Below are 56,536 nucleotides of genomic sequence, written 5' to 3'. Positions count from 1 at the left end.
TGGTGCGAACCCTGAACGAGGGCCGCGAGCCGTGGGTCGCGCACGTCCCGATGGACGGCTTCCATCTCGCCGACGCGGAGCTGGAGCGACTGGGGCGCCGGAACCGCAAGGGCGCCCCCGACACCTTCGACGCGGCCGGCTACGCCGCCCTGCTGACCCGCATCCGGCAGGAGCCGTACGAGGAGGTCGTGTACGCACCGGGCTTCGAGCGGGTCCTGGAGCAGCCGGTCGCGGGCGCCGTGCCGGTGCCGCCGCGGGCCCGGCTGGTGGTGACCGAGGGGAACTACCTGCTGCTGGGAAAGGGGGCCTGGGCGCGGGTGCGGGCCTGCCTCGACGAGGTGTGGTTCTGCGCGCTGGACGAGTCGGAGCGGCTGCGCCGGCTGATCGCCCGCCACGAGGAGTTCGGCAAGACGCACGAGGAGGCGGTGGCCTGGGTGATGCGCAGCGACCAGCGCAACGCCGAGCTGGTCGCCGCGACCCGCCACCGCGCCGACCTGATCGTGCCGATGGCCGCCCTGGACGGCTCGGGATCCTCGCCGTGATCCGTGAACCCGCCCTGCCGGCGCCCGAGGTGAGCGGGCGTCCGGCGGTGCGGGATGTGCCGGGTGGCCGCCGGACGGGTGGGGCCGGTGGGAGAGTAGCGCCTCATGAGGCGTCTCGGTCTTCGGAGTCGGGTGGTTCCGGTCCTGGTGGTGCTGCTGCTCGGGCAGATGCTCGTCGCCATGGTGACCGCCGCCGTGCGGCAGACGCCCACGATCGACGAGCCGGTCTATGCGGGCGCCGCCACCGTGTACCTGAAGGAGCACAGCCTGCGGTTCAACCCCGAGCATCCGCCCCTGGGGAAGCTGGTGATCGCCGCGGGGGTCGCCGTCGCGCAGCCGCGGCTCGACCCCGGATTCGACGGTGACCAGACGCGGTTGGGGCGCCGTCTGCTGTACGAGTCGGGCAATGATCCCTGGCGGGTGATGCTGTGGGCCAGGCTGCCGGTGATCGCGCTGACCCTGGCGTTCGCGGCGGTGGTGTTCCTCTTCGCCCGTGAACTGGCCGGAACGGCGGGCGGGCTGACGGCGCTGGCACTGTACTGTTTCTCCCCCGATGTGATCGCGCACGGTTCGCTGGCCACGCTGGACGTGCCCGCCGCCGGGTTCCTGCTGACGGCGGTGTGGCTGCTGTGGCGGGCGCGGCGACGCCCCGGGCGGTGGCTGCCGTGGGCCGGGGTGGCGCTCGGTGCGGCCCTGGCGACCAGAATGAGCACGCTGCCCGCGGTGCCCGTGCTGCTGGCGCTGTCCGGTGTGCCGGTGTGGTGCGCGTCCAAGGGCGCCTGGCGCCGCAGGGCGGCGCGGGCGTGCGCGGGGGCCGCCGCGGTGGGGCTGGTGGCGGTCGCCGTCGTGTGGGTGACGTATCTGCTGGTCGACCCGCGGCTGCGGTGGAATCCGCAGCAGCATGTGCCGGAGGTGCACGGACTGCGGGGACTGATGGTGGAGCTGATGCCGTTCCCGGAGCCGTACCGGGACGGCATGCGCATCCAGTTCGGCTTCGAGAACCTCCCCTGGGAGGGGTTCCTGTTCGGCCGGCTCTACACCGGCTCGCTCTGGTACTACCTGCCCGCCGCGCTGCTGGTGAAGACGCCGCTCGGGATGCTGGCGCTGTGGGCGGCCGGTGCCGTGACGCTGCTCGCGGTGCGGCGGCTGCGTCCGGCCGCGCCCTGTCTGCTGGCGGCTCCCGCGGTGCTGCTGCCGGCCGCCATGCAGGGGTCACGCAACTTCGGTACCCGGTACGCCCTGTTCCTGCCGCTCTTCCTGGCGGTGGCGGCGGGCTGTGTCCTGGTGCTGCGGCACCGGTGGGTCCGGATCGCCACCGGGGCGCTGGTGGTCTTCGTGGCGGTGAGTTCGCTGCGCACCTTCCCCTTCTATCTGCCGTACGCCAACGAGGCGTTCGGCGGACCGGCACACACCCGCCGGCATCTGCACGACTCCAACGTGGACTGGGGCCAGGACCTCGGCCGCCTCGCCGAACGACTGCGCGAGCGCTACCGCGGCGAGCGGATCTGGCTGGTCTACAAGGGCAGCGGTGTGCCGTCGTACTACGGGATACGGGCCGCCGACCCGCGCAAGGCTCCGCCCGAGCGGGTGCACGGGGTGCTGGCGGTCTCCGACTCGGCGGCGGCGAAGGCGACCGGACGGCTGGCCCGGCTGCTGGAGAGCAGCCGTCCGGTCGAGGACGTCGGCCACTCGATCACGATCTACCGGCGGTGAGCGGTGAGCGCCGCCCCGTGCCCCTCGGGAGCGCCGGCCCCGCGTCGCCGCCCCGCCCGCTGGAACGCGGCGGCGCTGACGTGCCGCATGACGCTGCTCGACACACGGTGACCGCCGTCGGGCAGGTCGCGGGTGCGCACCACGTGCACGGTGAGCGGGCCCGCCCACTCGTACCCCTTCTGTGCGGCGTGCCGGGCCAGGTGGTCGGTGAGCACCTGCCCCACGCCGCCGGCCCGGCGGCCCGGCTCCTCGTGGAGCGGGGCGGCCAGTTCCACCTCGTAGGCGTTGGGCACCATCACCCGGCCGCCCGGTGAGACCACGGCGTTGCTGTCGCACTCGTGCCGCAGCGCCTCCACCAGTCCGACCGGTTCGCGCTCGCGGCCCGGCAGCCTCGCCCGCACCGCCTCCCACCGGTTCTCCAGGACCTGCTCCAGCGCGCTCAGGGCGCTCATCGGGGTTCACCTGCCGTCGCGTCGTCGGGGTACGGGCCGTGCCATGGGTGCCGCGGACTCGGCGCCGCGGACGGAATGACAGCTCAGCGGTCCTCGAAGTCGTCGGGGCGGATCTGTGCCTCCTCCAGCGCCTCGCGCAGGGTGCGGCCGGTCCCGCCGGCGTCCTGTTCGTGGTTCCTGGCCCGCTCCGTGTCCGGCGCCTGTCCGGCGTCGTCGGGGGTGCGGGTCTTCGGCCGGCTCTCCTCGGGGACGGTCATCCCGGTCGCTCCTTCGGTGCGGTGTGCGGCGTTCTGCGGCTGCAACCGGGCCTCGCGGCCCTGCGCCGGTGGCCGGGTTCCCGCCGGAGCCGGGGATATCCCCGCCGATGCATGCCGGATACGCAGCGGTGGGACGGCTGGTCGCCACGGTGAGTGAGCTATGTTGAACTCTCGTGGGAGACGAAGGAGGCGCACCGGTGCCATCGCCGCAGCAGGCACGCGCACAGGCATCCGCGATCACCTCGGGGAAGGCGGGCCAGGACACGGAGGTGTCCCCGACTTCCCAGCTCCGTGCGCTGTTCGACCGGCCGCGGCTCTCCCCCGGTCAGCGGCGCATCGCCCAGTACCTCATCGAGCACATCACCGAGGCGGCGTTCCTGTCGATCACGGACCTCGCGGACCGGGTCGGGGTCAGCCAGCCGTCGGTGACGCGGTTCGCCTCCGCCGTCGGTTTCAGCGGCTACCCCGCACTGCGGGAGAAGCTCCAGTCGATCGCTCTCGGCACGTTCGCCGGCGGCGCGGCCGAGGAGAACCGGGCCAACGAGCTGCAGGCGGCGGTCGACGCGGAGATCGAGAACCTGGAGAACCTGCGGCGCGACTTCGCCGACGCGGACCGGGTCATCGAGGTCGGCAGGCAGCTGTCGCAGTCGACCCCGCTGACCGTGCTCGGCCTGCGCATCTCCGTCTCCCTGGCCGAGTACTTCGCCTACGCGGCCCGGCGCATCCATCCGGATGTGCGGCTGGTGACACTGGGCGGCAGCGTCGCCTACGACGCGCTGCTGCAGTCGCGGGAGGCGGGCGGCACCTGGGTGCTGGCGTTCTCCATGCCGCGGCACGCGCACGAGACGCTCACGGCGGTGCAGGTGGCGCGCCGGGCGGGCCTGAAGGTCGCGCTGATCACCGACCTGGCCCTCGGGCCGATCGCGGACGAGGCCGACGTCACCTTCGCCACGGGCACCGGGTCGCGGCTGGTGTTCGACTCGTACGCGGCGCCGGGCGTGATGTGCGCGGCCCTGCTCCAGGCCATGACCGACGCGGATCCGGAGCGTACCCAGGCCCGCCTGGAGGAGTACGAGCAGGTCGCCGACCAGCACCAGTTCTTCATCCGGGACTGATCCCGGCCCGCGCCCGGAACGGAGCGGAAAACCAGGCTCCCCGGACTGCTTCCGGACCCGGGCCCTGACCCGTGTCACCCCTGCGGACAGCCATGAAGTGGACCATCCACTTCAAAGCGCGCATGAATGTTTTCATACGTCTTGCAAAGCGGACGGCATATATAAATACTGCTCACGGATCGCGGCCCAGCCGCGCGAGACACCCGAAGCCGCCGGCTCCTACCCGCTCCGGCGGGCGAGGGTGTCCGGTCGGGCATTCCCTGTCCGGCCGCCTGTGGCGGCCCCGGTCATCCCCTAGGCCGGGGCCGCCCCAACCCGTCGTCCACCCAACGACGCCGCACACCCGGAAGCGATAGACATGCCCGTGACGTCCACGCGAGTCAGCCCCGACTGGCCCTGCCAGGTCAAGATGCCCGGCAGCTACGACTGGGAGCGCTCGGCAGCGAAGTGGCTGCGCGAGCTGGTGCCGGCTCGCTACGCGAGCTACCCCGCGTTCATCAGGAACCCCGTTCTCCTGGCCCGGCACGCCCAGCTCCAAGTCGAACAGGAGATCCGGGTGGCCCGCACCGCCCTGCAGACGGCCCGGGCCGACCTTCCCCGCATGGGCTTCCACGAGGGCGCCATCGAGCACACCATCAAGCTCTACGCCGCCGAGGTCATGCAGCTGCAGCACATCGCCCGCAGCGTCCGCGCCGTGACCCAGGCCCTGGTGGAGGCGGGCCGCTGACCTGCGTCCGGCCGCACACACCGCACCTCGGGCGGCCGCACCGCCCGCCACCTGCGTCTGATCACGGATCCTGGACACGCGGCAGTCATCGAACGGCCATTTGTGTGCCATGCTCGACCCGTGAGCGACCCCATGCCCCAGGTCGAGTCCGGAGCCGCACCCGACCTGGCGGAACTCGCCAGGGTCGTGGCGCGGCAGCGGGCCGAGATGGACCGCCTGCGCGAGCAGACGGCGACGTCAGGTGTCGTGGAACGCGCCAAGGGCGTGGTGATGGCCCTCACCGGCTGCTCCTCGGACGCCGCGGCAGAGACGCTGCTCCAGCGGGCCAAGGCCGCCCGCCGCTCGTTGCTCGAGGAGTGCTGGATCACGCTCGGGGAGGTGACCGCCACCTCGCCCGGCGGCACCGGCCCGGCCACCGCGGAGACCTACGACCGGCACGGCATGCCCGCCTCTCCCGCGGGCGACGAGCCGCCCGACGACGTCGCCGAGGCACTGAGCCGGCTCGGCCGGGCGCTGGTCCGGGTCGAGACCCCGCAGGATCTGGCCGACTGCCTGCTCGAGCACCTCGCGGCGGATCTGGGCGCCGACGCGGTGATGATCTACGTCCGCCGGCCCGCCGGCCACCTCGAGCTCCTCGGCCACGCCGGCATCGACGAGGCGCTGTCGGCCCGCTGGAACCAGGTGCCGCCGTTCAGCGGTGTCGCGCCGGTGCGGACGGTCGAGACCGGCCGGGCGCACTGGCTGGAGGACTTCACCGAGGACAGCAAGCGGTACGCGCTCATCGGCGAGCCGTCCAGCCGCTGGCGCTCCCGCGCCTGGCTGCCCGTGCCGCCGGGCGGGAACGCCGAGTACTGCATCGGTGTGCTGCGCGAGCGCGAGGAGCCGTTCACCCCGCGCGACCGCGCCCATCTGCGGGGCGTGGTGCGGCTGTGCGCGGGCCGGCTGCTCGCCCTCGCCACCCCGCGCGACCCGGCCGAGGGGCTCACCAGCGCCGTGACGGCGCTGTTCGAGGCGCTGCCGGTGCCCGCGATGCTGCTGACCCCGGTGCGCGGACCCGCCGGGGAGGTGGAGGACCTGCGGATCGACGCGGTGACCGCGCAGGCCGCGGGACTGCTGTGCGGCACCGGCGGCGAGCCCACCGGGCGGCGGCTGCGCGAGTACCGGGACGACCTGCCCGACGCGTCACTGTGGCCGGGGTGCCTGCGCGCGCTGGCCACCGGCGAGCCGTACGACGGCAAGCCCTTCGCGCACGAGGAACTGGTGGACGGTGTACCGGAACTGTCCACCTACTCGGTACGGGTGACCCGGCTCGGCGACGCCCTGCTGTTCACCTGGATCCGCCACGCCTCCTCCGACCGGCAGGAGCAGCGGCTGGCCGACCTGCAGCGGCTGGGCAGCCTGGGCTGGGCGCACTGGAACCTCACCACCTCGGCGGTGTCCTGGTCCTCGCAGGTCTTCACCATCCTCGACCGCGATCCCTCGCTCGGTCCCCTCCCGCTCGAGGACCTTCCCCCGCTCGCCCTGAACGGCGACCGGGCCAGGCTGGCCCGGGCCGTCGAGCGGCTGCTGCAGCAGGGCGAGTCCTTCGACGCCCCGTTCCGGGTCCGCACCCCGCGCGGACTGCGGCATCTGCGGCTGGTCGCCGAGGCGGTGCCCGGCATGGACGGCTCTCCCGTCGAGGTGCACGGCTTCGTGCAGGACGTCTCCGAACGGCGCCGCGCCGAACTCGCCCTGGTGGAGAGCGAACGGGCCATCCTCACCCAGCACGACGTGCTGCAGGCCGAACGCAGCCTGGTCGCCCATCTGCAGAACGCCCTGCTGCCGCTGCCCGGGCGGCCGGTCGGCATGTCCGGCCTGCATGTCGAGGTGGCCTACCTGCCCGCGCAGGCGGGCATCTCCGTGGGCGGCGACTGGTTCAGCGCCATAGAACTGCCCGACGGGGACGCGCTGTTCGTCATCGGCGACGTCGCCGGGCACGGTGTCGGCGCCGTAGCGAACATGGCGCAGCTGCGGTTCACCACCAAGGGCATGGTGATCACCGGCTCCTCCCTGACCGGTGCACTGGCCCGCCTCAACACCCTGCTGCTGCACTCCCGGGACAGCCACGGCACCGCCACCATGATCCTGGCCCGGTACCAGCCCGCCGACCGCACGCTGACCTGGGCCCAGGCCGGGCACACGCCGCCGCTGCTGCTGCGCGACGGGGAGGCGACCTATCTGCCCCGCCCCCGTGGCATGCTGCTCGGCGCCACCGCGGCACCGCCCTACGAGGAGGCACGCTTCCGGCTCCGGCCGGGCGACCGGTTGCTGCTGTACACGGACGGGCTGGTGGAGCGGCCCCCGGAGAACCTCGACAGGGGCCTGGACCGGCTCGCCCGCGCCGTGGCCTCCGACCTCGGGGACGAACCGGGGTCGCTGGGCCGCCTGCTCGACACGATGCTGCAGGACGAGCGCCGCGACGACGTCTGCGTCCTGGACATCCAGGTGCCGCACGAGCGGCACGGCTGAGCAGCGCGCCGGTTCCCTGCCGGTCGGTACGCCGGTCCCCCTGCCCTCACGCCGGGTCCCGGTACGGTGTGCCGGACCCGGCCGCGTAGGACGGTGTCCGCGACTCCAGCGCCCGGCGGGTGTCGTCGCCGTAGACGCCCTCCTCGTCGCCCTGGATGCCGTACCAGAGCTGGAACCGGGCGACGGCCGCGGTCAGCGTGGCGTCGTAGCGGCCGTGGGTGGCACCGTCGCGGTAGACGTCCGGGATGCGCAGCAGCCGCTGCTGCAGTTCCACCACCTCCGGGCCGGTGTCGCCCTCGCTGAGGAATCCGCTGGTGTCGCGCCGCGGCGGGGGCGGCGGGGACGGCTCGGGCGCGCCGGTGGCCGGGGGGACCGAAACCTCGGGGGCGGCACGGTCGCCGGTGTCCGGTCCGATGAGCAGGGCGGCCCCGCCGAAGCCGACGACGGCCGCGACCACCATGGCGGCCGGCACGAGCGCGGGCCGCCCCGCCAGCGGGGCGCGGCGACGCCCGCCGCCGGGTACGCAGGGCGGCAGCTCCTGGGTCTCCTCCTCTGATCCGGGCGGTGCCTCGGGCGGTGGCACCTGCTCGAAGCCGGCCTGGTCCTCCTCGAACTGCCGGAACAGTTCGGCGAGCGCGTCGGTGCGGCGCGGGCGCAGGACGCGGATGGGTTCGAGGGGCGGTCCGCCGTTCGACGGCCCCGGCTCGGACGGTGTCGTCACAGCTGCTCTCCTCCTCCCGTGGGCGGGCCGCCCCGCACGTCCGGGGAGGGCGGGCCGCCCGATGCGCAGATATACGCGCCGGGGGCCGCGAGGGTTCAGAAGGGGAGGGCGAGGCGGTGCCGGGCGGCAGCGGGGGAAGCGAGTTCAGCGGGCGCCGAGGAAGCGGTGCAGTGAGGCCGTCATGGCGGACACGAAGGCGTCCCGGCGCTGCTCGTCGAGGGCGTCGAGGGAGAGGTAGGGGTTGAGGTCCTCCAGCTCGACGAGGAGCAGCCCGCCGTCGGGTGCCCGGCAGGCGTCCACCCGCTGGATGCCGTGCTCGAGGGTGTTCCAGTCGATGAACCGCCGGGCGAACTCCAGGTCGGCCCGGGACGGTTCGTACGGGGTCAGCTGCCAGCGCCGGTCGGTGTCGGGGGCGTGGAGCGCGTACTGGAAGGCGTCGTCGACGAAGTAGAAGGAGACCTCGTAGGCGAAGTCGATGTGCGGCTGGACGAGGACGGTGCCGTCGACGAGCACGGGCACCTCGTCCGGCGGGACGACGCGCAGGCCGATGGAGTCGGCGCCGAGCCTGGGCTTGACGACATAGCGCTCGGCCGGGGGCAGGCGGTGCAGGTCCTCCGCCCGGTCGACGGTGGGTATGACCGGATGGCCCTCGGCGGTCAGGTCGAGCAGGTACTGTTTGCCTGCCATGTCGCCGCGGCCGGTGAGCGGGTTGTAGACGGGGGTGCCGGTGGCCGTGGCCCGGGCACGGAAGGCCTCGTACGCGTCGCGGTACTCCAGGACCGGGCCGCTGTTGCGGACCACCACCGCGTCGAACGCGTCGAGCAGCGCGGCGGCGTCCTTCGGATGGCACAGGGCCAGGTCGAAGCGGGTGCGCAGCCGCGAGGTCAGGAAGACGTCCTCGTCGCCGTAGCGGCGCCCGCGGGCCGGGTAGGCCAGGTCGGTCACGAACAGGACGCGGGGACGCTCGGACGGCATGCGGGCTCCTCGGCAGTGGTGGTCACACGATCCTATGAGCCCGTTGCGCCGGCCGGTCATCGCGGACAGCACTCAGTTCCGTGCCGAGTGTGCACTGAGTGCCATGTTCGGTTCTCAAATGCTACGTTCCCGTTCATGAGCTCCAGCAGTGCGGCTCCCGGCCGCGACGACAGGGCCGGCCGGCCGGGCAGGCCCCCGATGCGCGACGCGCTGATCGCGGCGGCGTTCCGGCTGTTCCTGGAGCGGGGCTACGAGGAGACGACCGTCGACGACATCGTGGCGCTCGCCGGGGTCGGACGCCGGTCGTTCTTCCGGTACTTCCCGTCCAAGGAGGACGTGGTCTTCCCGGACCACGAGCGCTGCCTCGCCGACATGACCGCCTTCCTCGAGGCGAGCACGGACGAGGACGATCCGGTGCGGCGGGTGTGCGACGCGGCCCGGCTGGTGCTGCGCATGTACGCCGAGAAGCCGGAGTTCTCCGTCCAGCGCTACCGGCTGACCAAGCGGGTTCCGGTGCTGCGCGCCTACGAGCTGTCGGTGGTCTGGCGCTATCAGCGCGCGCTCGCGGGGTATCTGCGCGAGCCTTTCGCCGGGCGGCGGGACGCCGGCCTGCGGGCCGATGTGATCGCGGCGGCGGTGGTGGCGGCGCACAACAACGCGCTGCGCGCCTGGCTGCGTTCGGACGGCAAGGGCGACGCGGAGGCCGCGGTGGACCACGCCCTGCGGCACGTCCAGGCCGCGTTCGGCGCGATGCCGGCACCCCCGGCGGGCGAGCTGCCCGAGGACGTGGTGGTGGTCGTCGCCCGGCGCGAGACGCCGCTGTGGCGGGTGGTGCAGGAGCTGGAGACGACCCTGGGACGCGGCTGAGCGCACAGCGTCGCCCCGTCCGTTCGCGCCGCGGGCGACCTCGTGCGGCACCCGATGGTGTGCCAGGCGACCTCCGTTCGCTCACCGGGGGCACCTCGTGTGGCGCCCGTTCGCGCAATTCAGGGTACGCAGTGCCTTTACGTGTGGCACTCAGTGCCATACTCTGTCGCTGTGCACGGTGGCACGGCGAGCCGCGCACACCCGTGTCCGGGCGACCGGACACCCGGGATTCCGGCCGAGTGCAGGGAGTTGACCAGCGTGTACCACCACTCAGGAAGCGTCGCTCAGCAGGCAGCCGGCTCCGCGACGGGCATCCTCGAAGCGCAGGGCCCGGAGTCGGAGGCCATCCTCTTCCAGCGCTGCACCTGGTGCGGCACCGCGATGTACCACCGGTTGCTGTGCCCCGTCTGCCAGGGCAGCGACCTGCGCACGGAGCGCAGCGAGGGCGTCGGCACGGTCCGCCACTCGACGGTGGTGCACCGCAACACCCCGGCCGCCCGCAACGTGTCGCTGATCGAGATGGCCGAGGGTTTCGTGGTGCGGGGACGGGTGATGGGCCCGCCCATCGGCATCCACAGCGGCGACCGGGTGCGGCTGTCCACCGCCAAGGACCCGGTGCGCGGCGAGCCGGTCTTCCAGCTGATCGACGAGCCCTACCGGGCGTGGACCTGACGGACCGCCAGGACGCGGCTCTGCGGGCCCCAGCGGTCGGCCATGGCCGTCACAGGGTGATGCGGATGCCCACCGTGCCGTCCAGGCCGCGCCGCAGCCGGCTGCCGAGCAGCGTGAGCCGGCCCAGCAGCCCGTACTTGCGGGCGATCAGCTCGCGGTAGCGGGCGGTCGTCTCCGCGTCGCAGATCTCCGCGGTGGCGGGTACCAGGTCGCCGGTGGGGTTGCCGCGCATGTCGCAGGGGCCGACGAGGACGTCGGGGCGGTTGCGGATCCGCTTGACCTTCCACGAGTCGGCCGCGGTCCACACGCCGAGCGCGTCGCCGTCCCGCACCACCCACACCGGGGTGGCGACCGGCGTGCCGTTGCGCCGGTAGCTGGTGACCAACAGGTACTTCCCCGCCGCGAGCCGTGCCACCAACGCATCGTCCATACCGGCCAGTCTAAGACCGCGTGGCGAGCGGGGAGCCGCCCTCGGCGGCGGTCCGCATGCGGCCCACCGCCTCCTCGATCACCTCGGGCGATGCGGCGAGGTTCAGCCGGGCGTGCCCGGCCCCGCCGGTGCCGAAGGCCGGCCCGGGGCTGAGGGCCACCCAGCCGCGTTCCAGGAAGACCCGCGCTGGGTCGTCGCCGAGACCGAGGGCGCGGCAGTCGAGCCAGGCGAGGTAGGTGGCCTCGCCCGGCCGGTAGCGGACGTCCGGCAGATGCTCGGCGAGGAGCCGGGCCAGCAGGCGGCGGTTGGCGTCGATCCCGGCGAGCACCGCGTCCAGCCAGTCGGTGCCCTCGCGCAGTGCGGCGGTGTGGGCGATGACACCGAGATGGCTCGGGCCGTGGCCGACCTCCTCCGGCATCCGGGCCAGGTCCTCGGCGGCGCCGGGCCCGGCGATGGCCAGGGCCGCCTTGAGTCCGGCGAGGTTCCAGGCCTTGGAGGCGGACATCAGGGACAGTCCGCGCTCGCCGCCCGGCACGCTCAGATACGGCACGAAGTCCGTGTCGCCGACGACCAGCGGGGCGTGGATCTCGTCGGCGACGACCCGCACGCCGTAGCGGTCGGCGAGGGCGGCGACGGCGGTCAGCTCCTCGGCGGTGTGCACGGTGCCGGTGGGGTTGTGCGGGCTGCACAGCAGATGGGCGGCGCGCCGGCCGCCCGCCACGGCCCGGCGGTAGGCGTCCTCGAGCGCGTCGAGGTCCAGGCGCCCGTCCGGGCCGAGCGGCGCCTCGGCCGTGCGGCGGTCCATGTGCCGCACGAAGTCGTAGAAGGGCGGGTAGACCGGCGGGTTCACCACCACCGTGTCGCCGTGGCCGGTGACCAGCTTGAGCATCTCCACCACGCCCAGCATCACGTCGGGCACCAGCGCGGTGCGCTCGACCGCGAGGCCCTTCCAGCCCCACCGCTGCTCCGCGAAGGCGGCGAGCGCCTCGGCGTAGGCGGTTCCGGCGGGGTATCCGGTGTCGCCGAGTTCGAGTGCCCCGGTGACGGCCCGGACGACGGGGCCGGCGAGCGGCACGTCCATCTCGGCCACCCACAGCGGCAGCACGTCGTCGGGGTAGGTGCGCCACTTCATGCTGGTGCGGCGACGCAGCTGGTCGAGGGTGAGGACGGCGAAGGGATCAAGGTCACCGGACGTCTCGTGCGGGATCCTGGCCATGAGCCGCAGGATAGGCCCCGGTGGCCGGCCCGCGGCGACATCACGCCACGGGAGATGTCTTCCGGCCGATGCGGCGGGCGCTGAACACGCCGGGTCCCGTACCCGTATGGACAGAGGGCGCTCGAACCGAGGGAGCGCCCCGTGGTGTGCGCACCGCGCGCTGTTCAGTACGGGAGCGATGCATGAGGCACGCACGACGACGGGTCGTCCGGCGAGTGACACGGCTGGCGGCCGTCGGCGGAATCCTCCTGGGATGCACGATGGTCACCCGCGCGGTGGCGACCGAACCGCCCGCGGCCGACGCGGTGCCGTTCGCGGCGACGGCCGGCGACGCGGTGGACCAGGGACCCGGAGCGCGGCTGGTGTCGCGGCTCGGCACCGACCGCACGGCGGGCAGCTGGATCGGCGCCGACGGCCGGACGGTGGTCGCCGTCACCGACGAGGAGGCGGCGCGTGAGGTCGAACGAGCCGGCGCCGAGCCGAAGATGGTGCGGCACAGCATGAGCGAGCTGAAGTCGGCCACCCAGACGCTGCGTTCGGCCAAGCGCGTGCCGGGCACGGCGTGGGCGATGGACTACCGCTCCAACGAGGTGGTGGTCCGGGGCGATCGCACGGTGTCGTCGGACGACTGGTCGGATCTGACCGAAGTCGCCGAGGGCATCGGCGGTTTCGTGCGCATGGAGCGCACCGAGGGAACCTTCACCACCCGGCTCAACGGCGCCGCGCCCATCCTGTCCACCGCGGGCCGCTGCTCCGCCGGGTTCAACGTCACCGACGGGACGCGGGAGTTCATCCTCACGGCCGGGCACTGCGGGCCGGAGGGCTCGGTGTGGTTCTCCGACGGGCGTGGCCGCAAGGAGGTCGGCACCACGGTCGGCGGCAGCTTCCCCGGCGACGACTACTCCCTGATCGAGTACGCCGGCGGGCGGGCCGGCGAGGGGGCCGGCGTGGTGGCGATCGGGGACGGCAAGGGCGTGCGGATCACCGGGGTGGGCGAGCCCGCCGTCGGCCAGCGGGTGTTCCGCAGCGGCAGCACCAGCGGCCTGCGCGACGGTGAGGTGACCGCCCTCAACGCCACGGTCAACTACCCCGAGGGCACGGTCAGCGGGCTGATCGAGACCAATGTGTGCGCCGAGCCGGGCGACAGCGGCGGGCCGATGTTCTCCGAGGGCGTCGCGCTGGGCGTCACCTCCGGCGGCAGCGGCGACTGCCGCACGGGCGGCACCACGTACTTCCAGCCGGTGACCAAGGCGCTCTCCGCACTGAACGTCAAGCTCATCGTGGCGCCGCAGGAGAACGGCCGGCAGGCGGCCCCCTCCCCCGCGCCCTCGGGCCCGGCCGCCGCGGCCCCCGGCGGTGCCTCGCCGGGCTCCTCGGCACCGACGTCGGGCGTCCCCAGCGCGTCCACGGTGCTGTCGCGCCTGACCGACCCGCGCAATGTGGGCCCGGGGCTGCTGGTGGTCGGCGGCAGCATGGTGGCGCTGGTGGCCACCCGGTGGATCAGGGCGGAGCAGGACCGCAGGGCCTACCAGCGGCACTACTCGGCGATGTGGGGCTGACCGGGCCGCCCGTGAGACAGGGGCAGGGCACCCATGCGGTCATGGGTGCCCTGCTGACGGTTCTGTGATGCCGAGGTGACCGGCCTCCCGCCGGCCGGCGGGAGGTCAGGCCGCCTTGGCCGGCTGCGGCAGGGCGGCGGCCCACTCCAGGACGAGGCGCTGGTACTCCTCGCGCTGCTCGCTGCTCAGTGTCCCGCCCGACCGGAGCCACAGGGCCCGGATCTCCTCGTTGACCTCGGCGGCCGATCGCTCGGCGGAGGGTTCAACAGTGGTGGACATGCTGTGAAGCATACGGGGCCCGACGTGAAGGCGCTGTGAGTAAGCGCACCCATAACGGGCATTCCAGACGTGTTGCTGATCACGTCATCCGGCGCGCCCCGCAGGCGAGTTCGGCACGGCTCCCGGGCGCTCAGGTGCCCGGCTTGCGGCCGTAGACGTAGACCTCGTCACCGTTCTTGAGCAGGGACCAGTACTTCTTGGCGTCGTTCTCGGTCATGTTGACGCAGCCGTGCGAGCCCGGCGGGTTCCACATGCTGACGCCGACCGAGTGGAAGGCCTGGCCGCCGTCGAAGAACTGGGCGTAGGGCATCGGCACGTCGTAGATGGTCGAGTGGTGGTTCTCGTTCCGCCAGTAGATCTTCTTCAGGCCGGTGCGGGTCTCGTAGCCGTCGCGTCCCGTCCGGACGGGAACGGGGCCGTGGACGAGCTTCTTGCCGTCCTGGATCCAGCTGAGCTGGCGGGTGAGGTCGACGCAGGCGACGCGGCCCTTGTCCACCGGGCACGTGCCCGCCTTGTTCGGGTTCTTCCCGGCGGCCTCCTGCTTGTTCATGAGGTCCATCACGCCCCAGGTCACGGGACCCGCGTAGCCGATGTCCGGCGTGATGCCGTGCTTGGCCTGGAAGGCACGGACGACCTTGCAGTCGGCGGAGGACTGCTTGCCGTCGACCGGGCGGCCGAGGAACTTCTCGACCTGCTTCTGGTGCGGCCCCGCCTCAGTCGTGCAGCCCGCGGCCTGCGCCGGTGCGGTGCCGAGCGCCAGCGTGAGCGGGGCCATCAGTGCGGTGAGCCCGAGAACGACAGCACCACGTCTACATATGTCCCCCATAGTCCGATTTGCCTTTCCCGTGGAGTTGGGCGCATGGCCTGCGCACTCTGCCAGGTGGACGGCCCATCGGAAAAGCCGGTCGTACGGACCCGGGTGCCGGAACCGAACGGTGACCTGAGAGGAACAGCACAGCCCACTCGCGCTCCGCCCGTCTCAGCGGACCCCTCACCCCCGCGGCAGAGCCTGATGGAAGCCGGAGTTGACGGCGGTGATGCCGCCGTCGACGACCAGGGTGGCTCCGGTGATCCAGGAGGCGTCCCGGGAGGCGAGAAACGTCACAGCGGCCGCGACGTCCTCCGGCTCGCCGACCCTGCGCAGCGGGTACAGACCGCGCACGGCCTCCAGGTCGGCCTCCCTGCCCTCCCAGGCCCGGGTACGGACGGTACCGGGCGCCACCAGGTTGACCCGCACGCCCCTCGGCCCGGCGTGGCCCGCCAGGGTGCGGGTGAGGGAGATCAGCCCGGCCTTGGCGGCGCTGTAGGCGTGGTTGCCGAAGTCCTGCAGCCCGTTGACCGAGCCGATGTTCACGATCGCCCCGTGGCCGGACGCCGCCAGGTGCGGCAGGGCGGCCCGGCAGCAGCGGTACGCGCCGGAGAGGGTGATGTCCAGGTCCGCCGCCCACTGCTCGTCCGGCTGCTCCTCGAAGCCGGGGGTGTCGGGCGAGCAGTGGGCGGCGTTGTTGACCAGGACGTCGAGCGAGCCGAGGGCCCCGGCGCAGCGCGCGACGGCCGCCTCCACGGACGCCCGGTCGGCCACGTCGCACTCGCACGCCTCGGCGCTCAGGCCCCGCTCGCGCAGGGCCGACGCCGTTCGCTCGGCCTCGGCCCCGTCCAGGTCGGCCACCAGCACCGCGGCGCCCTCCTCGGCGAAGCGCCGGGCGGTGGCGGCGCCGATGCCGCGCGCCGCGCCGGTGATCAGAACCCCGTACCCGTCGAAGCGTCCCGCGTCCGTCGTCATGGCGCGACGGTATACGGCCCGACGAGCGCCACGGGAGAGCCCGGGAGCCGGTCCATGACACCGGCCGGCCCCTGCTAGCGGTAGCCGGTGACGTCGGCCGGCTTGCCCGCGTCCTGCACCTCGACCAGGTAGCGCCAGGCGTCCGGGCTGCTGCCGTCCAGGTCGGTGAAGCCGTACTCGCGGGCGAGGCCGCCGCTGGAGAGGGAGGCGCCGTTGTGGCGGGACACGTCCGGGTCCGCGGCGAGGGCCGCGACCGCGCGACCCACGTAGCGCGGGGTCTCGGAGATGGCGAAGTGGGGCACGCGTTCCAGGGCGTCCCGCCAGTTGTCCTCGCGCACCCCGAACTCCTCCAGCATGATCTCGGAGCGCAGCCAGCCCGGGGTGAGCGCGACGGCGGTGGCCCCCCGCGGGCCGAGTTCATGACTGAGCGCGAACGCCATCCGCAGCACGGCCGACTTGGCCAGGTCGTAGAAGAAGCTGACCCGGTAGTGATCGCGGTTGTAGTCGGCGGTGCCGTCGGTGACCTCGACGACCAGCCCGCCGGGCCGGCGCAGGAGCAGGGGCAGCGCGTGATGGCTGGTGATCGCGTGGGTGTCGATCGCCAGCCGGAGCAGCCTCAGCCCCTTGTCCAGGTCGTGCTCCCAGACGGGCGCCTCCCAGTCGAAGAGCTTCTCGGCGCCCCAGATGTCGTTGACCAGGACGTCGAGCCGCCCCTGCTCGCGGTCGATCCGCTCCACCAGCGCCCGCACCTGCTCGGGTACGAGGTGATCGGTCGGTACGGCGATGCCTCGGCCGCCCGCCTCGGTGACCAGGCCGGCGGTGTCCTCCAGGGTCTCCGGCCGGTCGTACTCGGAGCGGCGCTCACGGGTGCTGCGGCCGGTCACGTAGACGGTCGCGCCGGCCGCGCCCAGCTCGACGGCGATGCCCCGCCCCGCTCCCCTGGTCGCGCCGGCGACCAGTGCCACCTTGCCCTTGAGTTCCTTCGCCATGTCCGGCCTCCCGCCGTTCTCGTGCTGCTTCCGCCGCGCCCGCCGCTGCCGGGGGCGGCGTGTACCGCTGCGATCGTGGCGGGTAAGCCGGACATCTTCTGTCACCTTTTCCGGCGGGTCGGCCCCGAGGGCGAACCGGACCGGCTCAGTGGCCGCGGGCGATCCACTCCTCCAGGTGCGGGGCCTCGGCGCCGATGGTGGTCTCGTCCCCGTGTCCGGTGAGCACCCTCGTCTCCGGCGGAAGGGTCAGCAACCGGTCCCGGATGGAGCCGATGATCGTCGGGAAGTGGGAGAACGAGCGGCCGGTGGCGCCGGGGCCGCCCTGGAACAGCGTGTCGCCGGTGAAGACGACCCCGAGGCCCGGGTCGTGCAGGCAGACCGCGCCCGGCGCGTGCCCCGGCGTGTGCAGGACGGTGAGATCGGCGCCGCCCGCCTCGATCACCTGTCCGTCGACCAGAAAGGCGTCGGGCTCCCGGTCGGGGTGGGTCAGTTTCCACAGCGGCAGGTCGTCCTGGTGCAGCCACACGGTGGCTCCGGTGCGCTCGGCGAGGGCGGGCGCGGCGTTGATGTGGTCGTTGTGGGCGTGGGTGCAGACGATCGCGGTGAGCCGGCGGTCGCCGACGGCCCCGGCGATGGCGTCGGCGTCGTGAGCGGCGTCGATGACGACCGCCTGGTGGTCGTCGCCCACGATCCACACGTTGTTGTCGACGTCCCAGGTACCGCCGTCCAGGGTGAACTGCCCGGAGGTGACGACGCGTTCGATGCGGGCGGTCATCACAGCACCACCACCGAACGCAGCACGTCGCCCCGGTGCATCCGCTCGAACGCCTTCTCCACCTCGTCCAGTCGGATGGTCTCGGTGACGAACGCGCCCAGGTCCAGGCGCCCCTGGAGATGCAGGTCGATCAGCATCGGGAAGTCGCGGGAGGGCAGGCAGTCGCCGTACCAGGAGGACTTCAGCGCCCCGCCGCGCCCGAAGACGTCCAGCAGCGGCAGCTCCAGCTTCATCTCGGGCGTGGGCACGCCGACCAGGACGACCGTGCCGGCCAGATCGCGGGCGTAGAAGGCCTGCTTGTACGTCTCGGGGCGGCCCACCGCCTCGATCACGACGTCGGCGCCGAAGCCGCCGGTGAGCTCGCGGATCGCCTCCACGGGGTCCGTGGTGCGCGAGTTGACGGTGTGGGTGGCGCCCATGGAGCGGGCGAGCTCCAGCTTCCGGTCCTCGACGTCGACCGCGATGATCCTGGCCGCACCGGCCAGCCGCGATCCTGCGATGGCCGCGTCGCCGACGCCGCCGCAGCCGATGACCGCCACCGAGTCGCCCCGGCTCACGTTTCCGGTGTTGATGGCGGCGCCGATGCCGGCCATCACCCCGCAGCCGAGCAGTCCGGCCACCTCCGGGGCGACCGCGGGGTCGACCTTGGTGCACTGCCCGGCGGCCACCAGGGTCTTCTCGATGAAGGCGCCGATGCCCAGGGCCGGGGAGAGTTCGGTGCCGTCGGTCAGGGTCATCTTCTGGCGGGCGTTGTGCGTGTCGAAGCAGTACCACGGGCGCCCGCGCAGACAGGCCCGGCACTTCCCGCAGACCGCGCGCCAGTTGAGGATCACGAAGTCGCCGGGTGCGACATCGCTGACGCCGTCGCCGACCGACTCCACCACTCCCGCGGCCTCGTGGCCGAGCAGGAAGGGGAAGTCGTCGCTGATGCCGCCCTGCTTGTAGTGGAGATCGGTGTGGCACACCCCGCAGGCCTGGATACGGACGACCGCCTCGCCCGGCCCGGGGTCGGGTACGACGACCGTCTCGATGCGTACCGGCTCGTCCTTCGCCGGTGCGATCACGCCCCGCACTTCCTGCGCCATGGTGCGACTCCTTCGTCGGCCTGTGTCCGTCGCTGACGACCTTACGTCCGACTGATCGGTCAGGCCGGTGTCCGCGCCGGATGCCCGGGGCCGGGCCGGGGACGGTGCTGCGCTTGCCCGGCGGGCCGGGGCGGAGGAGGCTCGTAGTCGGGGCCCCCGCGGCCCGCTCCGAGGACCGCGCCGCGGCCCGCCCAAGGAGGTCATCATGGCAACCGCGGCAGAACCCGTCTTCACCACCGACACCCTGCGCCGCTGCATCGAGTCCGACTCGGCGGCGGACCTGGTGTCGCTGTACGCCGACGACGCCGAGCTGCGCGTCGTGGACCACAACTCCCAGCCCAGCCACCCGAAGGTCCTGCACGGCCGCGACGAGATCGCCGCCATGCTCGAGGACGTCTACAGCCGGGACATGACGCACACGCTGGAGCAGTGCGTCGTCCAGGGGGATCACGCCGCCTACTGCGAGAGCTGCCGGTACTCCGACGGCGTACGGGTGCTCTCGGAGTCGATGCTCTCGCTGCGCGACGGGAAGATCACCGAGCAGACGCTCATCCAGGCGTGGGACGAGTAGCGGGTAGCGGCACGAGCAGGGCCGCAGGGACAGAAAAGTCCTGGTCAGAGGGTGCGGGGCCGGCAATCCGGACGAAACGGCGGACCGGGTGTGTGAGCCGGGAGCAACTGGGTGGTCGAGCGGTATCCACCCTCCGATCGTGGGAAGGAGGTCCGTGACAGCGCATCTACTCGCAGCGCCCGGGCCGCTTCCACCGACAACGAAGCGGCCCGGACCGTGTGCGGACCGTCACCGCCGCGGAGGCAGCCGGTGCAGACGCACCTCGGTGAGCCGGCCGGAGTCGAGGGTGGCGGTCATATAGGTGCAGTGCGGCTGCCGGCGCCGGTCCGTCGGGGATCCCGGGTTCAGCAACCGCAGCCCGGTCGGCGCGGTGGTGTCCCAGGGGATGTGACTGTGCCCGAAGACCAGCACGTCCAGCTCGGGGAACCGGGCGGCGCACCTCTCCTCACGGCCCCGGGCGGGGCCCGTCTCGTGGATCACCCCGAAGCGCAGCCCGTCGAGTTCGGCGCAGGCGATCTCCGGAAGCCGCGCGCGCAGTTCGGGGCCGTCGTTGTTGCCGTACACCGCCACGAGCCGCCGGCTGCGGCCGAGCAGCAGATCGAGAGTGGCCACGTCGACCCAGTCGCCCGCGTGGAACACGACGTCCGCTGCGGCGAGTTCATCGAGCAGTTCCCCGGGCAGCCGCTTGGCCCGTTTCGGAAGATGCGTGTCCGACGTCAGCAGCAGGCGCACTGGCACTCCATGGGGGGACCCTCGGTCACGGCACGGTCTCGTGGGTGGCGAATGGCCGGACGGCACCGGCCGCGGGGTTACGATCGGGCAACGCATACCAAGACAAAACGTTCGTCGGCAAGAAGACCCGAAGGGCCCCTGAACTCCATGCCGGTCAAGGTCAGCGTCATCGTTCCCGTCTACAACCCGGGAATCTACATCGAGGACTGCATCGCCTCGCTGCAACGCCAGTCGCTTCCGCCCGACGAGTACGAAGCGATCTTCGTCGACGACGGTTCCACCGACGACACGCCCGCCCGGCTCGACCGCCTCGCGGCCGGGGACCCGCGGATGCGGGTGATCCACCAGGAGAACTCCGGCTGGTCGGGCAAGCCCCGCAACGTCGGGATCGAGGCCGCCCGGGGCGAGTTCGTGATGTTCGTCGACAACGACGACTACCTGGGCGACGAGGCGCTGGAGCGCATGTACGACTACGGCGTGGCGAACGGAGCCGATGTCGTGGTCGGCAAGATGGCCGGCAAGGGCCGGGGGGTGCCGGTGGAGCTGTTCCGCCGCAACCATCCGCGGGCCACCGTCGAGAACGCGCCGCTGATCGACAGTCTCACCCCGCACAAGATGTTCCGGCGGGAGTTCCTCGACCGCATCGGGCTGCGCTTCCCGGAGGGGCGCCGCCGCCTGGAGGACCACGTCTTCGTCACCGAGGCGTATCTGCGGGCGAAGAACGTGTCCGTGCTCAGCGACTACGTCTGCTACTACCACATCCGCCGGGACGACGCCTCGAACGCCGGCTTCCAGCGGTTCGACCCGGTGGGCTACTTCAAGAACCTGCGTGAGGCGCTGGACGTCGTCGAGCGGTACACCGAGCCGGGCCCGCTGCGCGACCGGCTGTTCCGCCGCTGGCTGCGGGTGGAGATGGTGGAGCGGCTGCGCGCCAAGCGGCTCCTCGCCCTGCCGGACGACTACCGCAGGGAGCTGTTCGCGGAGATCCACAAGGTCGTGGTGGAACGGTTCGGTCCGGGGGTGGCGGCCGGTCTGCAGCCGACGCAGCAGGTGGTGGCGGCGCTGACCGCCGCGGACCGCTACGAGGACGTGGTGGCGTTCGCCGAGTGGGAGGCCGGGGTCGCGCCCGAGGCGGTGCCCACCGGGGTCGAGTGGCGGGACGGCTCGCTGCGGGTGGGCTTCACCGCCCAGTTCACCACCCCCGCGGGGCCCTTGACCTTCCCGCGGGAGGCGAGCCGCACCCCGCTGACCGACGCGCCGAAGACCGTGGAGGACGCGGTGCGGTGGGTCGCCGCGGAGACCGCGGCGCGCTTCGGCCAGGCCACCGCGGATCTGCTGCTGCGGGAACGCAGCAGCGCCGCCCAGTACTTCCAGCCGGTCGAGTTCACCCGCGAGACGGTTCCCGCCGACGACGGCGAGCAGGTGCGGCTGGTGCTGCGGGCCACCGCGAACGTCGACCCGGCCGCGCTGCCCGGCAAGGGCGTGTGGGACGCGGTGGTACGGGTGAAGCTCGGCGGCTGGACGAAGGAGTGCCGTTTCGGCCCCGCCCCGCGCGCCACCCGCCCCGAGCCGTACGCGGCCGCGATCGCCGGCCGCGGGGTGCTGCCGTACTGGACGGAGCCGCACGGGAATCTCGCGCTGGACAACGACGTCAAGGCCAAGCGCACCGGCCTCGACCGGGTGGGCCGCGGCGATGTGTCCGTCGACGGCACCCGGATGACCGCGCGGCTGCCTCTGCACGCCGCCGACGGGACGAAGGTGCGGCTGCGCCTCGTCTCCTCGCGCCGGACACTGCAGGCGGACGCCACGCTGACCGGCGAGCCGGACGGGCCGGGCAGCCGGCTTCGGGCGGACCTCCCGGCGGCGCTGCCGCGAGGGGTCTGGCGCGTGTCGCTCTGCCTGGGGCCGGACGCCGCCGAACCCCGGTGGATCGCCCTGCCGTTCGCACTGCGCGCCACGGGCGGCGGCACACTGGTGGTGCCCGTCCCGCGGCCCGGCCGGCTGCGCCGACTGCTGCGCAGGGCCCGGCGGGTGCTCGGCGCGGCGCGCCGACGGGTCACTCCCCTGGTGGACGGCGGCAAGGGAAGGCGGTGAAGCGTGCGCGCGCTGGAGATCGAGGACGCATGGGTGCTGGAGCCGAAGGTGTTCCCGGACGAGCGGGGCAGCTTCCACGAGTGGTACCGGGGTGAGGAGTTCCGCGAGGCGACCGGCTACGACCTGTCGCTGGCGCAGGCCAACTGCTCGGTGTCGCGCCGCGGGGTGATCCGCGGAGTGCACTACGCGGACGTGCCCCCGGGGCAGGCCAAGTACGTGACCTGCGTGCGCGGCGCGGTCCTGGACGTGATCGTGGATCTGCGGGTGGGCTCCCCCGGCTACGGCCACTGGGAGGCGGTCCGGCTCGACGACGACACCCGGCACGCCGTCTTCCTCTCCGAGGGCCTCGGCCATGCCTTCATGGCCCTCACCGACGAGGCGACGGTGGTGTACCTGTGCTCCACCGGCTACGCGCCGAAGCGGGAGCACGGCGTGCACCCGCTCGACCCGGCCCTGGGGATCGCCTGGCCGGAGGGCATCGACCCGGTGCTGTCGCCGAAGGACCAGCAGGCGCCGGCGCTGGCCGAGGCGGAGCGCCTCGGCCTGCTGCCGACGTACGAGGCCTGCCGCGCACGCTACGAGGAGCTGCGCGGCAGGGGGGTCAGCGGCTGACGCCGACCTGCTCGAGGGAGCGGCGCAGGGGCTCCCAGCCCATGCGCCGCGGCAGGCCACGGTTGCGGGCCTGCACCAGCGGCTTCCAGAACTTCGCCTCGAGCAGCGCCTCGGGCGGCACGGCCCCGGCCCGCTCCAGGATGGTCTCCGGCACCTTCTGCGGGTCGGGCACCTTGTACTCGGCGAGGATCTCGTCGTACTTCTCGTGCAGCACCCGGTTCTCCGGGTCGGCGCCGAAGACGACCAGCTGGCCGGTGGGCTGGGTGTCGACCAGGACGGCCACCAGGTCGGGGCGGTAGCGGGCCAGCACCTCGGTCATCTTGAAGACGTCGCCGGTCCAGGCGGTGGTGTGCCGGTCACGGGCGGCCTCGTCGACGCTGCGCGGGAGCATGTCGTCGAACACGATGACGCTGGCCCAGTCGGAGTGCTTCTCCACGTTCATGAAGTCGCGCAGGGCGTACTCGAACAGGTGCATGCCGTCGATGAACGACAGGTCCAGCGTGGTGCGCCGCCAGTACCCGAACGGGCTGCGGCCGCGGCGGAGGTTGCGCAGCGGATGCCGGCCGCCCTTGAGGTGGGCCAGCGGGTTGTCCCGGGCGAAGAAGTCGTCACTGGTGGCCTTCACCAGATGGACGTCGCACTTGATCTCCGAGACGACCTTGAACGCGGGGTCGACCGCGATGCTGGGGACGCGGGACAGCCGCAGGCTGCGGCCGTCGTTGACGCCGATCTCCAGGTAGTTGCGGTTGGCGCTGACCTTGTGCAGTTCCCGCAGGAACTCATGGCGTTTCACGAAGAGAACTCTCCTTGCGGATGCGGGGCATTGCTTCGTGCAGGGCGGCACGCCAGTCACGCGGAGCGGGCAGGCCGATCTCCTGCCAGCGGCCGTGTGCGAGGGCGCTGTACGCGGGACGCGGGGCGGGCCGGGGGAAGGCGTCCGTGGTGGTGGCCCGCACCCGGGACGGGTCGGCGCCCAGCAGCCGGAACACCTCCCGGGCCAGGTCGTACCAGCTGGCCTCGCCGGAGTTGGTGGCGTGGAAGACGCCGTGGGCGCCGTCGCCGACGCGGGGGCCGAGGTCGGCGATGCGGGCGGCGACGTCGGCGCTCCAGGTGGGCTGGCCCCGTTGGTCGTCGACCACGTCGACGGTGGGCCGGCGGGACTCGAGGCCGATCATGGTCCGGACGAAGTTGTGGCCGTGCACCCCGTACAGCCAGGCGGTGCGCACCACGGCGCTCGTGCCGGGGAGTTCCTCCAGCACGGCACGCTCGCCGCCGAGTTTGGAGCGGCCGTAGACGGTGCGCGGGGCCGGCGGGTGGTCCTCCGGGTAGGGGGTGGTGCGGGCCTCGCCGGAGAAGACGTAGTCGGTGGAGACGTGCACCAGCCGGGCGCCGTGGCGCGCGCAGGCGCGGGCGAGCAGGCGGGGCCCTTCGGTGTTGATCCGGGCGGCGGTCTGCTCGTCGCTCTCGGCGTCGTCCACGGCCGTGTACGCGGCGCAGTTCACCACGAGGTCGGGGCGGTGCTCGGCCAGCGCCCGGTCGATCGCCTCGGCGCTGGTGATGTCGAGCGTCCTGCGGTCGAGGCCGGTCACCTTCTCGCCGCGCCGGGTGAGTTCCCCGACGACGTCGCGGCCGAGCATGCCGCCCGCACCGGTGACCAGCCAGCTCACGACCGCTCCCCCGCGACGCGCCGCTTGAGCGGCTCCCACCAGCCGCGGTTGTCGCGGTACCAGGCGACGGTCTCGGCGAGGCCGGTGGTGAAGTCGTGCCGGGGCCGGTAGCCGAGTTCGTCGCGCGCCTTGCTCCAGTCCACGGAGTAGCGCAGATCGTGGCCCTTGCGGTCCTCGACGTACTCCACCCGGTCCCAGCCCGCCCCGCACGCCTCGAGGAGCAGGCCGGTGAGTTCCTTGTTGGTCAGCTCGGTGCCGCCGCCGATGTTGTACACCTCGCCGGGACGGCCCTTGGTGCGGACGAGTTCCACGCCGGCGCAGTGGTCGTCGACGTAGAGCCAGTCGCGCACATTGAGGCCCTCGCCGTAGAGGGGGACCTTCTTGCCGTCGAGGAGGTTGGTGACGAAGAGCGGGATGACCTTCTCGGGGAACTGGTGCGGCCCGTAGTTGTTGGAGCAGCGGGTGACCCGCACGTCCAGGCCGTGGGTGCGGTGGTAGGCCAGGGCGAGCAGGTCGGAGGAGGCCTTGGACGCCGAGTAGGGGGAACTCGGGTTCAGCGGGTACTCCTCGGTGGCCGACCCCGACTCGATGGAGCCGTAGACCTCGTCGGTGGAGACGTGCACGAAGGTCGACAGGCCGTGCCGCAGGGCGGCGTCCAGCAGGACCTGGGTGCCGACCACATTGGTGAGGACGAAGTCGGAGGCGGTGAGGATCGAGCGGTCGACGTGCGACTCGGCGGCGAAGTGCACCACCTGGTCCGCCTGGCCCACGAGCTTGTCGACCAGCTCGGCGTCACGGATGTCGCCCTGGACGAACTCCAGGCGCGGGTGATCGAGTTGCAGGTTGTCGAGGGTGCCGGCGTAGGTGAGCTTGTCCAGCACGGTGATGCGCGGCGCGTCCGGCGTGTCGGCGGCGAGCAGCGCGGCGACGTAGCGGGACCCGATGAAGCCGGCGGCTCCGGTGACGAGGAGATTCATGAATGGATCTGCACCTTGCTGTGGTCTCCGAGGACAAGTCGGTGAGCGCTGGGGACGCTGGGTGCCGGCGTCACCTCGACGTGCCGGCCGATGAGTGAGGACTCGATCCGGCCGACGCCGTCGATCGACGAGTCCCGCAGCACGATGGAGAATTCGAGTTCGCTGTCACTGATCCGGCAGTTCTCCGCGATCGAGGTGAACGGGCCGACATAGGAGTCGCTGACGACCGTACCGGATCCGATCACGGCGGGGCCGACGATGCGGCTGTTGACGATCCGCGCGCCGGGCTCGATCACCACCCGGCCGATGGTCTCGGAGCGGTCGTCCACCTCTCCGTCGATGCGGCGCTCCATGCCTTCCAGGACGGAGCGGTTGACCTCCAGCATGTCGACGACGTTGCCGGTGTCCTTCCAGTAGCCGTGGATGACGGTGCTGCGCACATCTGCACGGTTGTCGATCAGATGCTGGATGGCGTGGGTGATCTCCAGTTCACCGCGCCAGGAGGGCTTGATGGCCCGCACCGCTTTGTGGATGGCCGGCGTGAAGAGATAGACGCCGACCAGGGCGAGATCACTCTTGGGATTGTCGGGCTTTTCCTCGAGGCCGATCACCTGTCCGGAGTCGTCGAGTTCGGCGACTCCGAAGGCGCGTGGATCGGCGACCTTGGTGAGCAGGATCTGCGCATCGGGGCGGTGCCTGCGGAACTCCTCGACGAGCCCGGTGATGCCGCCGACGATGAAGTTGTCGCCGAGGTACATCACGAAGTCGTCGTCGCCGAGCCAGTCGCGGGCGATCAGCACGGCATGGGCCAGCCCGAGGGGCTTCTCCTGGGGAATGTAGGTGACTTGCAGACCGAATTTCGATCCGTCACCCACTGCGTTCTCGATCTCTTCCGCCGTATCACCGACAATCATCCCGACGTCGGTGATGCCCGCGTCCGCGATGGACTCCAACCCGTAGAAGAGCACGGGCTTGTTGGCCACGGGCACCAACTGTTTCGCCGAGGTGTGGGTGATCGGCCTCAGTCGGGTTCCGGCGCCACCGGACAGCACGAGAGCCTTCATCTGACTCACCATAGCCGTTCACCGGCACGGCAATCATCATTGGAATTGCACGTCGGTCGGCAATACCCGGCTCATTCGGGGCGGTGGCCCCGGTCACCTGCTAGTCCTCGCCCCTGACAATGATCTCCCCCATACCCGTGTTCGAGGTGTCGGAGTCCGTCCGGTCGATGACGGCGGGCAGGCAGGTCCGCAGCGGATTCTTCCCGCGCAGCCGCTGGGCCCGCGCCCAGCCGGTCTCCGGCCGGCGCGGCCGGGGCTTGTCACTGGTCTCCGAGGTCACGACGCACCATCTTCTCTCTGCGAACTCTGCGGGTCCGGGTCCCCGGCGGCCGGGCGCGCAAACACCGGACCGCCGTCACGCACCTCTTTCACGCTCGTACCTCTGTTCCGGAGGACGCCTCGCCGGGGGCGGGCGGTTCCCGGCCGGTCCTCGGCAGCATCGGGAAGGGCTCGGCGGTCCACCGGATCGAGGGCCGGCCCGGGACCGTGCCCCGGCCCGGCGACGTGTTCCACGAACCCACGGGTGTGCGCATCGCCCGCTCACCTCGCGGGCGTGCCGTCCTGCAGGACGAGCTCCGCCCACACCTGTTTGCCGCCGCTCACCGGCACGGTGCCCCAGGACGCCGACAGCGCCTCGACCAGCAGGATGCCGCGGCCGCCGGTGGCCTCCCAGCCGATGCTGGTGGGCTTGACCGGGGTCCGCGGTGAGGCGTCGGCGACGGCGAGGCGGAGCCGGTCGTTGACCAGGGTGATGTCGAGGCGGACCCGGCCGTCGGTGTGCACCAGGGCGTTGGTGACCAGCTCGGAGACGACGAGCAGGGCGGCGTCGATGTTCCCGGTGACTCCCCAGGAGCGCAGGGTGCGCCGGGTGAAGCGGCGGGCGTGCCCGACCGCCTGCGGCACCCGCCACACCGTCCAGCTCTCCCTGCGGGGGCGCAGTGCCATGCCGTCGTAGCGCATGATCAGCAGGGCGATGTCGTCGCTGCGGGGCGCGTTGCCGAGCAGGGTGTCGGCGATCGGGCCGAGGTGGGCCGGATCGGCGGCGGACAGCTGCTCGGCGAGGCCGCGCATGCCCTGGTCGATGTCGGTCTCGTGGGTCTCGACCAGCCCGTCCGTGGTGAGGGCGACCAGGGTGCCGGGCTGGAGCCTGAGCGGGCTCATCGGGAAGACCGCCTGCCGTACCACGCCGAGCGGCGGACCGCCCTCGGCCTCGGCGATGTCGGTGCGGCCGTCCGGGTGACGCAGCACCGGTGGGAGGTGCCCGGCGCGCACGCACCACGCGGAGCCCTCCTCCATGTCGACGTCCACGTAGCAGCAGGTGGCGAAGAGGTCGGTCTCCATGTCCATGAGCAGCCGGTTGGCGTGGGAGACCACCACGTCGGGCGGGTGCCCCTCGATGGCGTAGGCGCGCAGCGCGGTGCGCATCTGGCCCATGAGGGTGGCGGCGCCGGCGCTGTGCCCCTGGACGTCGCCGATGACCAGGGCGACGTGGTTGTCGGGCAGCGGGATGACGTCGTACCAGTCCCCGCCCAGCTCCAGGCCCGCGGTGCTGGGCAGATAGCGGGCGACGGCGACCGCGCCGGGCAGCCGGGGCAGCCGGCGCGGCAGCAGCTGACGCTGGAGCATGCCGACCAGTTCGTGCTCGGCGTCGAAGGCACGGGCCCGCATCAGGGCCTGCCCGGCGAGGCCGGCGGCGGCGGTGAGCAGGGCGCGCTCGTCGGGGTCGAAGTCGTGCGGGGTGTCCCATCCGATGAGGCAGGCGCCGGCCATCCGGTTGCCGGCGGGCAGCGGCAGCATGGCGAGTCCGCCAGGCCCCACCTCGGCGAGGGCGGGCTCCAGAGAGCTTCCCGCGGGCCAGATGCGGGCGCGTCCCTCGCGCAGGGCGGCGGCGAGGGTGGGCATGGCGCGCACCGGCGCGTCGGGCCACTCGGTGCGCCACTCCGAGCGCCACAGCTCCGGCCAGGCCTCGGGCTCCGGGGGGTCGAGGACGGTGACGACGAGCCGGTCGCTCTCCAGCTCGGCGAGCGCGATCCGGTCGGCCCTGAGCGGCCTGCGCAGCGCGGCCACCACGGCCTTGCCGACGTCACGGACGGTGACCGCGGTGGCCAGGGCCGCGGCGAGGCGCTGGACGCGGGCCACGTCGGTGACGTCGGAGCGCAGGGTGGAGGCGTCGGCGACGGAGCCGACAAGACGGGCGGGGCGGCCCTCGCCGCCGGAGAGCAGCCGGCCGCGCAGCCTGAGCCACTTGGGCGGTCCGGCGGGCTGCAGCACCCGGAACTCCAGCTCGCGGTCGCCGATGGACATGTGGTCGGCCTCGACGACGGACATCAGCGCGGGCAGGTCCTCCGGCACCGTCAGGCTCAGCAGGGTCTCCACCCGGCCGTCGAACTCGTCGGGGTCGAGCCCGAACAGCTCCAGGATCTGCTCGCCGACCCGCACCCGGCCGGTGTCCATGGCCAGGCTGAAGGCGTCGGGCGGCAGCTCGCCGCCGTCGGGGGCCGTGTCGGGGCCCGACGGCGCCGCCGGGATGAAGACGGCGTCGGCGATCAGGTGCAGGCAGGCCCGGTCCTCGGGGTCGAAACCGCCCGGGCGCTCGCTCACGGCGAGCAGGCAGCCCTCGTCGTCGTCCACCGGCAGCGCGGCCAGGGAGAAGTCGTGGGCGGGGATGCGCCGGGACTGGGCGCGCTCGGACAGCTCCTCGGTGCCGAGCCACACCGGCTGCCCGCGCCTGAGGGCCTGCGCCGCCGGGGAGTGCCCGGCGGCCGGGTAACTGTCCCGCACGCCGTACAGCGATCCGGGGGCGCCCACCGACTCCACCAGCTGCAGCAGCTCGCGGTCGGCGGTGCGGGTGTAGACGGCGGCGAAGGCGGCGCCGGCGAAGACGAGGGCCTGCTCCAGAACCCTGCGCAGCCGTTCGGGGGACTCCTGATCGACCGTGATCGTCCTCAGAGCGCCTTCCGCACGAACGGTTCTCGTGCTGCGTCGCACAGCGCCCTCTCCGACCACGTTGGCCATTACAGCGCTAATGAGAGACCGGCGCAGCCCCTGTGGTCGTCCGGGCCCCGCCGGAAGGGCGGCCCGGGCGGAGCAGCCGCCGCGGACGGGGACATTCCCGCCCGGGGCGCGTGCCGGACGCGGCGTGGCGGCAGGGGGGCGGGGTAGACGGAGTCTCACGGCGACCGGGCGCCGCCCCGGGGCGCGCCGGCCGCCGGGAACGGGCGGGCTCCGGGCCGCTCGCCGTGCGGGACGGGGCCCGAGGGAGCAGATTGGTCCAAAGCCGGTGGCGCGGCCGTGCGAGGAGGTGGTCGGCGTGTCCGACGGGCAGTCGTCCCCGCAGGCGCCGGCGGGTGTGCGCGCTCCGGTGGGCCGGCCGCTGCTCTCCCTGACGCTGGCCTCGATGATGGACGAGGTGCACGCCCATTCCGGGGCGGTGTACCTGCTCTCGCCGGATCAGCCGGTGCTGGAGATGGCGGTGATGGCGGGTCTGCCCCGGGCCTTCGCCGCCCCCTGGGAGCGGGTGGGGCTCAGTGCGCCCATCCCGGTGTCCGACGCGGTGCGTGAACGGCGTCTGGTGTGGGTCGGCGACCAGGAGGAGATGGCCCGCCGCTACCCCCGGATCGCCGTGGTGCTGCCCTACCCCTTCTCGCTGGCCGCGCTGCCGGTGGCGACCGAGACCAGGGCGTACGGGGCCATCTTCGTGACCTGGCCGGGCAGCCATCCGCCGGAGCTGGCCGACTGGGAGCGCGATCATCTGCTCGCCGCCTCCCACCGGCTCGCGATGCGTCTGGAGCGGGCCGCCGAGGAGTCCGTGCCGGTGCTGCCCGAGCCGGATCTGCTGGCCACGCCGCTGGTGGGCGGCATGTCGGGCACGCTGGGCTCGGTGGAGGCCGCGCGGATGGTGGCGCGGCTGCCGTACGGCCTGTGTTCACTGGATCTGCACGGCAGGGTCGGGTTCGCCAACGCCGCCGCGAGCGAGCTGCTCGACGTGCCGGTGAGCCGGCTGATCGGCACTCATCTGTGGGCGTCGGTGCCCTGGCTGAACGACCCGGTCTACGAGGACCGCTACCGGGCCGCGCTGTTCAGCCAGCATGTGACGTCGTTCGTGGCGCTGCGCCCGCCCGGTGAGTGGCTGTCGTTCCGGATGTATCCGAGCACCAACGGGCTGAGCGTGCGGATCAGCCGGGCCCGGGGCGTGGCGGAGATGAACCGGGCCGCGCCGCCGCCCGGTGAGGCGCCCCGGCGGTTGGTGAGCATCACGCAGGTGCTGAGCCTGGCCGGGGCGCTGACCGAGGCGGTCGGCGTGCAGGACGTGGTGCAGCTGGTGGCGGACGAGATCGCCCCGGCGGTGGGCAGTCAGGGTCTGGTGATGATGGGGTCCCGGGCCGGGCGGCTGCTGGTGCTGGGGCACCGCGGCTACGGCGACACCCGGGTGATCGACTGGCACGACGGGATCCCGCTGTCCGAGCCGACGCCCGGCAGCCAGGTGCTGCGCAGCGGGGTGCCGGCGTTCTTCGAGTCGCGGGACGAGATGGAGCGGCTGTATCCGGCTCTCGGCGGGCATCCGTCCGAGTTCTCGGCGTTCGCCTATCTGCCGCTGATCGCCTCGGGCCGGCCGGTGGGGGTGTGCTGTCTGTCGTACGCGGCGCGGCACCACTTCGCGACGGAGGAGCGGGCCGTGCTGACCAGCCTGGCGAGTCTGATCGCGCAGGCGCTCGAGCGGGCCCTGCTGTACGACGCCAAGCACCGGCTGGCGCACGGGCTGCAGGAGGCGCTGCTGCCGCACTCGCTGCCCACGCTGGACGGCATCGAGGCCGCGGCGCGCTATCTGCCGGCCACTCAGGGCATGGACATCGGCGGCGACTTCTACGACCTGGTGCCGACGCAGGGCATGGCCGCGGCGGTGATCGGGGACGTGCAGGGCCACAACGTGACGGCCGCGGGGCTGATGGGGCAGGTCCGTACGGCCGTGCGGGCGTACACGGCGGTGGGGCAGGCGCCGGAGGAGGTCATGCGCAGCACCAACCGGCTGCTGCTCGACCTGGGTTCGGACCTGTTCGCGAGCTGTCTGTATCTGCGGCTGGACCCGGCGCGGCGGCGGGCCGTGATGTCCCGTGCGGGTCATCCGCCGCCGCTGCTGCGGAAGCCGGACGGGCGGGCGCGGGTGCTGGACCTGGCCGGCGGGCCACTGCTGGGCATCGACGCCACGGCCACCTATCCGACGACGGAGGTGGTCCTCTCCCCCGGTTCGCTGCTGGTGCTGTACACCGACGGTCTGGTGGAGTCCCCGGGCACCGACTTCGAGGACGCGCTGGCCGAACTGCGGCACCGGCTCACCGAGCTGGGCGACCGGCCGCTGGACGATCTGGCGGACGCGCTGGTCCGGCACGCGGCCGACACGCAGGAACGCCTGGACGACATCGCGCTGCTGCTGCTGCGGGCGCTGCCGGAGGACTGACACGGGCCCCGGCCGGGGGCGCGGCCGACGGGACGGCATCGGCCGTTGGCGGCACGGAGCCGGCCCGGTCCGCCGCTGTGGGGGTGCGGTGGACCGGGCCGGTTCCAGGCTCCCGGCCGGGCGGGCGGCACGGGAGCGGCCGGTGGCGGGTCAGTCGCCGGTGCCGGTCAGGCCGGAGTGGTTCTCCGTCCGCTGCCGGCCGTTTCCTGCGCCCTGGCCGTTCTCGGCACCCTGGGCACCCTGACCGTTGCCCGCGCCCTGGCCGTTTCCTGCACCCTGGCCGTTTCCTGCACCCTGGCCGTTCTCGGCACCCTGGCCGTTGCCCGCCTCCTGGCCTGCGCCCTGCTCACCGGCGCCGGCCTGGCCGCCCTCGCCGAGGGTCGCGCCGGTCGCGGCGAGCGCCGTGGTGACCGGCTGGAAGAAGGTCTCGCCGCCCCGGGTGCAGTCGCCGCTGCCGCCCGAGGTGAGGCCGATGGCGAGGCCGTCCTGGGTGAACAGCGAGCCCCCGCTGTCGCCGGGCTCGGCGCAGACGTTGGTCTGGATGAGGCCGGTGACCGTGCCCTCGGGGTAGTTCACCGTGGCGTTCAGACCGAGCACCTGGCCGTCGGAGAGCCCCGTCGTGCTGCCCATCCGGAACACCTGCTGGCCGACGGTGGCCTCGGCGGCCTGGCTGATGGCCACGGTCTGGCCGCCGACGTTGACCTCGCTGGGCGCCTGGGTCGCCGGGTCGTTGTACTTGACGAGCGCGAAGTCGCCCTCGCCGGGGAAGACCGACTGGTCGACGGTGGCGATCGGCCGGCCGCCCTGCTGGTCCGACCACTCGTTTCCGCCGAGGGTGCAGTGACCGGCCGTCAGGAACGCGGGGGAGCCGTCGCTCGCGGTGACGTTGAAGCCGAGGGAGCAGCGCGCGCCGCCCGCGAAGATGGCATCACCGCCGGAGACGAACGGCTTGAAGGTGCCGGAGGACTTCTTGATGGTCGCCATGCCGGAGCCGAGGCTCTTGACGGTGGACTCCAGCCGGTCCCACTTCTCGCCGGTGACCGTGCGGTCCGCGGTGACCAGGATCTTGTTGGTGCGCGGGTCGACGGCCCAGGAGGTGCCGGGGATGGTGGCCCTGGCCTTGAGGGTCTTCGCCCCGGCCTCCAGCTCCTGCATGCTGTTGTCGACCTCGCGGACGACCGCGCCCGCGCGTTCGGCCTGCACCACCACGTCGTTGTCGTCGCCCGCGACGACATTGACGACGAGCTGCTTCTTGCCGCTGTCGTAGTACGAACCGGCGAAGGCGTCCCCGAGCATCTCGGAGAGCCGCGAGGCGAGGTCCGAGGCGTCGCCCGCCTTCAGGGTCCTGGGCGCCGCGTCGTTCGACGAGCCGTCCTGGGACGCGTTGGCGTTCGGCAGCAGGATGGCGGCGGCGCCGAGCGCCACCACGCTGCCCGCCGCTATCGCGGCCTTGCGCTTGGGGATTCGCTTGTGACTCAAACTTCTCGACCTCCTGGGGGGACGGGAGTCGTGCCGCCGTGCGGCGGACTTTCGCGGCGCCTGGACGGCAGTTGGTACGCATGAGCCGTGAGGGGTGTTCAAATCCCCGTGCGAATCTCCGGTCTTCGGGCACGGAACCGGTCACGGCCGGCCGGGTACGGCCCGCGCGCTCCGGCCACGAGCGGCACGGTCAGTGAGCGGTCGACCGCGATCAGTGGCGATCAGAGAGCGGAATCCTGGCTTCAGGGAATCTGCACACGGACCGTCCAAGGCAGTCACTCCTGCGCGGAACCGTTCACATGGCGGCGGCCCCACTCACGCATTTGGGGCCGGTGTGTCGGGTTCTGCCCGACGGGACGCAAGTGACGGGATGCGGCGAAGTGGCGGGGGGTGTGAAGAAGTCGCCACCGAGCCGTGCACCGATCTGCACGCTTGGGCTCCTCAGCGTCGCAAATTCCCAGGTGAGGGGCTTGGTTGATTGGAAGCGCCGACCCGGAGCGTGCTTTGATCCATCGCACCGCAAGGCCGTTCCGGGCTCCCGGCGACGGGCGCTCGAGCGCCCGCGCGGTGGCGGCCTTCACTGTCCCCAGAGGGGGCCGCTCCCCCTTGTGAGATATCCATACGAAGGGAAGTTCCACCATGAACTCCACCCCGTTCGAGACCGCCGAGATCTCCGACGCCGAGCTCGACGCCGTTTCCGGCGGCCTGTCCGTCAACGCCGTGAACACCCTCACGAGCGCCGTGGACAGCATCGCCCCGGTCTCCGCCGCGGTGGACACGGTCGTCGGCACCGTCGAGGGTGTCACCGGCCTGAACACCGCCCCGGTCACCAACCTGGTCGCCGGTCTCTGATCGCGCCCTTGTGCCGGCTGAGTCCCGGAGCAGCCCACCGGCCGCTCCGGGACTCAGCGGTGCCGTCACCCGTCCTCGTCACGTCGCCCCAGTCCCGCAGGTGAGGGAAGACCCGTGCAGTTCCGCCAACAGGCCCTCGCCAAGCTCCAGTCACCGGAGGAGCTGGACCTCCCGGTGCGGCTGGCCCGCCCGCAGGGGTGGCTGGTGCTGTCCGTGACCCTGATCGCGATGGCCGCCGCCTCGGTGTGGGCGCTCACCGGATCGGTGTCCTCCACCGTCAGCGCGCCCGCCGTCCTCACGCACGGGCAGGGCAGCTATCTGCTGCAGAGCCCCGTCGACGGCCAGGTGACCGCGGTCCTCGCGCGGCAGGGCGAACGCCTGCCCGCGGACTCACCGGTGCTCAAGGTGCGTACCCCGCAGGGCGAGAGCGTGGTGCGCACCCTGGACGCGGGCCGGATCACCGCGCTCGCCGCCAGCGTCGGGCAGATCATCCGCACCGGCGCCAATGTCGCCGCCGTGGAGAAGGTCGCCCGCGCCAAGGACCCCCTCTACGCCACCGTGTACGTCCCCGCCGAGAGCGCCGCCGGCATCCCCGCGCACGCCGCCGTCGACCTCACCGTGCAGTCGGTGCCCAGCCAGGAGTACGGCGTGCTGCACGGCGAGGTGAAGTCCGTGGACCGCTCGGCGCAGTCACCGCAGCAGATCGCCGCGTTCCTCGGCGACAGCCAGCTGGGCGAGGAGTTCACCAGGAAGGGCAGGCCCGTGGCCGTCACCGTCGAGCTGGAGAAGTCGTCCCGTACGAAGAGCGGCTACGAGTGGTCGTCCGCGGACGGCCCGCCGTTCAAGCTCACCTCGATGACCCTGGCCACCGCCTCCATCCGGCTGGCCGACCGGCGTCCCGTCGACTGGCTGCTGCCGTGAGCACCGCAGAGCAGACCCGCGGCACCCGCGGCAGAGGCCGCGCCGCACCGCCCCGACGCGCCGTGCCCAGGTCCCGGGCACGCACCGTCCGCACGCCCACCGTGCTGCAGATGGAGGCCGTCGAGTGCGGCGCCGCCTCGCTCGCCATGGTGCTCGGCCACTACGGACGCCACGTCCCGCTGGAGGAGCTGCGCATCGCCTGCGGTGTCTCCCGCGACGGCTCGCGCGCCAGCAATCTGCTCAAGGCGGCCCGCAGCTACGGCCTGACCGCCAAGGGCATGCAGATGGACACGGCCGCCCTCGCCGAGGTGCAGGGACCGGCCATCCTGTTCTGGGAGTTCAACCACTACGTCGTCTACGACGGCATGGGCCGCCGGTTCGGCCGGCGCGGCGTCTACATCAACGACCCCGGCAAGGGGCGCCGCTTCGTCCCCCTGGAGGACTTCGACGGCAGCTTCACCGGCGTCGTGCTGGTGATGGAGCCCGGCAAGGACTTCAAGAAGGGCGGCCGCAAGCCGGGCGTGCTCGGCGCCATGCCGGCCCGGCTGCGCGGCACCGCGGGCACCATGCCGGCGGTGGTGCTCACCAGCCTGCTGCTGGTGGCGGTGGGCGCGGCGGTGCCCGGACTCAGCCGCACCTTCATCGACGACTTCCTGATCGGCCGGCAGACGTCGACCCTGGACGTGCTGTTCCTGTCGATGGGCGCCTGCGTGCTGCTCACGCTGGTCCTGACCTGGCTGCAGCAGGCCAATCTGCTGCACGGGCGGATCATCTCCTCCACCCTGTCCAGCGCCCGCTTCCTGCGGCATCTGCTGCGGCTGCCGGTGACGTTCTTCTCCCAGCGCAGCCCCGCCGACCTGGTGCAGCGGCTGCAGTCCAACGACGCGGTGGCCGAGACCCTGGCCCGTGATCTGTCGGCGGCCGGGGTGGACGCGGTGGTGGTCGTGCTCTACGCGGTGCTGCTCTACACCTACGATCCGCAGCTGACGTTCGTCGGCGTGGGCGTGGCGCTGCTGAACCTGGTGGCGATGCGCGTGGTGGTGCGGCTGCGGGCGACCCGCACCGCGAAGCTGCGCGCCGACACCGCACGGCTGACCAACACCGCGTACACCGGTCTGCAGCTGATCGAGACGATGAAGGCGACCGGCGGCGAGGACGGCTACTTCCGCAAGTGGGCGGGGCAGCACGCGACCACGCTGGAGGAGCAGCAGCGGCTCGGGGTGCCGAGCGCCTGGCTCGGTGTGGTGGCCCCGACGCTGGCCACGCTCAACAGCGCGCTGATCCTGTGGATCGGCGGCCTGCGGGCGGTCGAGGGGCACATCTCCGTGGGTCTGCTGGTCGCCTTCCAGGCGCTGGTGACCCGGTTCACCGCCCCGCTGACCCGGCTGAACGGTGTGGTGGGCCGCATCCAGGACTTCGCGGCCGACGTGGCCCGGCTGAAGGACGTGGAGAACTTCCGCGCCGACCCGCTCTACGGCCGTCCCGGCGCCGGGGAGTCCACCCGCCGGCTGCACGGGCACGTCGAGCTGCAGAACATCACCTTCGGCTACAACCCGCTGGACAAGCCTCTCCTCTCCGGCTTCGACCTGACCGTGGGTCCTGGCCGGCAGGTGGCGCTGGTCGGCGGCTCCGGCAGCGGCAAGTCCACCGTGTCCCGGCTGATCTCGGGCCTGTACACGCCGTGGGAGGGCGTCATCCGGATCGACGGACGGCGCATCGAGGACATCCCGCGCGGCGCGCTCGCCGCGTCGGTGTCCTTCGTCGACCAGGACGTGTTCCTGTTCGAGGGGACGGTCCGCGACAACGTGGCGCTGTGGGACCCGTCGATCCCGGACGAGGCGGTGGCCGAGGCGCTGAAGGACGCCGCGCTGTACGACGTGATCATGCGGCGTCCCGGCGGCATCCACAGCCCGGTCGAGCAGGACGGACGCAACTTCTCCGGCGGGCAGCGCCAGCGCCTGGAGATCGCCCGCGCCCTGGTGCGGCGGCCCAGCATCCTGGTCCTCGACGAGGTGACCAGTGCGCTGGACGCCGAGACCGAGCAGGTGGTGATGGACAACCTGCGCCGCCGCGGCTGCGCCTGCGTGGTGATCGCGCACCGGCTGAGCACGGTCCGCGACAGCGACGAGATCGTCGTCCTGGACCACGGCACGGTCGTGGAGCGCGGACGGCACGCGGAGCTGGTGGCGCGCGGCGGCGCGTACGCGGCGCTGGTCAGGGAGCGATGAGATGACCTCGGCACACCAGGGGGACCTCGTCCTCGATGCGCTCGGGCAGCTGGGCACGCGCATCGACTGCGCCGGATCGGGCCGCCTCGACTTGGAGGGGCCGCAGGTGCTGTGGCTGGTCGTCTCCGGGGCGGTGGACCTGTTCGCGGTGGACGCCGAGCAGCAGGGCCACTGGCACCACCTGGGCCGGCTGGAGGCGGGGTCGCTGCTGCTGGGCCCGTCGGCCGGTCCCCGGCACACGCTGGTGGCCCGCCCGCTGCGGGACTGCGTGGTGCACCGCATCGATCTGCGCGAGCTGTACCAGCCGGCGAACACCGCCACCTGGTCCTACGACGAGTACGGCAACCCGCAGTACGTGCCGCCGACGACGAGCCCGCTGGAGTACGCCCTGGCGCTGGGCGTCGGCCGCAGTCTCGCGGTGCTGTTCCAGGCGCCGATGGCGAGCGAGCGGGGGTCGGCGCCCGCCGACGACGAGGTCTTCTGGATGCAGGTGCCGCCGGGCAGCGTGCAGTACGGCTCGCTGTACGGGGCCGAGGCCGCGGCCGACCTGCTGATGGACCCGGCGCTGTGGCAGTCCCTGGTGGACCAGCAGTACCGCCTGATGACCACCCTGGACCGGTGGATCGAACAGCTGGAGCACACCCATGAGGCGCGCACCGCGGAGGGCATCAGGGCCGGCGAGGCCGTGCGCGCCCAGGCCGACCGGACGCTGCTCGCGGCGATCGGCAAGCGGTCGGCGCAGCGCACCACGGCGGCCGACGCGGACGCCACGTACGCGGCGTGCAGGCTGGTGGCCCGGGCGGCGGGCATCACCCTCGCGGACGCCGCGCAGGCGGCCGCCGGGGACAGCCGCCAGGACCCGGTGGAGCGGATCGCGGTGGCCTCCCGCCTGCGGACCCGTGCCGTGCGGCTGACCGGCCGCTGGTGGCGGGAGAACGTGGGCCCGCTGGTGGGACACCGGGCCCTGTCGGGTGCCCCGGTGGCGCTGCTGTGGCGGCGCGGCGGCTATGTGGCGGTGCATCCGTCGACCGGCCGGGAGACGCCGATCGAGAAGGCCAACGCGGAGGAGTTCGAACCGCGTGCGGTGATGTTCTACCGGCCGCTGCCGGAGCGCGGGCTGAGCCCGCTCGGCCTCGTGCGGTTCTGCATGACGGGCACCCGCGCCGACCTGGCGCGGCTGGTACTGGGCGGTCTGGTCACGGTGGCCCTCGGCGCGCTGGTGCCGGTCGCCACCGGCAAGGTGCTCGGCGAGTACGTGCCGAAGGCGCAGACCGGGCTGATCGTGCAGGTGTGCCTCGCGGTGATCCTCAGCAGCGTGGTGGCGGCGGCGTTCATGCTGCTGCAGAACCTCACCCTGCCGCGGCTGGAGGGCCGGGTGGAGGCCACGCTGCAGCCGGCCGTCTGGGACCGGCTGCTGCGGCTGCCCACCCGCTTCTTCACCGAGCGGTCCACCGGCGAACTGGCCAGCGCGGCCATGGGCATCAGCGCGATCCGCCGGATGCTCGCCGGGGTGGGCCCGACGGTGACCCAGTCGGTGACCGTGGGGGCGGTGAACCTGGCGCTGCTGCTGTGGTTCAGCGTGCCGATGGCGCTGGCCGCGCTCGGCATGCTGACCGTGGTCGCCGGGGTGTTCCTGGGGCTCGGCCTGTGGCAGGTGCGCTGGCAGCGGCGGCTGGTGGTGCTCACCAACAAGCTGAACAACCAGGCCTTCCAGACCCTGCGCGGGCTGCCCAAGCTGCGGGTGGCGGCGGCGGAGAACTACGCGTACGCCGCCTGGGCGTCGGAGTTCGCCCGCAGCCGTGAGCTGCAGCAGAAGGCGGGCCGGATCAAGAACCTGAACGCGGTGCTCAGCGCGGTGTACCTGCCGCTGTGCACGCTGGCGATGTTCATGCTGCTGGCCGGGCCCGCCCGGGGTTCGATGACGGCGGCGGAGTTCCTCACCTTCAACACCTCGGTGACGATGGTGCTGACCTCGGTGACCCAGCTGACCGGTGCGTTCGTCTCGGCGGTGGCCGCGCTGCCGCTGTTCGAGCAGATCAAGCCGGTGCTCGAGGCGACGCCGGAGGTCCGGGCGAGCAGCACCCGGCCGGGGCCGCTGACCGGGGCGATCGAGGCGCGGCGGCTGTCGTTCCGCTACTCCGACGACGGGCCGCTGGTCCTGGACGACGTGTCCTTCGAGGTGCGGCCCGGTGAGTTCGTGGCGATCGTCGGCCCCAGCGGCTGCGGCAAGTCCACGCTGCTCAGGCTGCTGATCGGCTTCGACCGGCCGCTGTCCGGCAGCGTGCTCTACGACGGCCAGGACCTGGCCGCCCTCGACCAGTCGGCGGTGCGCCGGCAGTGCGGGGTGGTGCTCCAGCACGCCCAGCCGTTCAGCGGCTCGATCATGGACGTCATCTGCGGCACCGAGCCCTACACGCCGGAGGAGGTCATGGCCGCCGCCGAGATGGCGGGGCTGGCCGAGGACATCAAGCGGATGCCGATGGGGCTGCACACCATCGTCTCCGGCAGCGGCGCGGTCTCCGGCGGCCAGCGGCAGCGGCTGATGATCGCCCAGGCGCTGATCCGCCGGCCGCGGATCATCTTCTTCGACGAGGCGACCAGCGCCCTGGACAACGAGACCCAGCGCACCGTGATCGAGAGCACCAAGGCGCTCCGGGCGACCCGCATCGTGATCGCCCACCGGCTGTCGACGGTGCTGGACGCGGACCGAGTGATCGTCATGGAGGACGGCAAGGTCGTCCAGCAGGGCCCGCCCGCCCAGCTCCTCGCCGACACCGGCGGCCGGCTGCACGAGCTGGTGCGGCGCCAGATGGCCTGACGGCCCGCCGCTCGTGAGAGACGCCTGGCCGGGAACGACGGCCGGGAACGGTCCGGGACCGGCGGCCGAGGAGGTCCTGCGCGAGGCGGAGCAGGCAGGACGGCGCGTCCATGGCTCCGAGGGGAGCGCCGGCGCGGAGGGGCCGGTGACGCCCGGAAGCCGGGCGAGGACGCGCAGGAGCAGGCGGCGGACGACCCGGGGGACGGCACGGGCGCCCTGCCGCGGCGGCCGGCCGGTGGCCCGCCGGGCGGCCCGTGCCGCGCCCGACCGGATGACGGGGCGCGTCCGGGGTACTCGGGGCGCATGCACAGCCATGAACCTCAGCTGCCCGAGGCACGCGGCCCGCTCAGTGCGGCCGTGCTCGGCCATCTGCGCGGCACCGGTCCCCTCCCCCCGCCCGGCGGCATCGCCGGCTCCCCCGTCTACGGCGACGATCTGCAGCTCGCGCTGTATGTCTGCTACGAGCTGCACTACCGCGGGTTCGCGGGCGTGCCGCCGGAACTGGAGTGGGATCCGGAGCTGCTGCGCACCCGGGCCGCCCTGGAGGACCGTTTCCTCGCCGCGCTGCGCGCCGACGCCACCGTGCACCAGGGGGCCGAGGAGGCCCTGGCCGGGCTGCTGGTGGAGCCGGTGGACGGCGCGGGCGTCAGTCACTTCCTGCGGGACAAGGGCGAGCTGTGGCAGATCCGTGAGTACGCCGCGCAGCGTTCGCTGTACCACCTCAAGGAGGCCGACCCGCACGCCTGGGTGCTGCCCCGGTTGCGGGGGCGGGCGAAGGCGGCGATGGCGGCGGTGGAGTTCGACGAGTACGGCGGCGGCCGTGCCGAGCGCCTGCACGCCCGGCTGTTCGCGGACCTGATGACGGACCTGGGCCTGGACACCACCTACGGCCGGTATCTGGACGCGGCGTGTGCGGAGCTGCTGGCGACGGTGAACCTGATGTCCCTGTTCGGCCTGCACCGCGCGCTGCGCGGGGCCCTGGTGGGGCACTTCGCGACCGTCGAGATCACCTCCTCCCCGGGCTCCCGCAGGCTCGCGGAGGCGATGCGCCGCACCGGCGCGGGACCGGCCGCCGAGCACTTCTACGACGAGCACGTCGAGGCGGACGCGGTGCACGAGCAGGTCGTACGGCACGACGTCATCGGCGGACTGCTGGAGGACGAGCCGCATCTGGAGGCGGACATCGCCTTCGGCGTGGACGCCACCGAGTTCCTCGAGGACCGGCTCGGCGAGGCCCTGCTGGCCCACTGGCGGGAGGGCCGGTCGTCACTGCGCACCCCGTTGTCACCGGAGCTCGCTCATGTCCCGTGAATCACGGGGTACCCGGTGGTGCGTGAATCTCTTGGCACCCCCTGGTGTGTACGCCCCGCAGGAAGACACGGAGCTGCTGACCGACGCACTGGCGGACGAGCCCGTCCCGGCGGGCTCGGAGGCGCTCGACGTCGGTACCGGTTCGGGCGCCCTCGCCCTGGCGGCGGCCCGCCGCGGGCTGCGGGTCACGGCGGTCGACGTCTCCCGGCGAGCGGTGTGGGCGACCCGCCTCAATTCGCGGCGGGCCCGGGTCCCGGTCCGCGTCTGCCGCGGCAATCTGTTCACCCCGGTGGCCGACCGGACCTTCGACCTGATCCTGGCCAATCCCCCGTATGTGCCCGCGTCGGCGGACTACGGGCTGCCGCGCGGTGCGGCCCGGGCCTGGGACGCGGGCGGCGACGGCCGCCTGATCCTGGACCGGCTCTGCATACAGGCGCCCGGGCGGCTGCGGCCCGGTGGTGTGCTGCTGCTCGTGCAGTCGGCGCTCAGCGGGCCCGAGGTGACCCTGGGGCTGCTGCACACGGCCGGTCTGAAGGCCGCGGTGACCCGGCGCCGGCGCATCGCGTTCGGCCCGGTGCTGCGGTCCAGGGCGCACTGGCTGCGCGAGCGCGGGCTGCTGCCCGCCTGTGAGGACACCGAGGAACTGGTGGTGATCCGTGCCGAACTCCCCGTCTGACACCCCGCGTCGGGTCACCGTCCAGCGCAAGGGCCCGCTGCTGGTGGAGGGTCCGGTGGAGGTGGAGCTGGAGGACGGGACGGTCCTGCGCTCGGACCGCTTCCGGGTCGCCCTGTGCACCTGCCGCCGCAGCCGGCGCTATCCGTGGTGCGACACCAGCCACCGGGACCGGGCCTAGAGCCCTCGGCACGGGCGCGGAGAGCCGCCTCGGACGCGCAAAGGGGCCCGAGTGCACTGGTGTGTGCACTCGGGCCCGTGCGCAAGAGCCGAAGGCCGGCGGGCGGCCCCACTCCGTCCGCCGGCCTCCTTGCGCGAGATCGCACGTTCCGCGAGGGGGCTCGCACTCCCCAATCTGCGAACCGCCGCGCGGTCACGGGAACCGTGCGATCCCGGTCTCAGAAGGCGAAGACGGCAGAACCGTGCGCGTTCATCACGCAGGCGTTGCCGAAGGTGCGCTCGTAGGAGACGCGCTTGCCCTCCCAGACGCCGTCGACGGTGACGACGACCGGGTCGTACTGCTTGGTGCAGAAGACGCCCGGACGCATCTTCAGGGCGTTGAGGTCGCCGCCCACGCCGCGCAGCTCGTCACAGGCCGAGGCGGCGGCGGGATGGGTGCCCGAGGGCTGGGGGGCACAGGTCAAGGTGACCGCGCGTTCCGGTGTGGCGCTCATCGCGTTCTCGCCGTGACCCACGGTCAGCACCAGGGCCGAGGGGGCGTAGAGCGCGGACGGGCCGGATCCCGGGGCTGCCGACGCGGCACCCGCCAGGGGTGCGAGGACGGCGGCGGCCGTGAGGCCGAGGGTGGTGGCCCAGCGCGCGGTGTTCCGCATTGTGTGCATCCTTCCGCTCGTGTGAAGCGCCGGCTCGAGCTCGGTCGGTGCCGAACCGGCGTGCCGGAGTCTGCCGAGTCCGGCGCGGAAACTCATCTCGACCGTGCGGATTTCAGTAACCTTGCGTGTTGAATCAGTGGCGGGAAGTCACGGGAGGGACGCGCGTCGACCGCGTAATCACACGGCTACGGTGTGCGGGAAATTGCCATATGGCCGAAACTCAGCTGCTCGTTAATAGGCCTGAAACATTCCGTTTCTGTCCTTCGCAGAGCGGTTCGCGACCCCCGACGTTCATGATCGGTCGCTCTCTCGGCGATCGGGGACCGGTTCCTGATGCCCCGGGAACGGCCCCGCCGCCGGCGGTGAGCGGCCCCCGTCGCCGGTGACGGCGGTCGAGGTCCGGGCATGACGGGATGCGCGCCCGCGGCGGGGGCACCCCGCACCGCGTTCCGCTGCCGTCCGAGCAGGTACGTTTCCGCGTACCGGCCGGTATGGTCGGCCCGCAGGCCGGACGGTGTGACGTGACGTGGAAAGGCGGGGCGGCTCGCATGGGCAAGCACTGGGCGGACTTCCAGTACGAGATCTATCTGAACGGCATGTCCGGGGCCGTGCCCCGGCTGCCCACGGATCTGACCCGGCTGGAGGAGCTGACGGAGCAGCGCCTCGGGCCGGGCCCGGTCGGCTACGTCGCGGGCAGCGCCGGCGACGGCAGTACCGCACGGGCCAACCGGGCCGCCCTGGAGCGACGGCGGATCGTGCCGCGCATGCTGCGGGACGTGCACGAGCGCGATCTGTCGGTCGAGGTCCTGGGCCGCTCGCTGCCGGCGCCGCTGGCGCTGGCGCCGGTCGGGGTGCTGTCGATCATGCACCCGGAGGGCGAGACCGCGGCGGCTCGCGCGGCCGCCGCCCAGGGCGTGCCGTTCATCCTGTCGTCCGCCTCCAGCACGCCGATGGAGCAGGTCGCGGAGGCGATGGGCGACGCGGAACGCTGGTTCCAGCTCTACTGGCCGAAGGATCCGGAGGTGGCCCGCAGCTTCCTCGGCCGGGCGAGGGCCGCCGGGTACTCCGTGCTGGTGGTCACCCTGGACACTCCCCTGCTGTCCTGGCGCCCCCGCGACCTCGACCAGGCGTATCTGCCGTTCCTGCGTGGCGTGGGCACCGCCAACTACTTCTCCGATCCCGCCTTCCAGGCGGGACTGGCCAAGCCCGTGCACGAGGATCTCGACGCGGCGGTGCTGCACTTCGTCGGCCTGTTCTCCGACCCGGCCAAGACCTGGCCGGACCTGGCCTTCCTGCGGGAGCACTGGGACGGGCCGATCGTCCTCAAGGGCGTGCTGCACCCCGACGACGCCCGGCTCGCCGCCGACGCAGGGATGGACGGGGTCGTGGTGTCCAACCACGGCGGCCGTCAGGTGGCCGGGGCGATCGGCGCGGCGGACGCACTGCCGGAGGTCGTCGAGGCGGTGGGCGACCGGCTCACCGTGCTGTTCGACAGCGGGGTGCGCACCGGTGACGACGTGTTCAAGGCGCTGGCGCTCGGTGCGCGGGCGGTGCTGCTCGGGCGGCCGTACGTCTACGGGCTCGGGCTCGAGGGGCAGGCCGGCGTCGAGCATGTGATCCGCTGCCTGCTGGCCGAACTGGACCTCACCCTCGCCCTGTCCGGCCATGCCGGCTGCGGCACCGTCACAGCCGCGGATCTCGTCGTCTAGACGTGCTTCCGGTCCGGCGGTCGGCCGTCGGGTTCCGGCCGGTGCGGGCCATGGCCCGCACCGGCCGGGAGCAGGTCCTCGCCCGCCCGGCCCGGGGGGCCTCAGCCCCGCCCCGGCCGGAGCGCACGCCGGCCCGTCCCCGCCGGGGCGGTCCGGCTACGGCAGGGGCTCGGTCAGCGAGGCGTGCCGGGCCGCCCGTGTGGTGGGGCCGCTGTCCGACAGGGAACCGGTGGCGGACTCGCCGACCGGGTCGGTCACCCAGCGCTGACCGGTCGTCCGGTCCCGGACCTTGACGACGATGTCGGCGTTCGCGTCGAGGCCGGCCGGGGTGAGCGCCATCTGCGGGTCCCAGCGGGGCAGCAGTTCGCCGAGCGGGGTCAGGTCGTAGCGCACGTCGTCGCCCCGTCCGTCGCCCTCCTCGGCACAGGTGCCCAGCACCACGACCCCGGCGTCCTTGTGCGAGTCCAGGCACAGCCCCGGATCGGCGACGCTGCGCAGCAGCCCGTCGTCCTCGAACGTCCACTGCTGGCTCCACCCCGAGGAGCAGTCCGCGAGCCGGAGGCCGGACCCGTCCCGGGGCTCGCCCCGGGTGTCGAGGCACAGCCCGGAGCCGACGTTGCGCAGCCGGACCTGCCCCGCTGCCGTGGGCAGCCCGGCGACGCCGGGCGGGGACACCGACGGCACGACACCCCCGCCACCGGTGCTGCTGCTGGCTCCGGTGGGGTCGGCGCCCTCGCCGCCGGGCGAGGACGGCCCGGCGATGAGCACGCTGACCAGCACACCGGCCGACACCGCGCCGAGGCCGGTGAGCAGCGTCCGGGTGGAGCGCACCGGGTCCGGCAGGCTCAGGCTGTGCAGCCGGGAGGGGACGGGAATGCGGGACAGCAGTCCGTGGCGTCCCCTCCCTCCGTGACCGCCGCGGCGGCGGCCGCGGCGCGCCGCCCGCCCGCCGTGACCGGAGGAGGTGCGGCCGGGGCGGGAGTCGAGATAGCGGCGGGCGCCCCACCCGAGCACCGCCTCGGCGATGAGAGTGCCGAGGCCGCTCTCGAAGTGGCCGAGCTGGTCCGCCGCGTCACGGCAGTGCCGGCACTCCGCCAGGTGCTCGCGCACGTCCGGCAGCAGGGCCCCGCCGCGCCGGATCGGGACGTCGAGCAGGCGGTTGTAGAACCGGCAGTCCGGGCTCGGTGCCAGTTCCTGATGGGCATGGACACATGCCTGACGGAATCTGTCCCGGGCCTGTTCGAGAGTGCCCGAGGCGATGTCAACGTCCATGCCGAGGAGTCCGGCGGGCACGGATATGGGTTCCGCCTCCACCTCGACATGCCAGAGCAAACAGCGCGCAGGTCCGGGCAGCGACCGGAATGCCCGCTGGGCGAGCTGGCGATTTTCCGGAGTCATCGTGGTGGCGGCGCGCATCCCGCGCCCGCCCGCGGGTTTCTGCAAGCCCGGCAGCGCATTTGTTATTCGATCGTCTTCCGCCCACGCGCGGACCGTGTCCCGTACCGCCACCAGGAGTTCCGGGCGCAGTGCGGCGGCCGGTTCCCCGGCGGTGACCCGGTTCAGGACCCGGTGCAGGGCGGCCGCGGCGACCATGGCCGCGAGCCGCCCCGAGGAGGCGAGGCAGACGGTGGCGTAGTCGTACATCGACTGCCAGTGCCGAGCCGTCAGCAGCGCGACGGAATCGGCGGCCTCGCCCTCCGGACGGCCCCGCAGCCGGGCGGCGAGGGACTCGTCGGACTCACCGTGATCCCCGCCGGGCGGCGCATACGGAGGTCGAGGGGGGTGGGGGGTGGGCACTGAGATGGTTCCTTCCCACGCGCAGGTGACACAGGAGTTGCGGTACGCCGAAAAGGAAGCCCGATTGGTTCATACCTCTTTGGCGTGAGCGCGGGGGTGCGAATTCACCGCCGGTGAATCGGACCCGGTTGCTCAACACGTGTGCGATCCCCGGTCATTACCCCCCGCGGATGGCTCACTCTCGCACAAGCGGCACATGTGCAACAAGGTGCATGAGGAAGATCTGCGCGTTGACAAAAAGTCAGAAAGAAAAAGGGGTGCGTTCTTCCTCGAAACGACTTTCGCTCCGGGTTTTCGGACGGGCCCGCACACCCCGTGTGAACGGCACGCCCCAGCCGACCGCGCCGCGCACGCTCCCGGCGCACGCCGGGGCGTAGTCAACTGGTCACGGCCCTTCTCGGAGGTCAGGCGCAGGACGGCGGCTCTCCTGCGCGAACGGCCGCCGGCCCTGTTCTCCCTCCCGCCCTCGGCCGGCGGCCCGAGGGGCCCTCCCCGCTCCGGCGCCGCACACGTCCGGCACCCAAGGCGTCAGGGGCTCCGACGGCAGGATCCGCCGGGGGTCCCGGCGCCGGATCCGCCCCATCGGCTGCGGCGGTCAGATCTGCCAGGAGCGGAGCCGGTCGGCGGCCCCGTAGATGTCGGTCTCACCGGACATCAGATCGCGCGCCAGGTCGACCAGCGCCCCGTAGGGCGGGTCGATACCGACGCCGCTGACGAACATGTACGCCACCGCGGTCGCGCAGGCGAAGCGGGCGTTGGCCGACGGCAGCGGCCGGAGCACCGCGAGGGTGTGCAGCAGCGCCGCGGCCCGCCAGGCGGGGTCCGAGTCCACACCGAGGCGCGGCGGGTCCACGCGGTGCCGGGCGACGGCGGCGACCAGCGCGGAGAAGTCGTTGATGACGGGCTGGTCCGGGAGGACCTCCTCGTGCCGCTGGAGCAGCCAGGGCACGTCGATGTGGAGGACGGATGCCATGGGTCAGGCGACCCGCCCCTCACCCTTGGCGGGAGGTTCGTCGTCCGGGAAGGCGGCCGCGAACTCGTCGGCATGGGAGGAGAAGAAGCGGCGGAAGGCCTCCGCCCCCTCCTGAAGCGCCCGGTGGCGGGCTATGTCGGCAGCCGCCGCCTCGCGCACGAGCGCCTTCATGGACGTACCGCGCTCCTTGGCGATCTGCCGCAGGTCCTCTAGCTCGCGGTCGCTGAACTCCACGTTGAGAGCTGGCATGGCTTCACGGTACCGCTCGGGTACTGGGCCGTAAATAGCCCCAGGTCACAGGCGATACGCAGCGGTACCTGCCGGGTGCGGGCGGTGAGCTGCGGGTGAGACCCGCGCCACACGCCGGTGCGGGTATGTCACGGACCGGACCCCCGTCTCCGTCACAGGGCTGTCAGGTGCGTACACGGGAGGGCGCCCATGGACGGCGCGCGAGGGGAACGGCTCGCCGACTGGTCCGACGGGCGGCTCGGCATCCACCGGCTGGGCCGCAGGTATCTGCGCAAGGTCTTTCCCGACCACTGGTCGTTCCTGCTGGGCGAGATCTGTCTGCACAGCTTCGTGGTGCTGGTCCTCACCGGCGTCCATCTGACGCTGTTCTTCCATCCGTCGATGAACGAGGTGACGTACCACGGCGGTTACACGCCCCTGAACGGGGTGCGGATGTCCGAGGCGTACGCCTCCACGCTGGAGATCAGCTTCGATGTGCGCGGCGGGCTGCTGATCCGGCAGCTGCACCACTGGGCGGCGCTGGTGTTCGTCGCCGGGATGCTGACGCACATGATGCGGCATTTCTTCACCGGCTCGTTCCGCAAGCCGCGCGAGGTCAACTGGCTGTTCGGCTGACTGCTGCTGTTCCTCGCCCTGTTCGAGGGCCTGTTCGGCTACTCGCTGCCGGACGATCTGCTGTCCGGCACCGGGCTGCGGTTCGTGGACGGCGCGCTGCTGTCGGTGCCGCTGGTGGGGACGTACCTGTCGATGTTCCTGCTGGGCGGCGAGTTCCCCGGCGACGACGTGGTGGCCCGCTTCTACGCCCTGCACGTGCTGGTGATCCCGGGGATCATGGCGGCGCTGGCGGTGGCCCACGTGCTGCTGGTCGTCCACCACAAGCACACCCAGTTCGCGGGGCCCGGCCGGACCGAACGCAATGTGGTGGGTGCCCCGTTCCTGCCGGTCTACCTGGCGAAGGCAGGCGGCTTCTTCTTCCTGGTCTTCGGGGTGCTGGCGCTGACCGCGGGGGTGGCCACCATCAACCCGGTCTGGGCCTACGGACCGTACCGCCCCGACCAGGTCTCCACCGGCGCGCAGCCCGACTGGTACCTGGGATTCGCCGAGGGCCTCGTGCGGATCATGCCGGGCTGGGAGATCGACGCCTGGGGACACACCCTGGCTCCCGGGGTGTTCGTCCCGGTCGTGGTCTTCCCGCTGCTGCTGGCGTTCATCGGCGCGTATCCGTTCCTGGAGGCCCGGTTCACCAGGGACGACCGCGAGCACCACATCCTGGACCGGCCGCGCGACCGTCCCGTGCGCACCGGCATCGGCGCGGTCTGGATCAGCCTCTATCTGGTGCTGCTCGCGGGCGGCGGCAACGACCTGGTGGCGACCCGGCTCCATCTGTCGATCAACACGGTCACCTGGGCGGTGCGCGTCGCGGTGTTCGTCGTGCCTGCCGTGGTCTTCGTGGTCACCCGGCGCATCTGCCTCGGGCTGCAGCTGCGCGACGCGGAGCTGGCGGAGCACGGCCGGGAGACCGGGGTGATCGAGCGGCTGCCGCACGGCGGGTACGTGGAGGTGCGCCGGCCGCTCGACCCGGCCCGGAGGTACACGCTGACCGCGCACCGGCAGCCCGCCGCGGCCGTGGAACGGGCCCGGACCGGCCGGCCGCCCGAAGCACCCTCCGGACCGGACGAGGGGTCCGGCTGACGCGGGGGCGGCCGCCGATCGCGCGTGCCGGGTCCCCGGGTCGGGTGGTACTCCGGAACCACGCGGGCTCCCGACGCACTAGGCTGGAACTCAGGCGATACACCGGTTCACGGTGAGTGTGCGCGATGGAGTGGCGACGATGAGTCCGGACGACCCGTTCGACGATGCCGAGACGGCCCGGGCCGTGATCGCCGCCGACGGCACCCTCACACAGTGGAACGAGGGGGCGCGGCTGCTGCTCGGCCACACGGCGGAGGAGGTCGTCGGTCGTCCGGCCGCCGAGCTGCTGGCCGAGGAGGAGGACACGCCGCGGCCGCCGGTGGACGCCCGCTGGAGCGGCACCCTCACCCTGCGGCACCGGGACGGCACCACCGTGACCGCCTGGGTCCTCGCCCACCGCAGGGACGCGGACGGGGAGGGCCCCGGTGACTGGCTCGCGGTGTCGCCGCTGAAGCCCCCGGACGACGAGCAGTCCGACGACCCGCTGGTCCGGGCGGCCATGTCCCAGTCGCCCTGCGCCACCATGGTGTTCGACGAGCATCTGCGGCTGCGCGGGGTCAACGACGAGATGGCCGAGCTGCTCGGGCTGCCCGCCGAGTACCTGCGCGGCCTGAGGCCCACCGACGTGGGCGGCCGGCACCAGCACGCGGAGCTGGAGCAGCACCTGCGCCAGGTGCTGCGCACCGGGCGGCGGCACGACATGGAGACCTTCATGAAGGCCACCGGAGAGGCGCGCGCGCACGCCTGGCTGGCCAGGATGGCGCCCCTCACCGACCAGGCCGGCCGGGTGCGCGGGGTGTGCGTGACGGCCCACGACTTCACCGGCCAGTACCGGGCGCGAGAACGGCTGCAGCTGGTCAACGAGGCCAGCATCCGCATCGGCACCACCCTCGACGTCACCCGCACGGCCCAGGAGCTGGCCGAGGTCTGTGTGCCGGCGCTCGCCGACTTCGTCAGCGTCGACCTGCTGGAGCCGCAGGAGCCGGGCAGCGACCCCGTCAGCCCGCTGAACCCGCCCGTCGTGCTGCGCCGGGTCGCCCATCACTCCGTCATCCCCGGCAGCCCCGAGTCGGTCACCGACACCGGTGAGGTGGTGGTCTACCCGGCCGCCGCGCCCCAGGCGGACTCGCTGATCGCGGGGCACAGCATCATCGCCTCGGTGCCCGCAGGCGATCTCGACCCGTGGCTGCAGGTGGACGAGGTCCGGGCCGCCCAGATCGAACGGTTCGGCGTCCACTCGATGCTGTCGGTACCGCTCCAGGCGCGCGGCACCACGCTCGGCGTGGCCGCCTTCACCCGCTACCGGCGCCCCGAGACGTTCACCCACGACGACGTGCTGCTGGCCGAGGAGGTCAGCGCCCGCGCCGCCGTGTGCATCGACAACGCCCGCCGCTACTCCCGCGAGCGTGAGACCACGCTGACCCTGCAGCGCAGTCTGCTCCCCCGCCATCTGCCCAGCACGGCCGCCGTGGAGGCGGCCTCCCGCTATCTCCCGGCCGCGCGCTCCGGGGTGGGCGGCGACTGGTTCGACGTGATCCCGCTGTCCGGGATGCGGGTGGCGATGGTGGTCGGGGACGTCGTCGGGCACGGCATAACGGCGTCGGCGACCATGGGCCGGCTGCGCACGGCCGTGCGCACCCTCGCCGACATCGACCTGGCACCGGAGGAACTCCTCACCCACCTCGACGACCTGGTGCTGCACCTGTCGCAGGAGTCGGGCGACGGCAGCCCGGGCGAGATCGGCGCGACCTGTCTGTACGCGGTGTACGACCCGGTGTCGCGCCGCTGCACCCTGGCCAGGGCCGGGCATCCGCCGCCCGTGATCGTCCCGCCCGACGGCCGTGCCCGGCAGCTCGAACTCCCCACCGGGCCCCCGCTCGGGCTGGGCGGGCTGCCCTTCGAGTCCACCGAGATCGACCTGCCCGAGGGCACGGTGCTGGCCTTCTACACCGACGGGCTGCTCGCGTCGCGCACCCGGGACGTGGAGGCCGGCCACGCACTGCTGTGCGAGGCGCTGGCGCACGCGCCGTCGGGACCGCTGGACGAGACCTGCGACCGGGTGCTGCACACGCTGCTGCAGCCGGGCGGCACGGCGGACGACGTGGCGCTGCTGGTCGCCCGCACCCACGGGCTGCCGGCCTCCCAGGTCGCCACCTGGGACATCCCCGCCGATCCGGCGCTGGTCGCCCCCATCCGCAAGCAGGTCCTCGACCAGCTCGGCGTCTGGTCGTTGACCGACGCCTCCTTCACGGCCGAGCTGGTGGTCAGCGAGCTGGTCACCAACGCCATCCGGTACGGCGCCCCGCCGATCCGGCTGCGGCTGATCCACGACGGCTCCACGCTGATCTGCGAGGTGTCCGACACCAATCACACCGCGCCGCATCTGCGCCGGGCCAAGACCTGGGACGAGGGCGGCCGGGGGTTGCTCCTGGTCGCCCAGCTCACCCAGCGCTGGGGCAGCAGACACACCGCGGAGGGCAAGACCATCTGGGCGGAACTCGGGGTGCTGGAGGAGCGGTGAGCGCGGGCCCGCCGCACCGCGTCCGGGGCCCGGGAAGAGAGGTGGACCATGGCGTACGCACGACGCACGGTGTGGCTCGCGAGCGCGGCGGCGGTGCTCGCCGCCCTCGCGGCCTGCGGCACCCGGACCGGCGGCGCGGACCCGGCTGCGTCCGCTCCCGCCGGACGGAGTTCGGCCGCCTCGCCGGCGCCCGCGATGCCGAGCGACACCGTCGCCGCCTCGGTGCGCTCCGCCGCGCGCACCCCCGCCGCGGATGCGGCCGAGCGGTCCGAGCCGGACGGGGCGTCCCGCTCGTCCGCGGCGTCGTCGTGGTCCGCGAGCCGCTGCCGGACGTCCGAACTGAGCGCGAGCGCCGGCCGGATGGATCCGGGGGCCGGGCAGCGCAACGTCCCGGTGGTGCTGACCAACGCCTCCTCGCGCATCTGCACGGTGTACGGCTATCCGGGTGCCGCGTTCGTGGACGCGGCGGGACGGCAGCTCGGCCCGGACCCGGTGCGCACTCCCGGCGAGCTGCGCAGGGTGACGCTGGAGCCCGGCGAGAGCGCCTGGGCGGGACTGCGCTATTCCAGCCCGGAGATCTCCGGCGCCCGCACGGCCCGTCCTGCCGCGCTGCTGGTCACCCCGCCGGACGAGCGGGAGCCGCTGCGGGTGCCCTGGAAGGCCGGTGAGGTGCCGGTGGCGGGCAACCACTCCACGGTGTTCCTGACGGTGCTGCAGCCCGGCACCGGGCCCTGACACCCGGGACACCCGGGGCATGATCAACGGGGCCGGCCGCCGGTGAGCCGGGCGGGTCCGGTGGGCTCGGTGTCCCAGTGGACGGCCTTGAGGCGGGGGTCGGCCGGGACGACGGTGCCGAGCGTCCAGCGCTGGGGGTCGTCGTCGGTGCGGACCTTCAGTACGAGGGCGCCCGAGCCGTCGGTGGCGGCGGGGGCGAGCGCCAGCCGCTGGTCGGAGCGGGGCACCAGGGTGCCCTGGACGGTGTAGTCGTAGCGCACGTCGTCGGTGCGTTCTCCCGGGCCGCCGGTGCAGGCGCCGAGGCGCACCTCGTAGCCGACGCGGGAGTCCAGGCACAGCTCGGGGTCCGCGGCGTTGTGCAGCCGCCCGTCGGTCTCGTACGTCCACAGCTGGTCGTCGGCGCCGGAGCAGGGGGCGAGCACCGCCTCCGCGCCGGTGACGGCCCGCCCGCCGGCCAGGCCGACGCACAGGCCGGAGGCGGTGTTGCGCAGTTGCCCGCGCAGGGCGCCCTCGATGATCCTGCCGGTGCCGATCCAGGACGGGTCGCGGCCGCCCGGAGGGGTGGCTCCCGCCCCCGGTGTGCGGGAGGCCGGGCCGCCGGCGCGCGGCGGGGTGCGGCCGGTGTCGTCGTCGGACCCGAGGACGGCCCAGAGGACGAGCGGGAGGACGATCAGGCCGCTCAGGCCGAGCGCCCCGGCCACGAGGTGGCCCCGGCGGACGGCTCGGCGGCGGGGCGCGGCGTGCCGGGGTCCCGGTGCCAGGTGGTGGTCGCGCCGGGACGGCGGGCTGCTGCGGCGGGGCACCGGGAACGAATCGGACGACTGCCCCGGAAACGGCTCTGCAATGGGGTGCGAAAAGGACTCGGCGGGACGCGAACGGTCCGTTTCCGCACCGAATTGGTCGAACGCCTCCGCGCCTGCTCCAGAGAATTCCGCGATGTTTTCGAATGTGCGCTCGCCGGTGAGATCTCCGGCGGCCAGCGCGATATCCATCAGTTGCCGGGCCGGCGGTATCCCGCCCGGTCGTGCGGGTTCGCCGGCCGTCTCGGCTCTGGCCGCCACGTAGTCCCGGGCGCGCCAGCCGAGCACCGCCTCCGCCAGTGCGGTGCCGACCCCGTCGTTGAAACGGGTGAGCTGGTCCGCCGCGTACCGGCAGTGGGTGCAGCTCTGCAGGTGCCGGCGCAGGTCGGGGTCGAGGGCGACGCCGGTGCGGCGGCAGCTGACGTCCAGCATGCGCAGATAGCTGCGGCACTCCTGGTCCGGGGCGAGTTCGCGGTGCAGCTGGAGGCATTCGTCCCGGAACCGGGCCCGGGCGCGCTCCAGCTGGAGGCGGGCGTTCTCCTCGTCGGTGCCGAGCAGCCGGGCGAACACGGCGAGCGGTTCGGACTCGGCCTCGGCGTGCCACAGCAGGCACCGCGCGGACTCGTTCAGCCGCTGGAACGCCCCGGAGAGCAGACGGCGTTCGGGGCGCGGCAGCAGCAGCGCGGCCAGTCGCCCGGGGTCTCCCGCGGCGGCCCTGAGGGAGGGGTGGAGCAGGTCCCGCCGGTCGTCGGCGTGCCATTCGGCGGCGATTCGGCGGACGGTGACGAGCAGCCGCGGCCGCCAGGCGGAGGTGGGGCCGCTCAGCCGCATGGTCTCGCCGAAGAGCCGGGTGAACGCGGCGGTGGTGAGCATGCCGGCGGCGCGGGCGCCGTCGGTGCACAGGCCCGCGTAGGCGAAGACCGCCTCCCAGTGCCGGTCCAGCAGCTCCCCGGCGGGGTGCAGCGCGGGTGCGGCCCCCGTCCAGGTCCTGAGCTCGGTACTCAGCTGCTCGTCCGTGAGGCCGTAGGAGCGGGACGAGTCCCGGGAATCGGACGGGCCGGTGCGCTTCACGGCTGCGTTCCTCTCGGGGACGTTCAAGAATGCATTGTCTGCACGCCGACGGCGTCACACCTTTGCACAGTACGACGAGCGGGAACAAGGGATTCCACGGTTTCTCCTCCACCCCCGCAGCCCGGTGTTCATTGACTTTTTGTCAATGCCATTCGGTGCCGGGAATTCCCGCCCGCCGGAAAACGGTCGGCCGCACCACGCTGCGACCGGCGTCCGCGCGGCGCTCGGTGTCATGCTGCTCGGCCCCGCCGCCGTCGTCCGCTTCCCGGCTCCGGGGCCGGGCACGCGGGCGGGCGGCTGGTGACGGCCCTGACGGCCGTCGTGGTGATGACGTTCCCCCACCCCTGCGGACGGCCGTGTCGCACGGATGATCCCGGGGGTCCTCGGTGTTGTATCTGGGAGGGACAGCCGAGGCCGGTACGACGAGGGGACGGATGAGCATGCCTCTTGAGGGAGAGTACGAACCGAGCCCGACCCAGTGGGTGCGTGAGCAGGTTGAGCTGTACGAGCGCTCGGGCGGCACCAAGGGCACGACCCTGCAGGGGACCGACTACCCGGTGGTCGTGCTCACCAGCCGCGGGGCCAGGTCCGGGAAGCTGCGCAAGACGCCGGTGATGCGGGTCGAGCACGAGGGACGCTATGCGGCGGTGGCCTCGCTGGGCGGGGCACCCAGGCACCCGTACTGGTACTTCAATCTGAAGGCCCACCCTCATGTGGAGCTGCAGGACGGCCCGGTGAAGCGGGACATGACGGCCCGTGAGGTCACCGGGGCGGAGAAGGACGAGTGGTGGAAGCGAGCGGTCGCGGCCTATCCGCCGTACGCCGACTACCAGAAGAAGACCGACCGGGAGATCCCGGTGTTCGTGCTCGAGCCCGTCGACGGCGGGTGACCTCCCCGCCGCCGTGAAGCGGACCTCATGCCCCGGCGGACGGCTCGGGAGGGGATTCGGCCTATTCCTTGCCGTCCGGTGTGCATGAACTCCGCGGGGACGGGCACGTGAGTGTCAGGCCCCGCCGCGTTCCCCCGTCGCGGCGGGGCTCTCCCATGCCTCGCACGCCTCGGCGGCCCGGTGGTCGGTGACATCGAGGAAGATCTGTTCCGCCTCCGGCGCGACGCCGGAGATGGACCGTTTGATGCGCACGGCCACCTCCTCCACCCGCTCGCTGTCCAGCCCCGGCGCCAGATCGACCCGGGCCGCCACCAGAGCCGTGTCCAGACCCGTCTTCATGGTGAACAGCGCCTCCACGCTGTCGATCTCCGGCTGGGCTCGCAGCAGGGACCGGATCCGCTCGTCGGCCTCCGGGTCGGCGGCCTCGCCGATCAGCTGGCTGCGGGCGTCACGTCCGAGCCGGTAGGCCACGTACACGAGCAGGGTGCCGATGGCGAGCGAGGCGGCGGCCTCCCACACCGCCTGCCCGGTCCTCATGTGCAGCAGCATGCCGGCGGCGGCCAGGCTCACACCCAGCACGGCGGTGCCGTCCTCGGCGATCACCGTGCGCAGCGCGGGGTCGCGCAGTCCGCCGCCCTGCCGTCGCACCTGGTACAGGGCGCGCAGCAGGGAGGCTCCCTCGGCGAGGAAGGCGACGAGGACGACGAGTCCGGCGGTGTAGCCGCCGGTGGCCTGTGCTCCGCCGCCGTGCAGGGCTTCGACACCCTGGTAGAAGGAGAAGCAGCCGCCCATGATGAAGATGCCCACGGCGGCGAGGAGCGACCAGAAGAACCGCTCCTTGCCGTAGCCGAAGGGGTGGCGCCGGTCCGGTGGGCGTCGGCTGCGGCGCAGGGCGGCCAGCAGGAACACCTCGTTCATGCTGTCGGCCACCGAGTGCGCGGCCTCCGACAGCAGGGCCGGCGAGGCGACGGCGAGCCCGCCCACGGCCTTCGCCGCCGCTATCACCACATTGGCCCCGAGCGCCACCAGCACGGTGATCCGGGTCCTGCGATCCGATCGTGTACTCACGTCGGGCGATTGCCCCGGTCGGCCTAGGCCACACCGTGCCGGCCGCGGAAAACGGGGAACGCGGTCACTGGGACCTGCG

49 protein-coding genes and 1 pseudogene (1 of these 50 only partly in view) are annotated in these 56,536 nt (G+C 72.8%); 24 read left to right on the top strand and 26 right to left on the bottom strand.

Annotated elements, in window-relative coordinates:
* On the top strand, positions 1 to 542 hold the 3' portion of the coding sequence (locus tag HCJ93_RS01515; protein ID WP_167990322.1) for a nucleoside/nucleotide kinase family protein. 121 nt of this gene lie to the left of the window's left edge; the window shows 542 of its 663 coding nt (coding positions 122-663); its start codon lies beyond the left edge, outside the window; the stop codon is at positions 540 to 542.
* Positions 543 to 647: 105 nt separating this feature from the next.
* Positions 648 to 2,255 carry an ArnT family glycosyltransferase gene (locus HCJ93_RS01510; RefSeq protein WP_167990321.1) on the top strand — a complete coding sequence of 536 codons (1,608 nt, stop codon included), beginning with the start codon at positions 648 to 650 and terminating at the stop codon, positions 2,253 to 2,255.
* Here HCJ93_RS01510 and HCJ93_RS01505 read toward each other — a convergent pair.
* Positions 2,243 to 2,707, bottom strand: coding sequence for a DUF3662 domain-containing protein (locus HCJ93_RS01505; RefSeq protein ID WP_167990314.1), 465 nt, complete (start codon positions 2,705 to 2,707; stop codon positions 2,243 to 2,245). The two genes, HCJ93_RS01510 and HCJ93_RS01505, sit on opposite strands and share 13 nt — an antisense overlap.
* A gap of 83 nt (positions 2,708 to 2,790) precedes the next feature.
* The gene (locus tag HCJ93_RS01500) at positions 2,791 to 2,964 is read right to left on the bottom strand and encodes a hypothetical protein (RefSeq protein WP_167990313.1); all 174 of its coding nucleotides are present in this window, start codon (positions 2,962 to 2,964) and stop codon (positions 2,791 to 2,793) included.
* 197 nt (positions 2,965 to 3,161) lie between these two features.
* Here HCJ93_RS01500 and HCJ93_RS01495 point away from each other — a divergent pair, with 197 nt between their 5' ends.
* From HCJ93_RS01495 to HCJ93_RS01485, 3 genes are all read left to right on the top strand, one after another.
* On the top strand, positions 3,162 to 4,079 hold the full coding sequence (locus HCJ93_RS01495) for a MurR/RpiR family transcriptional regulator (protein WP_167990311.1): 918 nt from the start codon (positions 3,162 to 3,164) through the stop codon (positions 4,077 to 4,079).
* A gap of 358 nt (positions 4,080 to 4,437) precedes the next feature.
* Positions 4,438 to 4,806, top strand: a complete 369-nt coding sequence (locus tag HCJ93_RS01490) for a hypothetical protein (protein ID WP_167990309.1) — start codon at positions 4,438 to 4,440, stop codon at positions 4,804 to 4,806.
* A gap of 132 nt (positions 4,807 to 4,938) precedes the next feature.
* Positions 4,939 to 7,314 carry a SpoIIE family protein phosphatase gene (locus HCJ93_RS01485; protein WP_167990399.1) on the top strand — a complete coding sequence of 792 codons (2,376 nt, stop codon included), beginning with the start codon at positions 4,939 to 4,941 and terminating at the stop codon, positions 7,312 to 7,314.
* 46 nt (positions 7,315 to 7,360) lie between these two features.
* On the opposite strand, the gene HCJ93_RS01480 is transcribed toward HCJ93_RS01485, so the two are convergent.
* Both HCJ93_RS01480 and HCJ93_RS01475 read right to left on the bottom strand, forming a co-directional pair.
* Positions 7,361 to 8,035, bottom strand: coding sequence for a peptidoglycan-binding domain-containing protein (locus tag HCJ93_RS01480; RefSeq protein WP_167990308.1), 675 nt, complete (start codon positions 8,033 to 8,035; stop codon positions 7,361 to 7,363).
* A gap of 144 nt (positions 8,036 to 8,179) precedes the next feature.
* A complete protein-coding gene (locus HCJ93_RS01475; protein ID WP_167990306.1) occupies positions 8,180 to 9,010 on the bottom strand; it encodes an ATP-grasp domain-containing protein in 831 nt (276 codons plus the stop codon).
* Between the two features lie 135 nt (positions 9,011 to 9,145).
* Between HCJ93_RS01475 and HCJ93_RS01470 the strand changes: the two genes are divergently transcribed.
* Together HCJ93_RS01470 and HCJ93_RS01465 are read left to right on the top strand one after the other, a co-directional pair.
* Positions 9,146 to 9,877 carry a TetR family transcriptional regulator gene (locus tag HCJ93_RS01470; RefSeq protein WP_167990305.1) on the top strand — a complete coding sequence of 244 codons (732 nt, stop codon included), beginning with the start codon at positions 9,146 to 9,148 and terminating at the stop codon, positions 9,875 to 9,877.
* A 258-nt stretch (positions 9,878 to 10,135) separates the two neighbouring features.
* Positions 10,136 to 10,549, top strand: a complete 414-nt coding sequence (locus tag HCJ93_RS01465; protein ID WP_167990303.1) for a Zn-ribbon domain-containing OB-fold protein — start codon at positions 10,136 to 10,138, stop codon at positions 10,547 to 10,549.
* A 49-nt stretch (positions 10,550 to 10,598) separates the two neighbouring features.
* Here the strand turns inward: HCJ93_RS01465 and HCJ93_RS01460 are convergent, their stop codons facing one another.
* Positions 10,599 to 10,979: a PPOX class F420-dependent oxidoreductase gene (locus HCJ93_RS01460; protein ID WP_167990301.1), complete on the bottom strand. Its 381-nt coding sequence runs from the start codon at positions 10,977 to 10,979 to the stop codon at positions 10,599 to 10,601.
* A 10-nt stretch (positions 10,980 to 10,989) separates the two neighbouring features.
* A complete protein-coding gene (locus HCJ93_RS01455) occupies positions 10,990 to 12,195 on the bottom strand; it encodes a MalY/PatB family protein (protein WP_167990300.1) in 1,206 nt (401 codons plus the stop codon).
* Positions 12,196 to 12,377: 182 nt separating this feature from the next.
* Between HCJ93_RS01455 and HCJ93_RS01450 the strand changes: the two genes are divergently transcribed.
* Positions 12,378 to 13,754, top strand: a complete 1,377-nt coding sequence (locus HCJ93_RS01450; RefSeq protein ID WP_167990298.1) for a S1 family peptidase — start codon at positions 12,378 to 12,380, stop codon at positions 13,752 to 13,754.
* A gap of 105 nt (positions 13,755 to 13,859) precedes the next feature.
* Here HCJ93_RS01450 and HCJ93_RS01445 read toward each other — a convergent pair whose 3' ends face one another.
* The 6 genes from HCJ93_RS01445 to HCJ93_RS01420 all read right to left on the bottom strand — a co-directional run bounded on the left by HCJ93_RS01445 (position 13,860) and on the right by HCJ93_RS01420 (position 18,665).
* Positions 13,860 to 14,045, bottom strand: coding sequence for a hypothetical protein (locus tag HCJ93_RS01445; protein WP_167990297.1), 186 nt, complete (start codon positions 14,043 to 14,045; stop codon positions 13,860 to 13,862).
* Positions 14,046 to 14,163: 118 nt separating this feature from the next.
* A complete protein-coding gene (locus tag HCJ93_RS01440; RefSeq protein WP_167990295.1) occupies positions 14,164 to 14,859 on the bottom strand; it encodes a L,D-transpeptidase family protein in 696 nt (231 codons plus the stop codon).
* Positions 14,860 to 15,024: 165 nt separating this feature from the next.
* On the bottom strand, positions 15,025 to 15,816 hold the full coding sequence (locus tag HCJ93_RS01435) for an SDR family NAD(P)-dependent oxidoreductase (protein ID WP_167990293.1): 792 nt from the start codon (positions 15,814 to 15,816) through the stop codon (positions 15,025 to 15,027).
* A gap of 74 nt (positions 15,817 to 15,890) precedes the next feature.
* Complete coding sequence (locus HCJ93_RS01430; protein ID WP_167990292.1) at positions 15,891 to 16,805, bottom strand: SDR family oxidoreductase; 915 nt, start codon at positions 16,803 to 16,805, stop codon at positions 15,891 to 15,893.
* 145 nt (positions 16,806 to 16,950) lie between these two features.
* On the bottom strand, positions 16,951 to 17,580 hold the full coding sequence (locus tag HCJ93_RS01425) for an MBL fold metallo-hydrolase (RefSeq protein ID WP_167990290.1): 630 nt from the start codon (positions 17,578 to 17,580) through the stop codon (positions 16,951 to 16,953).
* A complete protein-coding gene (locus HCJ93_RS01420; protein ID WP_167990288.1) occupies positions 17,580 to 18,665 on the bottom strand; it encodes an S-(hydroxymethyl)mycothiol dehydrogenase in 1,086 nt (361 codons plus the stop codon). Before HCJ93_RS01420 ends, HCJ93_RS01425 begins: the two co-directional genes overlap by 1 nt.
* Before the next feature lie 205 nt (positions 18,666 to 18,870).
* Here HCJ93_RS01420 and HCJ93_RS01415 point away from each other — a divergent pair, with 205 nt between their 5' ends.
* On the top strand, positions 18,871 to 19,236 hold the full coding sequence (locus HCJ93_RS01415) for a nuclear transport factor 2 family protein (protein WP_167990286.1): 366 nt from the start codon (positions 18,871 to 18,873) through the stop codon (positions 19,234 to 19,236).
* Between the two features lie 228 nt (positions 19,237 to 19,464).
* Here HCJ93_RS01415 and HCJ93_RS01410 read toward each other — a convergent pair whose 3' ends face one another.
* Positions 19,465 to 19,968 (bottom strand): metallophosphoesterase family protein, encoded by a 504-nt coding sequence (locus HCJ93_RS01410; RefSeq protein WP_167990285.1) that lies wholly within the window; start codon positions 19,966 to 19,968, stop codon positions 19,465 to 19,467.
* 147 nt (positions 19,969 to 20,115) lie between these two features.
* Here HCJ93_RS01410 and HCJ93_RS01405 point away from each other — a divergent pair, with 147 nt between their 5' ends.
* Both HCJ93_RS01405 and rfbC read left to right on the top strand, forming a co-directional pair.
* The gene (locus tag HCJ93_RS01405; RefSeq protein ID WP_167990283.1) at positions 20,116 to 22,062 is read left to right on the top strand and encodes a glycosyltransferase family 2 protein; all 1,947 of its coding nucleotides are present in this window, start codon (positions 20,116 to 20,118) and stop codon (positions 22,060 to 22,062) included.
* A 3-nt stretch (positions 22,063 to 22,065) separates the two neighbouring features.
* Entirely contained in the window at positions 22,066 to 22,674 is a 609-nt protein-coding gene (rfbC, locus tag HCJ93_RS01400) for a dTDP-4-dehydrorhamnose 3,5-epimerase (RefSeq protein WP_167990282.1), read from the top strand.
* Here the strand turns inward: rfbC and HCJ93_RS01395 are convergent.
* The 6 genes from HCJ93_RS01395 to HCJ93_RS01370 form a co-directional block, all read right to left on the bottom strand.
* Positions 22,664 to 23,467 carry a class I SAM-dependent methyltransferase gene (locus HCJ93_RS01395; protein ID WP_167990280.1) on the bottom strand — a complete coding sequence of 268 codons (804 nt, stop codon included), beginning with the start codon at positions 23,465 to 23,467 and terminating at the stop codon, positions 22,664 to 22,666. The genes rfbC and HCJ93_RS01395 overlap by 11 nt on opposite strands.
* Positions 23,454 to 24,341 carry a dTDP-4-dehydrorhamnose reductase gene (gene rfbD, locus HCJ93_RS01390; protein WP_167990278.1) on the bottom strand — a complete coding sequence of 296 codons (888 nt, stop codon included), beginning with the start codon at positions 24,339 to 24,341 and terminating at the stop codon, positions 23,454 to 23,456. The genes HCJ93_RS01395 and rfbD overlap by 14 nt, the downstream gene beginning before the upstream one ends.
* On the bottom strand, positions 24,338 to 25,318 hold the full coding sequence (rfbB, locus tag HCJ93_RS01385; protein WP_167990276.1) for a dTDP-glucose 4,6-dehydratase: 981 nt from the start codon (positions 25,316 to 25,318) through the stop codon (positions 24,338 to 24,340). The genes rfbD and rfbB overlap by 4 nt, the downstream gene beginning before the upstream one ends.
* On the bottom strand, positions 25,315 to 26,382 hold the full coding sequence (locus tag HCJ93_RS01380; RefSeq protein ID WP_167990275.1) for a glucose-1-phosphate thymidylyltransferase: 1,068 nt from the start codon (positions 26,380 to 26,382) through the stop codon (positions 25,315 to 25,317). Before HCJ93_RS01380 ends, rfbB begins: the two co-directional genes overlap by 4 nt.
* 100 nt (positions 26,383 to 26,482) lie before the next feature.
* Positions 26,483 to 26,662 carry a hypothetical protein gene (locus HCJ93_RS01375; protein ID WP_167990273.1) on the bottom strand — a complete coding sequence of 60 codons (180 nt, stop codon included), beginning with the start codon at positions 26,660 to 26,662 and terminating at the stop codon, positions 26,483 to 26,485.
* 260 nt (positions 26,663 to 26,922) lie between these two features.
* Entirely contained in the window at positions 26,923 to 29,397 is a 2,475-nt protein-coding gene (locus HCJ93_RS01370; protein WP_167990272.1) for a SpoIIE family protein phosphatase, read from the bottom strand.
* Between the two features lie 295 nt (positions 29,398 to 29,692).
* Here HCJ93_RS01370 and HCJ93_RS01365 point away from each other — a divergent pair, with 295 nt between their 5' ends.
* The gene (locus tag HCJ93_RS01365; RefSeq protein ID WP_309141284.1) at positions 29,693 to 31,837 is read left to right on the top strand and encodes a SpoIIE family protein phosphatase; all 2,145 of its coding nucleotides are present in this window, start codon (positions 29,693 to 29,695) and stop codon (positions 31,835 to 31,837) included.
* 150 nt (positions 31,838 to 31,987) lie between these two features.
* On the opposite strand, the gene HCJ93_RS01360 is transcribed toward HCJ93_RS01365, so the two are convergent.
* Positions 31,988 to 33,316, bottom strand: coding sequence for a S1 family peptidase (locus tag HCJ93_RS01360; protein ID WP_167990268.1), 1,329 nt, complete (start codon positions 33,314 to 33,316; stop codon positions 31,988 to 31,990).
* A 639-nt stretch (positions 33,317 to 33,955) separates the two neighbouring features.
* On the opposite strand from HCJ93_RS01360, the gene HCJ93_RS01355 reads away from it, so the two are divergent.
* The 7 genes from HCJ93_RS01355 (at position 33,956) to HCJ93_RS01325 (ending at position 42,300) form a co-directional block, all read left to right on the top strand.
* Positions 33,956 to 34,168, top strand: coding sequence for a type A2 lantipeptide (locus tag HCJ93_RS01355; RefSeq protein ID WP_167990266.1), 213 nt, complete (start codon positions 33,956 to 33,958; stop codon positions 34,166 to 34,168).
* A 114-nt stretch (positions 34,169 to 34,282) separates the two neighbouring features.
* Positions 34,283 to 35,089 (top strand): HlyD family efflux transporter periplasmic adaptor subunit, encoded by an 807-nt coding sequence (locus tag HCJ93_RS01350; RefSeq protein WP_167990264.1) that lies wholly within the window; start codon positions 34,283 to 34,285, stop codon positions 35,087 to 35,089.
* Positions 35,086 to 37,317, top strand: a complete 2,232-nt coding sequence (locus tag HCJ93_RS01345; protein ID WP_167990263.1) for an NHLP family bacteriocin export ABC transporter peptidase/permease/ATPase subunit — start codon at positions 35,086 to 35,088, stop codon at positions 37,315 to 37,317. The genes HCJ93_RS01350 and HCJ93_RS01345 overlap by 4 nt, the downstream gene beginning before the upstream one ends.
* A 1-nt stretch (position 37,318) precedes the next feature.
* Entirely contained in the window at positions 37,319 to 40,135 is a 2,817-nt protein-coding gene (locus tag HCJ93_RS01340) for an NHLP bacteriocin export ABC transporter permease/ATPase subunit (RefSeq protein ID WP_167990261.1), read from the top strand.
* Positions 40,136 to 40,438: 303 nt separating this feature from the next.
* A complete protein-coding gene (locus HCJ93_RS01335; RefSeq protein WP_167990259.1) occupies positions 40,439 to 41,446 on the top strand; it encodes an iron-containing redox enzyme family protein in 1,008 nt (335 codons plus the stop codon).
* Positions 41,436 to 42,122: a HemK2/MTQ2 family protein methyltransferase gene (locus tag HCJ93_RS01330; protein ID WP_167990258.1), complete on the top strand. Its 687-nt coding sequence runs from the start codon at positions 41,436 to 41,438 to the stop codon at positions 42,120 to 42,122. Before HCJ93_RS01335 ends, HCJ93_RS01330 begins: the two co-directional genes overlap by 11 nt.
* Positions 42,103 to 42,300 (top strand): CDGSH iron-sulfur domain-containing protein, encoded by a 198-nt coding sequence (locus tag HCJ93_RS01325; RefSeq protein ID WP_167990256.1) that lies wholly within the window; start codon positions 42,103 to 42,105, stop codon positions 42,298 to 42,300. The genes HCJ93_RS01330 and HCJ93_RS01325 overlap by 20 nt, the downstream gene beginning before the upstream one ends.
* A gap of 217 nt (positions 42,301 to 42,517) precedes the next feature.
* Here the strand turns inward: HCJ93_RS01325 and HCJ93_RS01320 are convergent, their stop codons facing one another.
* Positions 42,518 to 42,952 (bottom strand): subtilase-type protease inhibitor, encoded by a 435-nt coding sequence (locus HCJ93_RS01320; protein ID WP_167990255.1) that lies wholly within the window; start codon positions 42,950 to 42,952, stop codon positions 42,518 to 42,520.
* Between the two features lie 548 nt (positions 42,953 to 43,500).
* Between HCJ93_RS01320 and HCJ93_RS01315 the strand changes: the two genes are divergently transcribed.
* Complete coding sequence (locus tag HCJ93_RS01315) at positions 43,501 to 44,661, top strand: lactate 2-monooxygenase (protein WP_167990253.1); 1,161 nt, start codon at positions 43,501 to 43,503, stop codon at positions 44,659 to 44,661.
* Positions 44,662 to 44,817: 156 nt separating this feature from the next.
* Here HCJ93_RS01315 and HCJ93_RS01310 read toward each other — a convergent pair whose 3' ends face one another.
* The 3 genes from HCJ93_RS01310 to HCJ93_RS01300 all read right to left on the bottom strand — a co-directional run bounded on the left by HCJ93_RS01310 (position 44,818) and on the right by HCJ93_RS01300 (position 47,680).
* Entirely contained in the window at positions 44,818 to 46,458 is a 1,641-nt protein-coding gene (locus HCJ93_RS01310; RefSeq protein ID WP_167990252.1) for an RICIN domain-containing protein, read from the bottom strand.
* A 595-nt stretch (positions 46,459 to 47,053) separates the two neighbouring features.
* Positions 47,054 to 47,431 carry a toxin Doc gene (locus HCJ93_RS01305; protein ID WP_167990250.1) on the bottom strand — a complete coding sequence of 126 codons (378 nt, stop codon included), beginning with the start codon at positions 47,429 to 47,431 and terminating at the stop codon, positions 47,054 to 47,056.
* Between the two features lie 3 nt (positions 47,432 to 47,434).
* Positions 47,435 to 47,680 carry a hypothetical protein gene (locus HCJ93_RS01300; protein ID WP_167990248.1) on the bottom strand — a complete coding sequence of 82 codons (246 nt, stop codon included), beginning with the start codon at positions 47,678 to 47,680 and terminating at the stop codon, positions 47,435 to 47,437.
* Positions 47,681 to 47,869: 189 nt separating this feature from the next.
* Here HCJ93_RS01300 and qcrB point away from each other — a divergent pair.
* From qcrB to HCJ93_RS01285, 3 genes and pseudogenes are all read left to right on the top strand, one after another.
* Positions 47,870 to 49,372 (top strand): annotated as a pseudogene (qcrB, locus tag HCJ93_RS01295) (cytochrome bc1 complex cytochrome b subunit).
* A gap of 139 nt (positions 49,373 to 49,511) precedes the next feature.
* The gene (locus HCJ93_RS01290; RefSeq protein WP_167990247.1) at positions 49,512 to 51,893 is read left to right on the top strand and encodes a SpoIIE family protein phosphatase; all 2,382 of its coding nucleotides are present in this window, start codon (positions 49,512 to 49,514) and stop codon (positions 51,891 to 51,893) included.
* A 48-nt stretch (positions 51,894 to 51,941) separates the two neighbouring features.
* Positions 51,942 to 52,628, top strand: coding sequence for a DUF4232 domain-containing protein (locus HCJ93_RS01285; protein WP_167990245.1), 687 nt, complete (start codon positions 51,942 to 51,944; stop codon positions 52,626 to 52,628).
* Positions 52,629 to 52,651: 23 nt separating this feature from the next.
* On the opposite strand, the gene HCJ93_RS01280 is transcribed toward HCJ93_RS01285, so the two are convergent.
* Entirely contained in the window at positions 52,652 to 54,499 is a 1,848-nt protein-coding gene (locus HCJ93_RS01280; RefSeq protein WP_167990243.1) for a ricin-type beta-trefoil lectin domain protein, read from the bottom strand.
* Between the two features lie 440 nt (positions 54,500 to 54,939).
* On the opposite strand from HCJ93_RS01280, the gene HCJ93_RS01275 reads away from it, so the two are divergent.
* On the top strand, positions 54,940 to 55,389 hold the full coding sequence (locus tag HCJ93_RS01275) for a nitroreductase family deazaflavin-dependent oxidoreductase (RefSeq protein WP_167990241.1): 450 nt from the start codon (positions 54,940 to 54,942) through the stop codon (positions 55,387 to 55,389).
* Positions 55,390 to 55,503: 114 nt separating this feature from the next.
* Here the strand turns inward: HCJ93_RS01275 and HCJ93_RS01270 are convergent, their stop codons facing one another.
* Entirely contained in the window at positions 55,504 to 56,421 is a 918-nt protein-coding gene (locus tag HCJ93_RS01270) for a cation diffusion facilitator family transporter (RefSeq protein ID WP_167990397.1), read from the bottom strand.
* Between the last annotated feature and the right edge of the window lie 115 nt (positions 56,422 to 56,536).

The organism is Streptomyces composti (assembly GCF_012034205.1).
GTDB lineage: Bacteria > Actinomycetota > Actinomycetes > Streptomycetales > Streptomycetaceae > Streptomyces > Streptomyces composti.
Note: the sequence above shows the minus strand (reverse complement) of the source record. Positions and strands in the feature narration are given on the sequence as shown.

Coding starts and splice junctions, on each gene's coding strand:
- HCJ93_RS01335 (WP_167990259.1), top strand. CDS start 40,439: ATGCACAGCCATGAACCTCAGCTGCCCGAGGCACGCGGCCCGCTCAGT.
- HCJ93_RS01305 (WP_167990250.1), bottom strand. CDS start 47,431: ATGGCATCCGTCCTCCACATCGACGTGCCCTGGCTGCTCCAGCGGCAC.
- HCJ93_RS01340 (WP_167990261.1), top strand. CDS start 37,319: ATGACCTCGGCACACCAGGGGGACCTCGTCCTCGATGCGCTCGGGCAG.
- HCJ93_RS01455 (WP_167990300.1), bottom strand. CDS start 12,195: ATGGCCAGGATCCCGCACGAGACGTCCGGTGACCTTGATCCCTTCGCC.
- HCJ93_RS01475 (WP_167990306.1), bottom strand. CDS start 9,010: ATGCCGTCCGAGCGTCCCCGCGTCCTGTTCGTGACCGACCTGGCCTAC.
- HCJ93_RS01470 (WP_167990305.1), top strand. CDS start 9,146: ATGAGCTCCAGCAGTGCGGCTCCCGGCCGCGACGACAGGGCCGGCCGG.
- HCJ93_RS01485 (WP_167990399.1), top strand. CDS start 4,939: ATGCCCCAGGTCGAGTCCGGAGCCGCACCCGACCTGGCGGAACTCGCC.
- HCJ93_RS01505 (WP_167990314.1), bottom strand. CDS start 2,707: ATGAGCGCCCTGAGCGCGCTGGAGCAGGTCCTGGAGAACCGGTGGGAG.
- HCJ93_RS01405 (WP_167990283.1), top strand. CDS start 20,116: ATGCCGGTCAAGGTCAGCGTCATCGTTCCCGTCTACAACCCGGGAATC.
- HCJ93_RS01380 (WP_167990275.1), bottom strand. CDS start 26,382: ATGAAGGCTCTCGTGCTGTCCGGTGGCGCCGGAACCCGACTGAGGCCG.
- HCJ93_RS01510 (WP_167990321.1), top strand. CDS start 648: ATGAGGCGTCTCGGTCTTCGGAGTCGGGTGGTTCCGGTCCTGGTGGTG.
- HCJ93_RS01315 (WP_167990253.1), top strand. CDS start 43,501: ATGGGCAAGCACTGGGCGGACTTCCAGTACGAGATCTATCTGAACGGC.
- HCJ93_RS01420 (WP_167990288.1), bottom strand. CDS start 18,665: ATGGCGCAGGAAGTGCGGGGCGTGATCGCACCGGCGAAGGACGAGCCG.
- HCJ93_RS01290 (WP_167990247.1), top strand. CDS start 49,512: ATGAGTCCGGACGACCCGTTCGACGATGCCGAGACGGCCCGGGCCGTG.
- HCJ93_RS01490 (WP_167990309.1), top strand. CDS start 4,438: ATGCCCGTGACGTCCACGCGAGTCAGCCCCGACTGGCCCTGCCAGGTC.
- HCJ93_RS01425 (WP_167990290.1), bottom strand. CDS start 17,580: ATGACCGCCCGCATCGAACGCGTCGTCACCTCCGGGCAGTTCACCCTG.
- rfbB (WP_167990276.1), bottom strand. CDS start 25,318: ATGAATCTCCTCGTCACCGGAGCCGCCGGCTTCATCGGGTCCCGCTAC.
- HCJ93_RS01500 (WP_167990313.1), bottom strand. CDS start 2,964: ATGACCGTCCCCGAGGAGAGCCGGCCGAAGACCCGCACCCCCGACGAC.
- HCJ93_RS01445 (WP_167990297.1), bottom strand. CDS start 14,045: ATGCTTCACAGCATGTCCACCACTGTTGAACCCTCCGCCGAGCGATCG.
- HCJ93_RS01450 (WP_167990298.1), top strand. CDS start 12,378: ATGAGGCACGCACGACGACGGGTCGTCCGGCGAGTGACACGGCTGGCG.
- HCJ93_RS01275 (WP_167990241.1), top strand. CDS start 54,940: ATGCCTCTTGAGGGAGAGTACGAACCGAGCCCGACCCAGTGGGTGCGT.
- HCJ93_RS01435 (WP_167990293.1), bottom strand. CDS start 15,816: ATGACGACGGACGCGGGACGCTTCGACGGGTACGGGGTTCTGATCACC.
- HCJ93_RS01320 (WP_167990255.1), bottom strand. CDS start 42,952: ATGCGGAACACCGCGCGCTGGGCCACCACCCTCGGCCTCACGGCCGCC.
- HCJ93_RS01285 (WP_167990245.1), top strand. CDS start 51,942: ATGGCGTACGCACGACGCACGGTGTGGCTCGCGAGCGCGGCGGCGGTG.
- HCJ93_RS01300 (WP_167990248.1), bottom strand. CDS start 47,680: ATGCCAGCTCTCAACGTGGAGTTCAGCGACCGCGAGCTAGAGGACCTG.
- HCJ93_RS01430 (WP_167990292.1), bottom strand. CDS start 16,805: ATGGCGAAGGAACTCAAGGGCAAGGTGGCACTGGTCGCCGGCGCGACC.
- HCJ93_RS01355 (WP_167990266.1), top strand. CDS start 33,956: ATGAACTCCACCCCGTTCGAGACCGCCGAGATCTCCGACGCCGAGCTC.
- HCJ93_RS01440 (WP_167990295.1), bottom strand. CDS start 14,859: ATGGGGGACATATGTAGACGTGGTGCTGTCGTTCTCGGGCTCACCGCA.
- HCJ93_RS01415 (WP_167990286.1), top strand. CDS start 18,871: ATGGCAACCGCGGCAGAACCCGTCTTCACCACCGACACCCTGCGCCGC.
- HCJ93_RS01370 (WP_167990272.1), bottom strand. CDS start 29,397: ATGGCCAACGTGGTCGGAGAGGGCGCTGTGCGACGCAGCACGAGAACC.
- HCJ93_RS01330 (WP_167990258.1), top strand. CDS start 41,436: ATGTCCCGTGAATCACGGGGTACCCGGTGGTGCGTGAATCTCTTGGCA.
- HCJ93_RS01460 (WP_167990301.1), bottom strand. CDS start 10,979: ATGGACGATGCGTTGGTGGCACGGCTCGCGGCGGGGAAGTACCTGTTG.